The following is a 40,691-nucleotide window of genomic DNA, read 5'->3' on the forward strand; positions in this document are numbered from 1 at the left end:
GAGTCTTCACCAGAAATGGTGCTTGACTAAATAAATGCTTATATTTACCTATAAAAACAACATCTAAAATCTTGTACTTTAGTAAGTGCGACCAAACCAAAGTTAGGAGATTTTAGATGCACTTACATCATATCAATGATTTAATTCAATTACAAGATGTTACAGTCAGTAACTATCATATTTCTGAAGATAATGTTTTAGTTTTAAGCCTGTGTCCAACAAAGAGTAAACAACCTTGTCCTTGTTGCCATACTCAAGCATTTGTTATTTGTAAAGGTAGCCGTCAAAAACTACGTCAAGTTAGACATTTACGTTGTTTCAATCGTGAAACCATTTTATTGATTCCGATGAAGCGTCTTTTCTGTAAACAGTGTGAAGTTTCTTTTACCTATCAATATGCATTTTTGACAGGGAAAACTCGCTATACAAACGATTATAAACGTGAACTTTCTAAACCGTTAGTCGGTACCACTGTTAAACAATTAACAGATACGTTTAAGGTCCCTTACTCAACTGGTGAACGCTTCATTAAGCAACATCTTGCTCATTTAATTCCGTCTATTCAAAGAAAAGTGATCGCTGCTGCTCAAGGATCAACTCGGCTCATATTAGGCATTGATGATTTTGCGATTCGAAAAGGTCATACTTATAATACAGGATTTCATGACCTAAGAAATGGTAACCTGTTAACATTAGTCATGGGAAGAACTTATCAAACGTTAATTCAAAATCAAGGCTTAGTGAAGCAACTCAAAGAGTTGAAACCCTACGCTGTTGTGATGGATTTAGCACGTTCTTATCACAAGTTTGTTGCTGAAGTTTTTCCTGATGCTATCCGAATTGCTGACCGATTTCATGTGAATCGTTATCTAACAGATGCCTTACAGGCTGTGAGAAGACGGATTAGTTTATCGCTAACACCGGAAAGTCGTAAATATTTGAAACGAAATAAAAACCTTATCGGTAAACGATATGATTCTTTGAGCGAGAAAGAAGAACGAAAATTAGGAAAACTTCTAAGCTATTCAAAAGAACTGACGGAAGTGTATGCCATTAAAGAATCACTGATTAATTGGTATGAATTAAGTGATGAAACAAATTCTTATAGACGTTTAATTCAATGGATTGCTCGAGCTAAAGCCCTAAATATTCCTGAATTAACTGAAGCACTTAAACCTTTTGAAAATTGGACAGAAGAAATTTCTAATCACCATAAGTGTCGTTACACAAATGGTTCAGTAGAAGGACGAAATAATAAAATTAAAACATTAATTCGAAGAAGTTATTTTCTTCCGAATCGAACGATCTATGAGAATAGAATCTTGTTGGAATGTAATGAACGATTTTTTATAGATGAATTAAGTGTCAAGAACCAATTTTGGTGTTGAGCCATGATTAAAGTAATAATTTTTTAGAAATGAGTTAGAGTATTGTCGGGTTCCTATATCTTATCACTATTAGTTTTGTTTCCTTCTACATACTTATATTGTGTGAATAGTAAGTTATTTTATCTAATTTTCATGATAAAAATTTGCATGATACATCTATATGTTGAAACTAAAAAACCAAGAAGAAAAACTCTTCTTGGCTTGAAAGATAAAGGAAATTCCCAAAAGTAAAAATTTTAAAAAGGAGATTTTATATTAAAAAATAGTGATATGTACAAATAGTACAATACATTATATGCAATCTTTTTGGATTATAGACTAAAAATTAGAATGTAATATGGTCAGGGTCTGGACCAATGCGTTCCTCCTTATTTAGTGAATTGATTAACTCCATATCTTCGGGTGAGATTTCAAAATCAAAGATTTCAGCATTTCCTTTAATACGGTCAGGATGTACTGACTTTGGAATGGTCACGATTCCGTTTTGGATATCCCAGCGCAAAACAATTTGAGCTATTGTTTTATTATATTTTTGTGCTAAATCGTTTAATAAATCAAGTTCAAAGACTTTTCCTTGCATTAATGGTCCCCAAGCTTCAAGTTGGATGCCCCTTTCTTTACAGTATTTTGCTAAAGAAGTTTGCATCATACGAGGATGATACTCAACTTGATTGACCGCCGGTAAAACGGTAGCCACTTCTAATAAGTTATCTAAGTGATGTTCTTTGAAGTTTGAAACTCCAATTGCACGGATGCGACCTTGATTGTAAAGCTCTTCTAATGCTCGCCATGTTTCATGATTTAATGCTTTTGGCCAATGAATTAAGTATAAGTCTAAGTAATCAGTTTGTAATTTTTTTAAAGATGTTTCAAATGCCTTCAATGTTGATTCATATCCTTGATCGCTATTCCAAACTTTACTTGTAAGAAAGATTTCTTCGCGAGGGATACCACTTTCTTTAATGGCTTGTCCAACGCCTTCTTCATTTTGATAGATAGTAGCCGTATCAATATGACGATATCCTAATTCTAAAGCACATTTAACAGCATCAATTGTTTGTTGAGCATCTTCAACTTTGAAAGTACCAAATCCCAAGATTGGCATTTTAATCCCATTGTTTAACGTTACGCATATTGTTTGCATTCTTTTTCATCCCTTCTTAAATGAGTATGCTTCATTTATTATTATAATATTTTCCATTTTATTTTACAATTATTTCATCTAATGATTTTTCTAACTGGATTAACTAAAGATAAGTCACATAATAAAAATCCACGATTGAAGGACTCGTGGATTTTTTTAGGATTTAGGAAGTAGAAAGAAGGCTAAAAAGTAGAATTACTTAGCATATTGAAACATGTAGCCAATTATTATGTTATCCATCTTATTTATTCTTATTCTTAATTAGTTGTTATTTTTCTCGTTATGAAGACAGTTGTCAATTGCAATGACCATCGCAATGAAGAAGGTCTCATTTTCTCCATGAGCCACTGTTAATTTATAGCTATCACTGAATGCGAACCATTCTTTTTCGATAGTTCCCATCGTATGACCATCTTTCGTGATCGAGAAATCATAATCCCAAAAGTCCCCATGAATTTCGAACTTACCATAATTACTTTCAACATCAAGCTTGGGTCTGAAGAAGGTTGCACGGCGTTTAATGGTCGCACAAAGAATGTCATTTTGATATACGTCATATGCCCCAAAGAAAGACATGACGCGTTGTTTGATACGAAATAATGGATTTCCATTTAAGTCGCTGATCGTTAATTCATCCCCAATCGAGAAAAATTTTCCCGTTACCTCATAGACCGGTTGTTTGTGCCCGTCATAAACATAATAACGATCTCTTAGTGTAAAAATCTTTTGTTTAATATAAAAGGTTCTCATCCTCTCATCCCCTCTAGGAATTATTGAAAATCTTTTGAGTTAAATTGTTTGTTTAGAGTTTCCATGAAATCAATCAATTGATCTTCGCGGCTCGCTCCAGCTAAAGCACACATCGGCATATCTTGGACAAAGAAGAGTCCCATAATAACCTGTGTTAAGCTCGCCTTGTATTTCGATGTTAACACCTGTAAGTGTTCAGCTAATTTTATATTTTCCTCTGTATAGTAAGGACTAGTTGTTACATCAACCCCGGCTGCTAATTTCGTAAAGAATCCACTACATAAACTAAAATAAGGCATGGCTAGTATGTTTGACTCTTGATGGAATTTTAACATTTCTTCATCCATGGTTACCATGGTCTCATCTGGATAGGGTTTCATTTGGCTTGATGCAATATTATATAAGGCTTGGTTTGCAACAAATCCACGATATCCTTTTTCTTTGCAATAAGCCATTGCTTCTTTCATACGCGCTGTTGTCCAGTTTGAGCATCCATAGTATTTAATTTTTCCTTCACGTACGAAATCTTCCATTGTCTCAATCAATTCTGAAACGGGGCGATTCAAGTCATCACGATGATAGAAGTAAATATCAATACAATCAATGCGAAGAGCAGTTAAGCTTTTTTCTAAGTCAGCTCTCATGTTTTCTTTACTTAATCGACTTTCATGCATCGTATTAAGAGCTGGGTGTCCACCTTTTGTAATGATGACTAAATCGTCATGTCCACCTCGATACTGAATCCAATCTCCAATCACTCGCTCTGAACGACCGATTTCTCCTTCAACCCAATCATTATAAATTCTTGCCGTATCAATAACATTTCCTCCAAGACTTACGTAGAGATCTAACAATTTAAATGCATCTTCATGATCCCAGGCTACACCTGCATTAGCTGTTCCGAATCCAATAGGGCATAATGAAAGTTCTGTATCTTTAATCTGAATGCGTTGCATCATCTCACTCCTTTAAGTTTTGTTACTTAAAAGTATGGCATTTTTTGAGATTATAGTAAAGAAAATTATATTGTCTATTAATTTTTAAATATAGTATGGTCTCAATACTAGAATAGGTTCCTGATAAAAAGTTAATATAAATAGCTCAATCACAGATTTAGAATTTTAGTATTCGGATCCATTAGAGTTAATTTCTTAGTTGGACTAAATTAAGCACCATTTTTAGTTTCTGACTCATTTATTTCATTTTTTTTCTTCATGAAAGCTTTTTTTAATCGTTGATTCTGCTTGTTTATTATTCATATTTGAATCTAATAAACTTTCATTTAAGTCTGTGTTTTTTCTGTTCATTTTCATTAAAATCCCTTCAGTGATTTGTTGTATTCAGCATAGCATTTCTAAAGTTAAAAGTTGGTTAAATTGTGTATGCAAATTTTATTTTATTCGTGTAAATAAGTTAATTAACTACTGAATATAATGTTTTGTAATAGGGGGGAGATTAAGAATGAGATTTATTAAAACAATCATTAGTCAGATGACGCTTGAAGAGAAAGTGGGGATGTGCTCAGGAGCAGATTTTTGGCGATTAAAATCAGTTGAACATCTCGGTATTCCAACTGTCATGGTGAGTGATGGACCACATGGATTAAGAAAACAATCGGACGAAGCAGATTTTTCAGATATCAACAATAGTATTAAAGCGGTTTGTTTTCCAACAGGAGCAACCACTGCTTGTTCATTTGATCGAAATTTATTAAAAACATTAGGATGTGCCTTAGGAGAAGAATGTCAGGCAGAAAATGTAGCTGTTCTTTTAGGACCGGCGATTAATATTAAGCGTTCTCCTTTATGTGGACGAAATTTTGAATACTTTTCAGAGGATCCTTATTTAACAGGGGAGATGGCAGCATCTCATATTACAGGTGTTCAAAGTCAACATGTTGGGACAAGCCTTAAACATTTTGCTTGTAATAATCAAGAGAGTTATCGAATGACAGCAAGTGCAGAGGTTGATGAACGAACATTACGGGAAATCTACTTACCCGGATTTGAACGAGCGGTAAAATCAGCAAGGCCCTGGACTGTAATGACCTCATATAATCGTTTGAATGGGGAATTTACATCTGAATCTCATTATTTATTAACCGATATTTTAAGAAATGAATGGGGCTTTGATGGTTATGTCATGAGTGATTGGGGAGCAGTTAATAATCGAGTAAAGGGATTAAAAGCAGGAATGGATCTAGAAATGCCGGGTAGCAACGGAACAAATGATCAATTATTATTGCAAGCTGTTAAAGATGGAACATTAAGTGAAGAAGTATTAAATAAAAGTGTTGAACGTATTTTACGTAAGATTTTTGAATTTGTGGATAATCGAAAACCAGTCATTTTTGATAAAGAAGAACATCATCGATTAGCGCGCCATATTGCAACAGAGAGTGCCGTCTTATTGAAGAATGATGATGTATTACCACTTAAAGCGACTGATACTAAGATTGCATTTATTGGTGCCTTTGCTAAAGAACCTCGTTATCAAGGAGGGGGAAGCTCACATATTAATGCTTTTAAAGTAAGTAGTGCGCTTGATGCTGTAGAGGGAATGGATCATATTCATTTTGCTCAAGGTTTTGTGACTGATGTTGATGAGACAAGAGAAGATTTATTAAATGAAGCTATCGAGCTTGCAAAGTCGAGTGAAGTGGCTGTTATTTTCGCAGGATTACCAGATTCATCAGAGTCAGAGTTTTATGACCGAACTCATATGAAGTTACCAAACTGTCAAAATGAGTTGATTAAACAAGTGGCAGCCGTTCAACCGAACACGGTTGTCGTCTTACACAATGGATCGCCAGTAGAGATGCCGTGGGTAGATGAAGTGCCTGCGATTTTAGAGATGTATCTTGGAGGACAAGCCGTTGGAGAGGCAACTGTGGATTTATTATTTGGTGTTGTGAATCCATCTGGAAAACTAGCTGAAACGTTCCCAATTCGCTTAGAAGACAACCCATCATATCTTTCATATAAAGTCGTTGATAATAAAATTTACTATGATGAAAAAGTATTTGTTGGTTATCGCTATTATGATACAAAGGAAATACCAGTTCTATTTCCATTTGGTCACGGATGCAGCTATACCACATTTGAATACAGTCATTTAGTGGTTAATCAAGATCATATTCGTGATGATGAATCATTAATAGTAAGTGTCGATATCACGAATACAGGAAAAGTCTTTGGTAAAGAGGTTGTTCAATTATATGTACAAGATTTAACAGAAACAGCCATTCGCCCAGTAAAAGAGTTGAGACAATTTGAAAAAGTAGCCTTACAACCAGGTGAAACCCAAACTATTTCATTTACTTTAACAAAACGTGATTTTGCTTATTATCATACGGGAATTTCAGACTGGTATGTACCAACAGGACAATATCGTATTTTGATTGCTAAGTCTTCAAGAGATATTAAATTAGAAGAGACGATCACTGTGACAAGTACGATAGAATTACCATTTAAAGTGACATGGAATACAACGTTTAATGAGTTAATTTCACACCCTAAGCTAAGACCAGTTATTTATGATTTACTCGGAGATATGGGAGAGGAAAATGTAGATAAAGAAGCTCAGTTAGAGATGGTTAAAGAAATACCTCTACGTGCATTACGTAGCTTCCAAGGAGTTGATAATGTCACTATTGAAAGTTTAATTACGACCTTAAATCAGCTGCTTAAATAAGTGCATAAAATAAATGAACTTCTGGAATATTAAGTGTGTAACTTAATCTTAAAGGAGGCGAGTGTTATGAAATTAGCACCTGCTCAGTTACACAGTCTTAATGAATTACATAGGAAACGCTGTAGTGCATTAACTAAAACTGCTGTGTATAAAGATAATGCGAAATCTAAAACACATGTTAGTTAATGAATTTATGAGTAGCTTTCTTTAATTAAGTGCAATACAAAACCAATGTCAATTTGGCATTGGTTTTTTGTTTTTATTTTTTGGGGCATGATAAAAAGAAAAGGGGATGTGTCATTTTGATATAATACATTTAGCACGGTATATATAGGTCCTATTAATTTTTTTCATATCGTAAAAACTAAGCCCTAGTAGAGGAGGAATAGATTTCTTTCAGAAATCCCTAGGTGACCCAATCTTTATCAGTAGAAGATACATTTCCGTTGGAAATGGTAGGTACAGCACTGAACTATAAGATATTTTGATATCAATGTTTTTATACTTTTAGTTTGAAGTGAATCATGTGAAAAACTTTTTTGTTTCTTGATAGACTAAAAGTCCACACTAATAATTAATTAGCATGGACTTTTTGAATAGGAGCGTGAAATCAGATAAAAGGAGGAACTCTAGTTAGATGTTTGGTTAACTAATAACCAGTAATAGTTTCTACCGAATCCGACAAATTATTTATAAATTCGAAAAAAATTGTTGTTTTTAAACATAATTAATGAATAGTAACCTATTGGCTATTACTTCGATATGATTGCGTTTTCATCTTCTAATTTAGCGCAATTGCAAGTAATTAAACCAATAATAACAACTTGATTTTTGATGTAGTGAAATAAAATCACCCTTATGATTGTTATGATATTCTAAGAAGAAGGCATCAATTGTAGTTTCAGGGAATAAATCTTTGCTGCAGAATCATAATTACCTGATGAGAATTATGAAGAATGAAAATTTCCTCAGCAGACATGTCATCCAATAGATAAGTTTTGAAATTTTTTAGAAAGTGATTCATTAATTAATGCAACGTATTTACGACAGGGGGGTAATCTATGTTTTGTTTTTTCAATGGTCATAATATAAAATCAGACTTGTTTTTTTTATGTAATTATACACATTCAATAATTCTTTTATCTTTAATCAATAAGCTACAGTATTTAGCAACGTATAATTAAATGATTGGTTACTGATAAGATAACTTTATTTATTTTCGGCATTAATTGACAATATGATGCAAAATGTATTATAATTTTAATAGAATCAATACACTATATGATAAGATAATCGGCTATAAAGTAGCCGTTTTATTTTCTCTAATTGATTCTAACATTGTGAACATGGATCAGGTATTTATATCAATTATACAGTACAAGATTCTATTATCATTCCTAATTTTAATAGGGTATGTTAAGCACAATAGGTAGGGAATAAGAGCTCCCAACTCATATTATTTCTTACTTAGTATAAATAATCTGAAAGACTACCCAATTTTAGATTATTTTTGAACGAAACTCCCATAAGTACTAAAATATCATTACATATATAATGGTATTTTAAAGTAAAAGATACCCAAAACGTCTTTAATAAATAAGATATGAGAACCCGGGAAAAGAAGCCATCTAGACACCTTTTGTGTTGTGATGGCTTTTTTTTCATATGTTATAACATAAAAACACGACATAGAAGTCGTGTTTTTATTATGATTATGTTAAAGGGGGGGGAAGGAGATTGATTAGTCTTGATTTACAGTTTTTAATTGATAATTATTAACTAACCCTTGATCAGGACGAATCATGATTTTTCCTTCATAAATAATTTTATCGGTTGAAGGATCTAGCACTGATAAGTACTGTGTACTTGAATTAGTATTGTATGATTCATACATTGTATAAACTAAATCATTATTTTCAGTGAGACTCTGTGGATATATTGATTCAAATTCATTTGTTGATGATTCAATAAAGCTTGGTGTTTGAGTTGGAGTTAAATTGATTTCCTGATTGTCATCATTAAAAGATGCTTTCATAATAACTGAATCAATTAGGAAAAATAGTTCATTATTCACTGTAGTAATATTTTCAATATAGACGTATTCATCAACTCCGTTCATTTTATAAGTTTTTGTTTCGTTAGTCTCGAGTGTTGTTATCATTAAATGATTTGATTCATTAGGATTTCTATAAATCACGCCATTGTGAACATACATTGACGACCATTCAGAAAGTTCTTCTTCATACTTTAGGCTTAATTTTAATGTGGTTGGATCAATTTCATAAGTGAGAATACGGTCATTTTTATTCCCACGTTGATCATAAACCTTCGCAATGTAGTAGTATTTTCCGTTATTCTCAGTTAGAAATTCAGTCATGATATTTTCACCGTATAGCAGCTGATCTAGTGAAACTTCTTGGATATTAATTTGTCCTGTGTCCTTGTTTTTTGAACGAATTCGAAGAACAGGCTCAGTATTCGTATAGAGGTAAGAGTAATTAAAGTTGGCCGTTATCAAATAATTATCATTTTCTAATGTTTCCGGCCATGTTAAGTGACGGTATAATTCTCGATTTTCTAATACATCTTCTCCGACTCCATGAAACGTATCATATTTAGTTGGTGTCAATGAAGCATTCTCTCCTGTAATAATGACTTTAGAAAACTGATTAGGTCCTGTTTTTGTAATATTTTCTAATTGAATTCCATTTAATGCTGTAACATTCCCACTTAATGTTTCTAAACGGAAATCTGTATTATATGGTGTCGCTTCAGTTTGTGCCATCAATCCTAGAGCACCTAATGATAATAAACTAGCTGTACTTAATCCAATAATATGATATAACTTCATATTTTCACCTCACCTAAATTGAAACTTTTTTATTTAAAAGCCATGCGCAAATTAAAATACTAACGGTACTCATTCCAAAGACAAATCCATAATCAACAAAAAATCGCTCATCGATATATAAATACAATGTTTTTGTATAAATAAACAAGGCGATATTAGCGATGCCAAAAATAGCCCCAGCAATTAATCCAAAGATTTTTTTTGAACGATCGCATAAGACAAAAACTGAAATGAGACTAAACATTAAGATAATAAACGCTATCTTATAGATAAAATCACTGATAGAGAGTGGTAATATCATCCCAATAAAATAAGATTTTTGTAACATCGTTGTCATTAATTGATTAGCTACCGTTCCATCAAGCAGTAAAGCATTCATCAACAAAGCGCCAATACCTAAGTTAATCAAGATTACCCCATAAAAACAAAAAACAGACAATAGGATAATGACTAACTTAGATAAGAAAATTGAGAAACGTTGTCCTTTTAAAGAAAGAAGCATATAAATACGTTTAGATGCTCCAAACCATTCTTTATACCATAAGTAGAAGGCAACACAAACTAAAAGGATAGCAGCAAAAATATAGGATAAGGGCAAGAAAGCTGTACTATCAAAAATTTGAACTAAGCTTAGCTTTCCATTAGCTTGTACATATTCTGAAACTGAGCTACTCATGATTTCAGGTAGCATCTCATTTTTGTAATTACCAATCGAGCGATAGAACATTCCAGTTGATAAAGCTGTTAGTCCGATAAATAAAGTGCCCAACCAAGGTAGGATTTTTTTAATTTCAATTTCGATTAATGTTAGAAATTTCATTATTACACCTCACAATATAAAGTTCTCATTTTTTCAACGATAGTTAACCCTTCAGCTTGTGCATCAGCCTTAGAGAAATTAGCAAAGACTTGACCTTCTTCTAATAAAACAACATAGTCTGCTATATCTTGAACTTCATCGATTTCATGAGTAGTAATTACGACGGTTTGACCTTCATCTAAAAATTCAGACTTTAACATACTAATGAATGATTGACGTGTAAAAACGTCGATTCCACTAAATGGCTCATCTAATAAAATATAAGGTGCTTTTTGACACATTCCTACAATAATATTAAAACGGGCTAAATTTCCTTTAGATAATTCCTTTAGTTTTTTATCTGTTGGGACTTTAAACAATTGAATCATACGTTCAGCTTTTTCGGTATCAAATCCTGGATAAAAGACTTTAGCAAACTCTAAGTTTTGTGGAACTGTCCATCCTAGATCATGAATTGGAATATCAGGCACGTATGCTATTTTATTAATATTTTTTTGAGTAATTTTCTCTCCATCAACTAAAATTTCACCTTTATTAATTGGAATTAATCTCATAATTGATTTCATTGTTGTACTTTTTCCAACCCCATTTAAACCAAGTAAACAAGTAATATATCCCTTTTTAAACTCTATTGAAACGTCATCAAGTACAACTTTTCTTCCATAACGCTTCGTTACATTTTTCAGCTCTAGCATGAAGATCCTCCTTTTTAATTCTCACAATTAAATCCTAAACTCAGTATAAAGTGTAAATATTAAGAAATACGTAACAAAATTATGAAGAAAATCTTAAGAATTTCTTAATGGGGGGAATAGGAGAAAATATACGTTAAAGAAAGAGAATACCTTAAATAAAATCTTTGAGTGATTCTGTTGAGGTAAATATTATAATTATAAACTTAAGTACCTGTAGTAGAGAGTTTTTTCATTCCTTTAAACAAAAAGCTAAGTCAGTAAAAAACTGACTTAGCTTTTTTCATGAAATCTATTTGCTTAGCATATTGCTTAATTTGTATTTTACTATGTGTTATAGTTATGAATTAGGTAATACCAAGTTTTAATTTCAGGTGAAGAAGAAATGATAACTTGTTTTATAAAGAAATATTTTTGACAATAGCAGAGGTGTTGTTTAATGTTTAATGATGTTTTATTTGTTGTGAATAATGATGAGTTACACATTCATGACTATTTTACTCGTGAATTTATTGAACGTGTAAAATTAGGGGAAAAACTTCAAGTCGAGTGTTATGATGAGATGGTTTTTCTTTCAGGTCAATTAAAAAAAGATCCAATTACAAATAAACTTTATTTATGTGACCGTAATGGCTTTATTTGTGACATTGAATTTGGTCAAGTTTATGAAAAAGTTTGGATTCTTAAAGACTAATTAAGTCACTCTTCCTGAGTGACTTTTTTTACGATGAAGTATTAATTTAATTCAGCGTTAGGTATAATAAAGACAGTGTTGAAAGGAGATGATTTAATGAAGTTAAGTAGTCAAGGTATTGTTAATGGTGTCATTCATGATCGTTACGGGAAACGTGGACCAATGAATGAGTATGAGATGCCGACTGTTTCGTTACCTTTAAAAATTGAAGATGCACCGGCTAATACCGTTTCGTATGCATTAGTTTTAGAAGATAAGGATGCCTTTCCAGTCTGCGGTTTCTCATGGATTCATTGGACAGCTGCCAATATTACAAAAACACAACTTCAAGAAAATGAAAGCCAAAGTGCGACTGATTTTATTCAAGGTGTTAATAGCTGGATAAGTGACGGTACCCCAGTAGAAGCCTGTAGTTATTACGGTGGAATGGCGCCACCAGATGCACCTCATGTTTATGAAATTCATGTCTATGCGTTAGACACAATGCTTGATTTAAAACAAGGATTCAACTATAACGAGTTGTATCATCAAATGGATGGGCATATTTTAGATCAAGCCACTTTAAAAGGTATTTATAAGAATTAACGTAAAAGCTCCTAAAAGATAATCTCTAGGAGCTTTTTATAATCTTAATAGAAAAAATAAAATTATTTAACAATTAGTCAAATGTATCCAAGGGGTGTTTATTATCTATTTAGGAGAGAATTTATGAATACAACTTTTTTAAATACTGGAATACAACAAGAAGCAGACGTCATACAAGAGAGGCTATGTATTATTTAATTAAGTTTTTAGGCAACTGGGTTATTCATTATGGACTCTTTTCTTTATCTTTATTTTTTGTCCGTGTAAGAAGTATCCTAGGATAGAAGATATTAAAGTTATCATTGTAATAATAAAAAAGCTTTTCCAAGAAAGAGCTAAAATATGTTCGAGTGAATTAAAGATAAGAATAATCGACAGATTCAATAATAAGAGAAAAATATTAGTAATGCTACCGATAATACTAATAAATCTAAGAGTTTTTAATAGTTGATACATAATCATGTTCTCCCTTTCCATTAATAGTTATTGAATAACATGAATTTTAACAAATCATCTATCTATAAAATTGTCGATGAAACACAGCTTTATTTAATTTTTTTGCTTGTGGATAAATAAAATTTTATTTTAAATTGGTCGTTTAAAAAAGAGTAAATTTTAATTTTTTCTTGACAAAATAGGAGATTGAAAAACGCGGTTTGTAATCGTTTTCTTTGCGAAAGGGAAGATGATTTTTTTGTCAAAAAATAACTTGTGGATAAAAAATTATGGTGAAATTTGGACAGAATATTATGTGTGATTTTGTTGTTTTTTTGTGCTATGATTTAAACCGTGCTATTTTTTGAGGGGCGTTATCTAAGAGTTGCTATCTCAAAAAAACTATTGTATTTTTAAGTAAGTTTATGAAAGGTAAGGGTGAAGAATGTTGATTACAATTGGAGCTATGATTGGAGCTGGGAAAACAAGTTTAGCAGAACTTGTTGCAGAGCATTTTAATTCAGAAGTATTTTATGAGAGTGTGGATGATAATCCAATTTTACCGTTATTTTATACAGCATCAGAAGAGGAAATCCAAGCGAAACGTTATCCGTTTTTATTACAATTATGGTTTTTAAATACCCGTTTTAAAAGTATTAAAGAAGCTTTAGTTCATGATAATAATGTACTAGATCGTAGTATTTATGAAGATTGGTATTTTGCTAAAGTTAATAAAGAACTAGGTCGTATTTCAGAATTAGAATTTAGTTTATATGAATCCCTTTTAGACAACATGATGGAGGAATTAAAAGGATTACCCAAAAAAGCGCCAGACTTAATGATTTATTTATCAGGAAGCTTTGAAACAATTATTGAACGTATCAAAAAACGTGGACGTGAATATGAATTAGATGAAGGATTAGTATCTTATTACTATGAGTTATGGAAAGGATACGACAACTGGATTGAGCAACATTACGATGCTAGCGAAGTACTTGTCATCAATATTGATGAAATTGATTATGTTAATAATGAAGAAGATAAGAAAAAAGTTTTATCAATGATTGAAGAAAAATTAAACGAGATTCGCAACCGTTAATAGAAAGTAGCGTGCAGCATGAATAGCATCTTTAGTTTAATTGCAGTTATTTGTTTATTAGTATTAGCATTTATTTTATCCACAGATAGGAAGAAAATTAATTTACAAACAGTTGTGATGGGATTTTTATTACAAGTAATTTTAATTTTCTTTGTGATCAAAATACCAGTCGGCCAGTTTTTATTAGAGAAATTAGCTCTTAGTGTGAATAACCTTATTCAAATGGGAATGGAAGGTGTGGACTTTGTCTTTGGAGGAATTGCTGAAGGATATGTGTTTGCTATTAATGTTTTATCGCTTATCGTTTTTACGTCAGCATTAATTTCAGTATTATACTTTTTAAAAATCATCCCATTTTTAGTGAAATATGTTGGGAAGTTTATTGCACGTTTAATGAAGACTACAGAAGTTGAAACTTTTTGTGCAGTAGCTAATAGTTTTTTAGGTGGAACAGAGGCGCCATTAGTCATTAAACCTTATTTACCGAAGTTAACAAAATCAGAACTATTTGCTGTCATGGTCGGTGGTTTTGGTTCCGCCTCAGCGAGTATTTTAGGTGGATATAGTATGATGGGAATTGATATCAAATATTTATTAATCGCAGTCTTTACTGTTCCATTTAGTACATTAATGATTTCAAAAATGATGTTGCCTGAAACAGAAACGTCAAAAACAGCAAATGCTGAAATTGTTGGTTCTGAAGCTGAAACATTGTTTGAGGCTATTTCAGAAGGAACGAGTAATGGACTTGGATTAGCTCTTAATGTTGGTGCAAGTTTAATTGCCTTTGTTGGACTTATTGCCATCGTGAATGCCTTTTTAGGATTATTTGGGGTAAGTCTATCAACATTATTCGGTTACGTCTTTTTACCAGTTGCTTACTTATTTCATATTCCACCAGACGAGGCATTTACTTTTGCTTCATTAATTGGAACGAAGCTAAGTATAAATGAATTTGTTGCTTATGGAGAAATGGTTGATGTTATAAACGTGTTATCCCCTCGAACGATTGCAATCTTATCGGTCGTATTGTGTAACTTCGCGAACTTCTCAGTTATTGGAATTCAAGTCGGTGCATTTGCGTCACTAGCACCTGAACGTAAAGGTGAGGTTGCAACACTAGGAATTAAAGCATTAATTTGTGGAACAATTTCAACTTTATTAACAGGCGCTATTTTAGGAATCTTTTTATAAAATAAATAAGAAAAAGGGTTAACGATGATAAATCGTTAACCCTTTTTAATTTTCTGTTTGAAGTAAACGGTCACTTGTTAATTTAATTCCAATGGCACCAATTGGGGCAGTAATTAACACACTTAAAATAGCGATAGCCTGCATAATTTCTCCACCAGCAACTCCCATTTGCATTGGAATGGCAGCTTTGGCGGATTGAACCGTTGCTTTAGGGAGGTAAGCAATGACACAAAAGATACGTTCTTTAAATGATAAGTTAGTCCCGATTAATGAGATTAACACACCAATTGAGCGTACACTTAATGAGATAGCTAGAATTCCACATCCAATCAAGAAAAACTCTCCAACTAATGTTGGATTAATTGCCATTCCTACAAAGGCAAATAAATAAAGTTTACCAGTTTTCCAAATACGATTCATTTGATTAAGAATCATTTGGGAACTATCCACAACATAGTTACGAATAAAGAACCCATAAATCATGACAGTTAATAATGAATTAAAGATTTCAAGATGAAAATATTTTTCTATGGCTCGCATCAATAAACACAATCCAAACGCGACGATGACTTTCCCAATCGATGAAGAAATCTTTTCAATGATTGGTTTTGAAAGCTTATATACGATAAATCCAACTGCTACACTGATGATGATAGTTAATGGAATCATTAACAGTTGCATGGGAATAGAAATAGCTTCACCACTTGTTGTTTGCATATAAATACCTAAAAAAGTAGTGAACAAAGTAATAGCAATGGTATCGTCTGCACTTGCGCCAACGAGAAGCATTTGAGGAATAGCTTTATCCTGACCAACTTTACGATTAATTAGATCAATCATTGATGGAATTAAAACAGCTGGACTTACAGCTGCAATAATAAATCCTAAAATAGCTCCCTGAATAAAACTAAATTTAAGAAATAACATAGCCATTAATGCGATTGTAAACCCTTCGAGTGTTGCTGGAATAGCACTTAATAAGATGGCAGGGCGACCGATTTGTTTCATTTGGGCTACACTAATCCCTAATCCTCCAATAAATAGCACGGTTACTAGGGCAATATCTTTTAGTGTTGGTGCAATAGTTAGTGTGGCATCTGGTACTAAGTTTAGGAATGATGGACCAATTAACATCCCAATAAGCATCATTCCAATTAAAGAGGGTAACTTAATATATTCAATAAGTTTCCCACTATAATGAGCCAATATTCCGATAATCAATAAGCTAATTAATACAATGATAAGTGTCATATCTTTACCTCCTAACTGATAACTCACAAAAAAGACTCCTACTCTTTAATACACAATAAAAAGAATTAAAGAGTAGGAGTCATTAGCTTTCGCGGTTAATGGCGAACTCCATCGCCTATTCAATACTCTTATTATATGATGTGACTATTAAAATGTAAATAAAAAGAGGATAGAATTAAAATTAATCAATTATTAGTCTGATCACTTTATTAGAGCTTTGAATGGTTGTATGATATATGATAAGTTTTCAAGGAAATCAAATACTGTATTGGGGGAGATTATATTTTGAATCAATTGATCGAAATTTATACTGGGATTAGAGTTCTCCAAGCTATTGTTTAACCATGACTTTAATCCACCGCTAACTGTATTAGAAGCAGAAGGTGTATTAGTATATTGATTTAGAAATTGCGCTTTGTCATTTTCATTTAACAGTGCTTGGGAAAGGATGAATAGGTGACTTTAAAATATTTAATCCTAACCTAGACGCCAAAAGTAATTAGGTTATTTCATTGATTCCGACTAAAAAATAGTTTTACAGTTGGGCTAGTTTCTTTGATTATCCTTAACTCTACGAAGCGTTTATTGAATAAGACATAAAAGTTGTTAAAATGATATAGGGTGTGCTTTAGTTTTTGATAAGAATTGAAAGGAGGCTAGAATGATGGATTATCAAAAAATTGGTGTGTTGATTTATGAATTACGAAAAGAAAAAAATATGACCCAAAAGCAAGTGGCCCAATTAATGAATATAAGTGATAAAACGATTAGTAAATGGGAACGAGGACTAGGCTGTCCAGACGTCTCATTATTACCTGAACTTGCAACTATTTTTGGAGTCAGTGTCGATCATCTATTAGCTGGAGAGTTGAAAATTAATGAACAAATAGGAGGAAATATGAGAAACTTAAAATTTTATGAATGTCCACAGTGTGGAAATTTAATGACAGCAACAGCAGAAGCAAGTTTATCTTGCTGTGGAAAAACATTACAATCATTAGTACCAAAAAAAGTAGAAGCTGGACATGAACTAAACATTGAAGAAATCGATGGAGAATTATACGTTACATCCAATCATGAAATGACAAAAGAGCACTACATTACCTTCACCGCTTTTGTTACAGGAGACACTATCTTAATGAGTAAACAATACCCTGAGTGGCATATGCAATTTAGATTCCAAAAACGTAAACATGGGAAGCTTTATTTCTATTGTAAAAAACACGGTTTATTTTATCAGGTTATTTAGCTATATAACTCCAGATAAGTTTTTAATATAGCGAAAGCTTTAAAGCCCTAGTAATTGAGGATACATTTTTTTCGAAAATGGTAGGTGACCCATTCCCTATCAGCGGAAGAAAGCTATGAGTTTGTAAACCCACTACATAGCATAGGTGACCATGCTCAATTTGAAATGTATTTTGAACAGAGGAGAGATTTATAAGCTGCTATCTTTGTATTAGAACAATAAAATGAAATGCTAGCATTTTTAAATAATACTAACAAAAAAAGATGACATCAAGTCATCTTTTTTTATTAGTCAATGAAGGTTACTACTTCTTCAAGTGGTTTACGTTTAGGTGCAGGGGGCGTATTTTCCTCAGGAACGCCTAAAGCAATTAAAGACATAAGATGATAACCAGGCTTGTTAAAATTAATTAATGTTTCAATTCTATTTTTAGCGTGTGTTGGGCCCGTCATGTAACAAGCTCCATATCCCATTTCTGTAGCAGCTAATAAGAAGTTTTCAACAGCCGCTCCAATTCCTTGAGCTGCTGATTGAGGTGCCATGATTTCAGCTAAGCGTTGTTCACTGGCTCCATTTGCTTTTAAAATATCATACTCAATCATGTCATAGTCATTAGCGTACACGATAATAACAACAGGTGCATGTTGAAATAGAGTATAGTATTTTAATAATTTCATATAGTGTGTTTTTTCTGTTTCAGAACGAGCTATTTCAGCAATAGCAATATGACTTTCAGAGACGATTTCAGTGAGTTTTTTGATAATGTCACGATTTTGTAACACAACGAAGTGCCAATTCTGTTGGTTCTTTGGTGATGGAGCATGAGTAGCTGCATCTAATAAAGTTAAGATATCTTCTTTTGGAATGGATTGATTTTTAAATTTACGAATACTTTTACGCTTATAAATAAAATCTAAGTTTGCCATAACGACTCCTTTGTTAAGATGTAAAGTTCGCACTACGGTATTCTCGTGGGCAAGTTCCTACAACTTTTTTGAAGATTTTTGAGAATACAAGTGCATCTGTATATCCAACAGAGTGCGAAACTTCTTGAATACTTAATGTTGATTGTTTTAATAGACGACAAGCTTTATTAATTCGATATTGAATGAGATAATTCTTTGGAGAATTATCCATTTTCTCATTGAATAATTTAGTTAAGTACTTTCGGTTGATTCCAACATGATTTGAGATTTCCTCAACTGTAATTTGACGTGAATAATTTGTTTCAATATATTCAATAGCTTGACGAATATAGTCAGCTTGGCGACTGATTGTTTGAATTCTAGGGATTTGTGGTTCAGTATGATCACAGAGTGTTCCAATTAAAGCATAGAATCCGCTAATAGCTTGTAAATCTGCACTCTTTGGATGGTTAACTGATTCGAGAATGTACTCAAAACAAGCTTCAACTTTCTTACCATTCTCACAATTTGAAATAGGAGATGAGACAGATAATCCAATACGTGCTAAGTAATCATCCACGGCTTGACCATTAAATCCAATAAAATGATAGGACCATGGATTCAATAAATCTGGTCTGTAACTAACAATAACTTGTGGTGGAATTAGAAAGCAAGTTCCTTCTACGATTGTATAATCCTGTCCATCGATCGTTAAAAAGCCTGACCCCTCTGTTACATAATATAGGCTATAATAATCACGAATTCCAGGCCCCCATGATTGGTTCCTTTCACAATCATTGTTACCACAGTGATAAAGCATAAAATCTAATCTAGAATAATCCGCTTTTGGTTTAAAACAATACATTTTAAATATCCCCCCTCCATATCTGAAGTCATTATATCATAATTTAATGGCTTTATGTATATTGATTGAAAGCACTTTTATATATATTGTATAATATTGACTGTTATTAGTGGATGCGTTTTTATATTAATTAAGTGTGTAATCGATTACATATAGAGGAAGTAGATATTGTAATATTAGTAGTAACAAAACTGTATGAGATTTTTATTTGTATAACTTTATGGTTAAGATTGATAATTTATACAATTTTAAAGAGATAAATTGTATAAATCATATTAAAACAGACCACAACGAGAGTAGTCTTGAAAGGGTTAGGAGGGAGACTTTATGAACATTAAACAAGCAAATTTAAATGATGTATTAGATGTAGCGAGATTAGCGTTAGTTTTATGGCCCCATCACTCAATGCACGCTATGGCACTAAAAATTTCAGAAACAATACAAGAGAATAAAGGAGCCTACTTTTTAGCACTTGATAAAAATGAAACCATTGGTTTTGCTCAGGTTAATTTAAGACATGATTATGTAGAAGGGACACATAGTAGTCCAGTTGGATACTTAGAAGGAATCTTCGTTGTTGAGAATTATCGTCAACAAGGTGGTGCAAAACAATTATTAGCTGCATGTGAAAAATGGGCACGTGAACAAGGATGTGAAGAATTAGCAAGTGACTGTGAATTATCTAGTGAAGAAAGCCTAAACTTTCATCGTTGTGTTGGGTTTGAAGAAGCGAATCGTATTATCTGTTTTACAAAACCATTAAAAGGCGAATCGTATTAATTTTTATTAAATACCACGGATGTGCTCATTCATCAACTTCTCCCGTTAGCCACAATTATAACACCTAACCTTTTAGAGGCTGAGGTGTTATGCGGATTTAAAATCACTTCAAAAGCAGACATGATAAATGCAGCAAAAACTATTTCAGGCCAATTAAACGGAGGCGTTTCAGTTAAAGGTGGACACTCTGTGAGTGATGCGGATGATTTACTCTATGCTAATGAACAAGAGTATTGATTCAATAGTGAACGTGTGTTGACTGAAAATACACATGGGACAGGATGCACCTTATCATCGGCCATTGCATGCCATTTAGCAGCGGGATGTTCACTACAAGATAGTGTTAAATTTGCGAAAGATTATATTACAGGAGCATTGAAACAAGGATTAGATTTAGGCCAAGGGAATGGCCCACTTGATCATACGTATATTATTAAATAGTAAAAAAGATGAGACCAGTTTTAGTCTCATCTTTTTATGTCATCGAAGAAGTCTGTGTATAGTAGGGCGAATACAATAAATAGAATAATGCAGATTGCGGCTGTTCTTCCATTAAACCACCCCATAATACCACTTCCTTTTATAAAGATTCATGATGATAGATTCAAGTATTTATATATATCCAATATAAATGATATGCACTGAGGGATAAGGAAATGACAGGCATATAAGTCAAGAGTAGTGACAATACATTTAATTAAATTGTAACATAAAGTCAGTACATACTTAGAACGGCTATCATTATAAGTGGGGATTATGACTAGGGGACTTATAATAAGGTAACTATTTTAAATTCACACCTTTAATTTTGTTTGTCGTTAAACGAAATAAATTAATCTGAGAGTGACTGATGGATAATAAATAAACCTCTATCGATAGTTGATAGAGGTTTATTTTACTTGTTGGTAGTTGTTGATAATGAATAATTTTTAATAAACCAATATAAGTGATAAAATACTGCAATTAAGTAAATAAGTTTAGAAATATTAGTTAAGAAAAAGATATCAATCACACTACTGAATGCAACAATGCAAGCTGTTATTATTTCACGACGATAAAGAGCCTGAAATGAAGGAGCTTTTTTTAACTCTTTAATTTCTTTTTGGCGTTTAGAAAGTACAACTAATGAGATTCCTAAGAAAATCAGGAATAAAAGAAGCTGTGTTAGAATCACGATACTCGGTTGATTTAAAGAGATTCCTAAACTCGATAAATACGATAATGAGCAGAAGAACCAAATGTAAAACCAAAAGGTTAATTTTTGAATACGGATTGTCATGATAGCACCACCTTTTAAAGCATTATACTACAAATTTACTATAAAAAGATAGGTCATCATAAAAAGCCTTCACTAAGAGCTCTTAAAAAGATAAAAAAACGGTAGTAAGCAATTAGGCTTACTTCCGTTTTAAGTTAAACAATAATTGTATTTAAAACGCCTAAGTTATGAGCGATAGATTCTAATTTTTTCATGTCATCATCCGTTGGGGTTTGCATATTTAAATGATTTTTCCGAACACCGAGATGACGATATTTAATCAGCTTATAACGAATATTATGTCCACTAATTTTTTTAGAGACTTCACGAATGGTTTCCTCATTATTAAAGAGTTCAGGCACAATAACCGTACGAACTTCATAAAGTTTTCCACAATCCACAAGGTAGTCTAAATTTTTAAGGACCATATCGTTATCAGCTTTTATATATTTTCGATGAGTTTCTTTATCCCATACTTTTATATCAAGCATAATCCCATCTGTCAAAGCCATTAGTTCAGGATGCTCCCTTAAATCCGTTGATCCATTGGTATCAATGAAGCATGTTAATCCAATTTCTTTTGCTTTGGTGAAAAGCTCAATTAAAAATGGAGCTTGTAGTGTACACTCACCGCCAGAAACAGTAATCCCTTGAATAAATGGACGATAGTTTTCAATTTCTTTCATGATGTCATCGGCTGATTGGACTTTATATTTAGGAGTACTGTTACGATGACATTTTTTCGTGCAGGCATCGCACTCAACACAAAGTGCTGGATTGAAAAGAACACGTCGTTCTTCACGATTGACAGATAGTGCTTCAACCGGGCAGAAACTGACGCAGAAACTACAGTTAATACAATGATTAATGGTTTCAGGGTTATGGCAGTAGACGCAGTCAAAATTACATCCTTGTAAAAAGATGGCGGTACGATTTCCAGGGCCGTCAACAGAACTGAAAGGAATGATTTTATTTAAATAACCGTTCATTAGCGTACTTTTCGCTCGTACACTTTTCCATTACGAACTTGTCCTTGTCCAAGCACAACGGTATCTTGAAGTGTAGCAATTCCTTGATCTAATTTTGCAATTTCGCTACGTTTAACAAGGTATCCTGTAATACGAATCACATCTGCATCTGATGAGTAAAGTGAGAAGTAACGCATTCCTTCTTTAAATGCCCCTTGAATGATATTTAAAATAAATTCAGGATTATTGGCTGCATTTAATTCGAATGGGAAGATATCCCCAACCCCTGATGGGAAGTATTTGTGGAAACGAGCCGTTTGTTTTAAATGTTTCCACAACTCTGGTTCTTCTCCAATTGGGATACGAGAACCTGGGCTTGTATTAATGTCATCACCGATTCCAACTTGAGCATGTAATAATAAGCGCTCATTTGTCACAGTACAATGTTTACTTTCAAAGTTATTGATGAAGTCTTCCATGGCATCCATGATACGCACACCTAAATCATCTGCAATCTGTGAATGACCAAATTTATCTTCTAATTTTTCCGCTTTTAATAAAGTATTCACACACTCAGCAAGTCCTACTAATCCAAACATTGAAGTAAAACGATCTTTTGAAATGAATCCTTCTTTAACTAAGAAGTTTGTTTCAAAGAATGTACTTTCTTCAACGATGTATCGAATGCGCTCATTGATATAGTTTGCCATACAAGTCATGGCATGAGGTAATTTATTGTTGAAGAAATCATCGATATCAGTTGCTGTTTCCGCTAGTTTTGAAAGGCGCATACGTACTAATGTGTGGGCCCCTCCACCAACATGAAGACCGTTATAACAACTTGCAATTCCGTAATCACCTAAATCTTCAGTGAACATCGCATGGTTAGCGAAACTTGGTTTAGCTGTTACTAAAGCAGTTTTAATCGCTTCAATAGCTAAATCGTCTGGTGTTTCTTCATTATATTTTAACGTTAAATTAGGAATGGCGTTTTCTAGTTCGCGTTCCACTTCTAAAATAATCTTAGCTGCTTTTGTCGGTTTTGGACCTAAGTTAGCATGACAGAATGAGTCTGTAATTGTGCGATCTAATTGTGTGAAGAATAAACGAATTGCTAATTTAGCCTCTTCTTCATCTGTAATGAATGGTTCTAATAAGTAATCAATGTTTCCAATATATACAGGCATTGTTGTAATCGAAGGAACATGCTTATAGAAAATTAATAAGTAGTTTGTTGCTTCCCAAATGTTTTTAGGAGGATTTAGTTGTAAGAATTGGCATCCTTCTTTCATGAATTTCTCATAGTTAGGAAGAATATAGCGTGGACGATATGGAACATTTCCCTCAAATAAATCACAAATAATTCCCGCATCACGTAACGCTTGTGTTTCTTCTGAAATATTTAAGACTTGAACACTATTTTCAGCATAACGTGCTAATGCCACGACTTTTTGTTCAAATGTTAAAGTTGTATCCTTAACAATTTGTTCAACACCAGTCATAAATCTCACCTCATAGTTAATATTCAACACCCAGGGTATTAATGACCGCAGGGTAAGATTACATTATAACATTTCACACTAGATATTCACTATACGAAAAAAAATCCATATAAAGGATAAGAATGGATAGAATGTATTGGTTAATAGTCATTATGTTAAGTAGAGGAATATCTTTTGAGTTATTTCATGTAGAAAGTATTGTTTTTATAGACACGTTTTAATCAGAGTAGGTTATTAGTAATTTAATAACTAAATGGGATAAAATGTAAAAGTTGTGTTGACTTTGTGTCTAGGGGGTGTTAAGATAATCACAACAAGAAATCAAATTCGTTGAAGAGAAAGAGTAAGTTAGTTTAATATCTCACAGAGAGTCGACGTTTGCTGAGAGTCGATGGTCACGGATTAACTGAAAATCATCTCTGAGAAGTAAGGCTGAACCAAGAGTAAGTCTTATCGGGTGTCTTTTCCCGTTATCAAAAAAAGCCGTTAAAACCTTGAAATAGGTGAGACGTATAGAGTGCTATGAGCTTTTTTAGCTTATAGAATTTGGGTGGTACCACGGAGAATTTTTCGTCCCATGAATGTTATATTCATGGGATTTTTTTTATTCTCTGAAATTATCTCATTGATTGAGGAATGTGAAGATCTTTACTACTTACTATGTAGCTGTTTTAGGAATGAGAAAAGTTTTTTTGATTGAAAGGTTGTTAAGTATTTGAAGGGAGTGATTCAATTGGAGTCTGATATTTTAGGTGATATTATCGAGTAAAATCTAGAAAATCAAAGTTAGAGATTAGTCTTTGGGGGAACAAAGATTAATCCACAAGGGAGGCATTTTCATGAATAAATTATCAAGAAAAGATTTATTATTAGTTAGTTTAATGTTATTTTCATTATTTTTTGGAGCAGGAAACTTAATTTTTCCACCGTTTCTTGGACAAAGTGCAGGAACAGAGATGTGGGTTTCAATGTTAGGATTTTTTATTACAGCGGTTGGATTTCCCGTACTTGGAGTTGTTGCTGTTGCTAAGTCAAAGGGGTTATATAATCTAGCTAACCGTGTGAACCCGGTCTTTGCTTCTGTATTTACCGTCTTAATTTATTTATCAATTGGACCAGGGCTCGGAATTCCTCGTGCAGGAAGTTTACCCTTTGAAATGGCAGTCGCTCCTTATTTACCAGCAGAATTTTCAGTGACTTTAGCACGTTTCTTATTTACAGCTGTTTTTTTCTGTGTGGCTTACTGGTTAGCTTTAGCACCAACTAAATTAGTCGATCGCATGGGAAAGGTGTTAACCCCAACTCTTTTAACTTTAATTGCAGTTATCTTTGTAGGATCACTTATTAAACCACTAGGTGGTTATGGAGAACCAACAGGAGATTATGCAACGACGCCATTTGTTAAAGGTTTTTTAGAAGGGTATTTAACAATGGATACAATTGCAGCTTTAAACTTTGGGATTGTCATTGCTTTAGCGATTAAAACTAAAGGATTAGAAGAAGAAAAAGCAGTTGTTAGCACGACCGTTAAAGCCGGGTTAATTGCAGGTGGATTATTAGTTGCCATCTATTCGATTTTAGGACATTTAGGTGCAATGAGTGGAGCTATTTACGGAGCAACTGAAAATGGAGCACAAACGTTAACGTATGTTATGACTTATATCTTTGGAACGCAAGGGGCTCTCCTACTAGCAGTTGTTTTCACACTAGCATGTTTAACAACATGTGTTGGTCTAATCACATCTTGTGGACAATATTTTGCTTCGTTAACTCCAAAAATGAGCTATAAAGTATGGGCGACGGTGTTGGCTTTTGCAAGTTTTACTTTAGCTAACATGGGATTAAATCAAATCCTTTCAATTTCGGTTCCAATCTTAAATGCGATTTATCCAGTGGCGATCATGTTAATCGTTTTAGCGATGATGAATCGATTTATTAATGAAAGTCGTTTAGTTTATAGTGTAACAATCTTAGTCACTGGAGTCATAAGTGTGGTAGATGCCTTAAATCAAGTAAATATTCGTTTAGGAGCTTTAACAACATGGTGTGAATACCTTCCGTTATATAAACAAGGATTAGGATGGGTAACGTTAGCTCTCGGAGCTATTGTTGTGACAGTTGTCATGGATAAAGTTTTCCAGTTATCAACATCAAACCAAACAACAAAAGTTAAATATGTAGAAGAGTAAAATGAAAAGAGGTATCGTTAGCGATACCTCTTTTATGTATAGAAAGAAAAACATGATTCATGATGCAAGTGAGTATAATGAAAGTATATGTAGTATCTAGAGATTCTAATGTTTTTTATATAGATAGGGGAGAGCTAAATGGAAATTAGGGATTATCAAATAGAAGATGAAACCAGTTGGGTACGTTGTCGCGTGTTATCTTTTTTAGATACGGCTTATTATGACATTGTGGCAAGAGAGAAGGAAAGATATCAACATCCGTCTATTGAATTGGTCGCAGTAGAAAACGGAGTTGTTATAGGATTGCTTGATATTGAGTGTGAAGAAGAACCAAATGCTATTTGCACAGCACATGAGACGTTAGGGGCTATGATTTGGCATTTAGCTGTACATCCAGATTATCGCCGTAAAGGAATTGGAACTTCTTTGTTGAATGAGGCACAAAAAAGATTAAAGGAAAAACAGATTACTTACCTTGAAGCATGGACCCGTGATGACAAATGGGTGCAACGTTGGTACCTAAAGCAACAATTTATGAAATTAAGTACGTATTTACATGTCTATGTAAATGGAAATAATGGGATTCGATCACAAATTTCAGGACTGATTCCAGTCCAGTCATTCTGTCAATATACAGGGACGGATTGGGACATGATCAAAAAAAGATACAAACGAGTTCACGAGTGTACTGGGTTCGTTAAAATGCTTTAATAGTCTTTAAAAGAACCGAAGCATTCGGTTCGATTTAATTTTGAATCTTGTGATTGAAAGAACACATAAATAGGGGCATTTTCAAATTGTGGGTAAAGATGAAAGAGATGAGGATCGCCATGTTTGATAGCACTCAATGCTAAAGGGAGTTCTTTCATAAAAATTTCATTTCGTTTAGTCGATGATTTGGTGCCATCAATTCCATCTACACGAATGTAAACATAAAAATAATATTGACCTGAGCTATTCGTCATCCACTCTGCCGCCACCTCATCTCGCATTGTTGTGAACTTCTCGTAAGCAAAATCAGATCCAATGACTAAAAATAATTCACCTGTCTCATCGGAATGTGTTAACGTATATCTTCTTGGTTGAATTTGATTTAGATTAGACAAGCGATAGTTAATCCACAATTTATTTGGGTTAAAATTACTCATATCATCTCCTCCTTAGTCTATTGTATGAGGGTTGCCTAGTTTTGGTCATTCATAACATGATGGTTATGAAGCATACTAAGATTGATGAAATGGAGGTCTATTATGAGTGAACAAAATCAATTTTATAAGTTGAAAAACTTAAATGAGGATCAACGAGTGATTGCAAGTAATTCTAAGTTCCGTACGGTATATTTTAAGTTTGATGTCGGGAGAGGATTACCGAAACATAGTCATAATGGATATGCGACCATTTATGTGATTAAAGGCGAAATAGGAATGAGTTTTAGTGATGGTCAAAGCTATGAGTTATTAACTGGAGATTTTTTATCCTTTGATGCTAGGGTAGAACATGATGTCCTTGCTACATTAGAAAGTCAAATATTAGTGACCATTTCAGAGTCATTAGATTAAGTTGCTATCATGAAAAAAGTTATTTTATTATTCATTTTATTTATGCTACCATCCACTTCCGTCTTCGCTGCTTCTTCAGTTGTGGCGATTAAAGAGAAAGAAATTGTGGCGATTGATTTGGAGGAAAATAATAAAGTAATAACTTTGAATAAAGGTGAAGATTTTTTTAATCCTCAAATCTTTGATAATAAACAATTTGTTGCTTACCAAGATTTAAAATCAAACGTCTATCTATCAAAGTTAAACGATCCGTTTGATACAATATTTCAAATGTCTGATGTGAAGTCTTATGCTGTATATGGTAATAATCTTATCTTCTCTAAAACACAAGGCGGCATATTTTTATACGATATGAGTAAAAACAAAGTCATCTCTTTAATTGAGAGGTCAAAGTATTATTATGATGAATTAACGATTAATTCTCAAGGACTTTTATTTGCGAAGAAATATCTAATTCAAGAAGATTCGCCTGTAGGAATCATTCAATATGATTTTAATAAGAAAATGGAGTCTTTAATTATTGATTATATTCCCATTACAAAAGACGACATTGGAATGGACCCTTCTATTGCTAAATTATCAACAAATGGTGAGCTATTATATATCTGGTGTGAACCTAATTCAGCTTCGCAACGAATGGATGGTGTTCCATTATGTGTTTATGATGTGAAGACAAAAGAGTTTAAAACGTTTAATCAAATTAAGATGTTGGTGTATCCTGATAATTTAGCCATTCATCCAACTAACGATAATCTCATTGCAGTTATTAATGGAACATGGCGTATGATGAATGAGAATAAGCAGTTACAATTATTTAATCCGATGAATGAGCAAATCGAGAATATAACAAAACCAGGTATCGTAGCCATGAGTCCATCCTTTTCACAGGACGGAACGAGGCTCTATTATTCAGCTGGTATAGAAGTAAAAGATCAATATACTACCTTTGTACCAGGAAGCAATCAAATTTACGTGTATGATTTAAACACGAAAAAGACCGAGAAGCTAACCAATGATCGAACTGGTTTTGATTTCTATCCACAAGACATTGAAAATGAAGAATTACTATTTTTAAGATTTGATAAAGATCACCAGTTAAGTTTAGTGAGAAGAGAAAATAAGGGTGAGGAAAGTATTATCCTAACTAACTTATTAACGACTAATTTTGAAATCTATGGCTACCTAGATAGCTATCAAATTTTGAATGTTAAATACTAAATTGATGGAATAAAAAAAGACTTTTTATGCATTAAACTAGCTGGAAAAGTCTTTTTTATTGCTTGAAAAAAATCATTTTTAATTATAGTTTAGTTATTGAACAATTTTGTTCCTTAAAGGAACGAAATAAAAAATGTTAAGCAGTTCTTTTCCTAAATAAAGAAAGGAATTTATCACAGGGTGACTATCATCAATAAATCATTATCGATTAATCGCAGAAAAAACAGTCATGGAAGATATGATAGGTGTAATAATGAGAATTTTGAGTTTGGTTTAAACAAAGATCAATAGGATGAGGTGGCGTATGAAAGCAATTATTAATGGGAAATTAGTAACATTAAATGGGGTTATTGAAAATAAAGTTTTAGTTTTTAATGAAACAATTCAGCATATTCAAACAGAAGTGCCAATCGATTGTGAGGTGATTGATGCTAAGGGGATGTATATTGCTCCAGGATTAATCGATGTTCATGTCCATGGAAGCTGCGGAGCAGATACGATGGATCAAACAACGGAAGCGATTAAATTAATGGGTACGGGTATTGCTAAGAATGGGGTAACATCATTTTTGCCAACAACGATGACGATGAGTCCTAAAGATATTTATGGTGCTTTAAATGTGATTCGTGAATGTATGGAACAATCACTAAATGGGGCGAAAGTATTAGGTGCTCACATGGAAGGCCCCTTTATCAATAGGATTTATAAAGGGGCTCAACCGGAACAATATGTTATTAAACCGAGTTATGAATTTATCAAAGACTATACAGATGTGATTAGATTAGTTTCATATGCACCTGAAATGGATGAAGATTATTCATTCACAAAAGATGTGAAAGAAAAAACAGATATTACGTTGTCGATTGGACATACAAATGCAACATATGACCAAGCCAAAGAAGCCTTTTCTTTAGGATGTTCACATGTGACACATTTATTTAATGCAATGACACCATTAAATCATCGTGAGCCAGGTGTAGTCGGAGCCTCTTTAACTAGTGATGTTTTTACTGAGTTAATCGCTGACACGATTCATGTGAATAAACAATTGTTTCAATTCGTATTAGACAATAAAGGAAAAGAAAAGATTGTTTTAATTACAGATAGTATGCGCGGGGGATGCATGAAGGAGGGGCAATATGATCTTGGTGGACAGCGGGTAGTTGTTAAAGATGGAGCTGCCCGATTAGAAAGTGGAAACTTAGCGGGAAGTGTCTTAACATTAAACAAAGCCATCTATAACTTCTTGCAAAATACAAATGCTACTATTGCCGAAGTTATTCACATGGCTTCATTAAATCCAGCGACATCGATTGGAGTTTGCAATCGTAAAGGAAGTTTAGAAATCGGAAAAGATGCAGATATTGCAATCTTTGATGAGGAAATGAATTGTTACTTATCCATCGTTGAAGGTCGCGAGGTGTATAACCAACTTGATTAAAATATAAGCTCCCATAAGTTTTTTACATCGTAAAAACTTTTAAAGCCCTAGCAATTGAGGAATAGATTTCTTTCAGAAATCGCTAGGTGATCCAAACCCTGCCAATGGAGGATACGTTTTGTCGGGAGATGTCAGGCTCGCTTCAGACTATAGTCTGTCTTGGAAGCCATAAATATCAAACATTTAGATTGCTATAGGAAATATTTCTGTATATATAGTAAAAGTAAATATGTGGGATGGTATCAATTGATAATACAATTATTCAAGAATATAACACATTTGTTAGACAGATGAATTTAAAATTTATTGAATGCTCGGAAAGTATTGACATTTAAAATCGGTGGTAAAATAAATATAAAAAAGTTATAATTATCCATTGGATTAGTTTTTAATCTAAGAAGAGTATCATTATAGTTTAGGTGTGATAAAATGTTTTTAACAATAGGAGAAAAGATCCGTCAGGCAAGAGAGAAGTACGGGTTGAAGCAGATTGCATTTGAGTCTTATGGATTCTCACGTAATTATATTAGTATGATTGAGACAGAGAAGCGCTCCTTAAATGAAAATATGTTAAGAAATGTTTATGATGCAATTTGTGAATTGAGTAATTGTGACTATCAACAATACTATTCCTATAATGAGTTTATAAAATCACCTGTTGAACAAGCAAGAGAATGGTTAGAGCAGCATTGTAATCTTCAAGATGCCTTAAATCAATATGAAACTTTTAATAAGATTGCATCGGATTTTGATTTAATTGAATATAAAATTAAAATAGAAACATTACTTGGATTACACTATGTTAAAAATGATGAGTTATTAGCAGCTAATGTTCATTTATTAAAGGCAATCGGCTACTGTATCCAGGTTACTAAAAATCCTGCTTCTTTATATGAAGTAGTAGGAACTAATTATATTACATTAGGGCAATATCAAGAAGCTATTTCTATCTTACAACTGTCTATTAATTGTCAGGAGGGTGATAGGGGGAGAAATATTAATCGCATTCGATATTACATTTCTCTTTGTTATTTAAATCAAGCCAAGTATGAAAAAAGTTTAGAGTGGATTATTCCTGTATTAGAACAAAATGAATATCTACAGCCTAAAGCGGCAGCGTATTTAATTAAATCGACTATTTTAAAAAGACAAGGTCGAGATGAGTTAGGAAGAGAGTTACTACTCGAATTGATTAATAATCCTTTTTATGAAGACTATTTGGGTTATGCTTATCATAATTTAGGCTATAGCTTTAAAGACTCAGGACTATATCAACAAGCACTTGATTGTTTAAAGATAGCACTCCCTCTCCGTGAAACAGTTAAGCAACGCTCGATTACCAAATGTTTGATGGGCGAAGTTTATTTTAGAATAGGCAATTATGAAAAAGCTCATAGTCTATTAGTCGAGGTTAAAGATATTATTTTTCATAAAGGTTCTTTTGAACAACAAGAGGCGACTTTAGAGTGGGGATTAGATTTATATTTGGAAACTCAAGACTTTGAATCCATGTTGATTTTGTTAGAGGATATTCAAAAATTAGTTGATAAAGAGATATTAGATGAGTTTATTTATACGAAATTTCAAAATCGATTATATAAAAGGATTATGGATGATGTTCTTGGTCAACAGAAAGATTTAAATGAATACCGTATTTTACTTGATGCTATTACGTAAAAGGTCACAGATTTTTTAATAAATCTGTGACCTTTTTTTTCTTTATTATACAATAAATAACTACTTATAATAGTTATGGAAACAGGAGGACGTAGTAGTGAATAAATTTAACGATTATCAAATGCATCGGATGATTTATTTATTACGATTATCATTTTGTATCGATCAAAAGAATAAGTACATTCCGGATACGAAAGTAAATGATACTCCGAATAACTCAACTAATAATAAAATTAGTTTAGAAGATTATCCAATTGACTTAGTCAATTTAGATGAAATCTTGGAAGAATCACATCATATTTGAAATGTCTTACAAATAAAATCGATATAAAATAAGTTTCTATATCTATCATTAATTAGGGAGAGTGTTATACACTCTAATTAAGATTAGTGTCGTTCATCATTACAAGGGTACGTAGAAAGCTGTTGTTAGGGGTAGCAACAGCTTTTTATGTTTCATTAAAAATATTCAAAAAAATAAAGCCTTAAATCATCATGAATACACATTAATATTTAAAAAATAAACGAAATAGTCTTCTTTTAAACTATATGATTATAAAATAGAGAATGATAAAACAAGCATCAAATAATAAAATGCTAATTTCAACATTATATGGTATTTATAACTAATTTATATAAAATTTTAATGTTTTAATAATAAAAAATAAGTGTTTCTTATACTATTTAATAAAAAAATGTTGTTTTTGAGTATAAAATAAGATAAGATGACATTGTAAATTAAATAGGTTTTAGATAGAGGTGCGGTAATTAAGAGTACTATCGAAGAGTGAAGATGTTGACGCGATAGGAAAGGGATTCTCGCCGAAGCCTATAACTGATACTTTAAGGTTATAGAGCTGGTGTTAAGTAGAAGATATTTAACATTGTCACAATTTATTATTGTGGAGGGCTATCATTCCGGATTTAAATCATCCTAACTTAGTACGGTTATATGATAAAAGTCTTGAGAATGGCCTCAGGACTTTTTGAATGTTTTGATTAGAGTCGTCCCAATAATCGTGGAGAGCTATCATTTGAGAATCGGAAATAAGGATGATCTATTGTTCTTTTCTGAAGGTCGTGAGTGAATGGCTCAAGGCTTTTTTTATTTGCCTCTTTCAACTAAACACTATTTAAAATTTAAAATAAGAGGGAGAAAAAAATATGCTTAGTTTAAGAAAACCAAGAGTTGATGGTAAAGAGGAGACAAAAGAATTTAAAGTCCCTCATACTTTAGTCATTGTTACATTTATTTTAGTTATCGTAGCATTAGCAACATGGATTTTACCTGCAGGAACATATGAGCGTATCGTCAATGATGCAGGGAAAACAGTCGTTGTTGATGGTTCATTCGCTTATGTTGATCAAACCCCACAAGGATTATTTAGTGTATTACAAGCCCCAATTCATGGAATTGTAGGAGCGGCAGAAATTATTGCTTTCTTATTTGTAGTTAGCGGATCAATTGCAATTATTACAAAAACACGTGCTATTGATGCTGGAATTACAAATGCCGTTAAATCATTTAAAGGAAAAGAAATGTTAATGATTCCGGTTATTATGGGATTATTCTCATTAGGTGGGGCCATCTTCGGAATGACGGAAGAAGCTATTCCATTTATTGCGATGCTTATTCCTTTATGTTTAGCCTTAGGATACGATAGTATTATGGCGATGGCAATTTCTTATATGGGATGTATTGTTGGATTCGCAACAGCCATGTTAAATCCATTCTCGGTAGGAATTGCTCAAAGTATCGCACAGGTGCCAGCAGGAACAGGGGTTGGATTCCGCACGATCATCTGGGCGGTTACAACAGTAGCTTCAATTTTATATTTAATGTGGTATGGACGCCGTATTAAACGTAATCCACAATTAAGTCCAGTTTACGAAATTGATCAGGTACGTCGTCAGGAGTTAGAAGACGCAGAATCTGAACATTTACCATTCACATTCAAACATAAAGTTATTTTAGCATCTATCTTAGTATGTTTAGCTGCTATCGTTATAGGTGTTTTACAATTTGGATTTGGAATTCCAGAAATTGCGGCTATTTTCTTTGCAACGGGAATTATCTGTGGATTCATTGGGCGTTTAAGTTTAGATGATATGGCCAATTCATTCATTCATGGAGCAAAAGATATGATTAGTGCAGCAGTAGTGGTTGGATTTGCACGTGCAATTGTTATCATTGCTCAAGACGGACAAATTATTGATACGATTCTTTATAACTTATCAAACTTCATTGGACAATTGCCATCGTTAGTTGCTGGATATGTGATGTTCTTTGTTCAAATGTTTATCAATTTCTTTATCTCATCGGGATCAGGACAAGCTGCTTTAACGATGCCAATCATGGCACCGCTTGGTGAGTTAGTTGGTATTACACCACAAACTTCAATTTTAATTTTCCAATTTGGTGATGGATTCTCAAATGCTATCTTCCCAACAAGTGCTGTTTTAATGGCTTGTTTAGGTGTAGCGGGAATTCCATGGGCAAAATGGATTAAATGGGTTTGGCCAGTTCAATTAATTTTTGGTGGATTAGCAATTATCTTTATTACAATTGCCATCTTAATGGGATGGTCATAAGGAGACAGTATAATGAAAAAAGAATTATTATCAATCGGGGAATCATTAAAAGAACGTTTAGTAGACATGAATCGCTTTATTCATGATAATCCGGAATTAGGGAATCAAGAATACAAAGCAGTTGAAAAATTAACAACCTTTTTAAAAGAACATGATTTCGAAATTAAATGCCCAGTGGCAGGGTTAGACACTGCATTTGAGGCTGTATACGATAGTGGGAAACCAGGTTTATCAGTGGCATACCTTTGTGAATACGATGCCTTACCTGAACTAGGACATGGATGCGGTCATAATATGATTGGTGTAATCAGTGCCGGGGCTGGAGTTGCCTTAAGTAAAGTTATCGATGAAATCGGTGGAAAAGTCTATGTGTTCGGGACACCTGCCGAAGAAACAAATGGAGCAAAAGTGACTATGACAGAGGCTGGACTGTTTAACAAGATGGATGCTGTTATGATGGTGCACCCTTCGGGATTCACGACAGAAAGTGGAACATCTTTAGCGATGGAAGCTTTACAGTTTGATTATACAGGTCGTCCATCTCATGCAGCTGCATCTCCTGAAAACGGGATTAATGCTTTAAATGCAGTGATTCAATTATTTAATGGAGTAGATGCTTTACGTCAGCATGTGACACCAGATGTAAGAATGCATGGAATTATTACTAATGGTGGGGTTGCTGCTAATATTGTACCTGAACATGCAACAGCACAGTTTTATATCCGCGCAGCAACTAAAGAATATTTAGCAGTTGTTAAGGAAAAAGTGTTAGGTATTGCTCAAGGGGCTGCTTTAATGACAGGAGCAACTTTAGAAGTAAGCAACTATGAGTTATCATATGATGATTTAAAAACAAATGCTGTGCTTTCAGAAACATTTAACGAAAACCTTCGTTCATTAGGAATTACAGAGATTCATAAACATCGTAAAGGAACAGGATCAGTAGATATTGGAAACATTAGTAATGTATGTCCAACTATCCATCCGTATATCGGAATTGCTGATTGTGAAATTACAGGACATTCTCAACAAATGGTTGATGCAACGGTAACAGATTTCGCTCATGATCGTTTAATAACAGCTGCAGTTGCTTTAGCTTATACAGGATATGATGTATTATCTGGAGCTATTAAATTGAAATAATAAAAACCACCCAAAGGTGGTTTTTTACATATATAGAAAAATAGTAGAAATATAGGAACATAGGTATAAGTTTTACCTTATTTATGATATATAATTATAATTAGATAGCGGATTAGGAAGACTAATTAAAAAGTCATAAGGAGGACATATGAAATTCAACTGGAATAAGAAATATAACACGATTGCAGTATATGCGTTTATTGTTGTGAGTTTAAGTATTATTTTTTATAATATTATCTCAAAGCTTGAAAGCTTTGCAGGCAAGTTAAATGAAATTATGGGTATTTTTCAACCCTTCATTATCGGATTCATTATTGCGTATTTATTAAACTTTATTCTTAAGTTTTATGAAAATAAAGTATTTAAAATGAGAGGGCTAAATAAAGTTAAAAAGTCATCGATAAGAGGTCTAGGGATTTTACTCTCTTATATTACCGCAGGAATTATATTATATGTCTTTATGCAATTTGTTCTTCCACAATTAATTGAAAGTGTCCGTGGATTAATTAACGATATTCCACGATATGTTAAAGAGCTAACTATTATTGTTGATACGCAGTTGCAAGAAATGAATATTAATCAAGAATATATGACACTCATTAGTGAAAAATTCGCAGAGATTACAAACTGGGTAATTCAGTTGTTAACAAACGTTTTACCGATTGTCGGAAATGCTGTGATGTCTATTGCCTCAAGTATTTGGAATATTGTCTTAGGTATTATCATTTCTATTTACTTATTAATGGACAAGGAAAAATTCTTTGGACTAGGAAAAAAAGTTGTGACATCGTTATTTAATGAAAAGCATACAACAATTATTCTAGACTTGGCGAATCGTACTAATTTAACATTCGGTAGGTTCATCGGTGGAAAAATTGTTGATTCATTGATTATTGGGATTTTAACCTTTATCATCTTAGCTATTTTTAAGATGCCGTATGTCTTATTAATTTCAGTGATTATTGGGATTACGAATATTATCCCATTTTTCGGACCATTTATTGGTGCAATCCCATCAGCCATTATCATTTTATTCGTATCTCCAATCCAAGCATTGTGGTTCTTAGTCATTGTTCTTGTGATTCAACAAGTCGATGGAAATATTATTGGACCTAAAATCTTAGGAGATTCAATTGGAATTTCAGCCTTCTGGATTTTATTCGCAATTTTAGTTGCAGGAAAACTGTTTGGATTAGTAGGAATGATCATTGGAGTTCCGATGTTTGCAGTCATTTATTCAATTATTAAGGATATTATTGAAGCACGTTTACGATATAAAGGTTTACCCACTGAAACAAATAATTATATGGATTAATTCAAGGTACCCCTATTAGGGTGCCTTTTTCTGTATCGGGTTACTGATTTTACAGCAACTATTGTTGCATATATAGGGATATGTTATGATGAACCGTATCACAAGTAACGGAGCACGCTTTAATTAGAAAACTTATATCTTATTTTAGGTTTAAACATAATATAATAATTATATAAATAAAAAATGCTTAGTGCGTCAACACTAAGCATCCTTAGAGTATTTATTTGAGCAACTGCGTCGGCGAATTACTTTTGCTTTAGAGCTATCGTATCAAGTAAATAAAAATTAGAACTAATCTTTGAGGGATGGAGTGCTTTTTTATTTGCATTTAATTTCTATATTAAGTCTGAGTACTTAAACTTTGATAGGAAAGGAGTAAAATAATATTGAAATTTACACTATTTTATATTTGCAACCAAAGTGCAACTTAGAATAGCGAGATAGTTGGTGGTGTAAACCAGAAAATATTGTTATAGTAAACCTAAGAAAGGAGTTGATAGTATGAAACTTGATTTTTTAGGAGTAGCTATTTTTGGAGGCATACTTCTTATTGGACTGACAGTTATAATATGTTTTATCGGTGTAGGTATACTTATCATGAAAGCACTAATTAAATATATAAAATCAGGAGATGTTAGAAAAGAAAAATCAATCATCAGAAAATCTCTTGGTGAAGTTTTAAAACAGCATCGAACAGACCGTAATATGACTCAAGAGTTTGTTGCAGAGGCAATAGGTGTAAGCAGACAAGCTGTATCTAAATGGGAGAATGGAACATCTGATCCAAGTACCTCAAATTTAATTGCACTTGCAAGATTATTTAAAATCTCTGCTGAAGAACTATTACACGAAGTACACTAGATATGATAAGTATGACGTAGAGAAATTCATATTAATAACAAGGGGAAATATTAGTTATGAAAAAAAGAACAAAACACTCTAAGATATGGTATATAGTCTTTGGACTATTAGGAGTAATAGTTTTGGCGGCATTCATATTTATGCACTTGGGCGGATTTAGTACAGGAGAAAATGCAAATCCAGAAGAGTTTGCTAAATATGCACAATCTGTGGAAGATATTACAATACCAGAAAATGCTAAAATAATAGCCTTAGGAGAGGCTACACACGGGAATGTAGAATTCCAACAGCTTAAGCTTGATGTATTCAAACAAATGGTGGAAGACTATGGTGTGAGAGCGTTTGTGCTTGAGGGGGACTATGGTGGCTGTGAGCAAGTAAATCGATACATACATGGTGGAGAAGGAACTGCTCAAGAAGCAGCAGCGGCTATTGGTTTTGCTATATATCGCACGGATGAGATGGCTGAGCTTATTTCGTATATGAAACAGTATAATGAAAGTGCGGCGGAAGGCGAAGACCTTCGCTTTTACGGATCTGATATGCAAAGAATCTATTACAGTTTTCAATTCTTAAATGAAGCATGCAAAGAACTGGGCGTAGATACCACTATTTTACAAAAACTTATGGATGGCGAAAATTGGAGTAGTGAATACGATTACCTTACTCGAATGGAAATCATAAATCAAGTCAAAAATGAACTTAAGGGGAAGAACGATTCTACTAAAGCAATACATTTTGCAGATATGCTATTGCAATATTGTGAACTTCAAGACCTAACAGATACAGATGGCAGTACATTAAGAGATAGATTTATGGCTGAAAATGTCCAATGGATATTACAGCAAGAGCAACAGAGAGGTTACGAGCGTATCTTTGTTACAGGTCATAACAGTCATGTGGCTAAATGGGGTAGCTTTGATTCCATGGGTAAATTACTTTCAAATGAAACAGACGATGGTTACTATGTAATAGGTACAGATTTCTATAGGACCCGTTGCAATATGCCAACGCGTTCTTCTAAAAGACGCACAAATCAAGTATTTTACTCACATAATCCATTGGCTAAAACAGCAAAAATGGCTGGGTTAGATATTTGCTGGTTGGATTTTGAAAATGTCCCGGGAAATTCGGAACTAGCTGAACTAATTTCTCAATACATCTATATGGGTACTCTTGGAGAAGGTTATTCTTGGTTTATGCGTATCCTTCCTCCGACTTACCGAATGTTTCAACCTCCTGCGATACTTTATGATAGCATGATATTTGTAGCAGATGCAAACCCCACTAAAATAATTAAAGAAAAATAAAGAGGAAAACTAATATTAAAATAAAACCGAGCTACGTAGAGTAAGGTACGGAGAAATTCATGTAGTTAAACACTAGCATTGGAGGGTAAGATAGATGACTGAAAAAGATAAAATGTTAGCTGGAAAAGCATACTTAGGAAGTGAAGAGCAATTAGTAAAAGAGCGCCAATATGCAAAGCAAGTCTTGTTCAAATTTAATAATATGAATCCAGTACTCGTTGAAGAGCGTCATAATTTGTTACGTGAGTTATTAGGTCAAACAAAGGAAAATTTCTACTTTGAACCGCCATTTCGCTGTGATTACGGATATAACATTGAAATTGGAAATAACTTTTATGCGAACTATAATTTAACGATTCTGGATTGTGCCAAAGTTAAAATTGGGGATAACGTACTTATTGCTCCGAATGTTAGCTTATTTACAGCAGGACATCCGATTCACCATGAGCCTCGTAATCAAGAATATGAATATGCTTTACCAATTATGATTGGAAATAATGTTTGGATTGGCGGGAATACAGTTGTTAATCCAGGTGTTAAAATTGGGGATAACTGTGTCATTGGTTCAGGAAGTGTTGTTACAAAAGATATTCCAGCTAATTCAATTGCAGTTGGAAATCCATGTCGTGTTCTTCGTGAAATTACAGATGAGGATAAAAAATATTACTATAAGAATTTAAGAATTGAAGCATAAAAGGAGTCATTTTTGACTCCTTTTTTTAAATTCATTCATAAGGTTACTTTAAAATTAACATATTAAAAATAACATTCTTGTGAAGGGTAGGAACAATACATGTTGAAAAAAATATCTACTATGATAAGTATTTTTAGTCTATTGTTAATTTTTTCTTTCAGTATTCAAGCTAGTGATGTCATTCAATTTCCAGACTCAGATTTAAAAGTTGCTCTTTTACGTCAATTAGGAAAATCACCAAATGATGAGATTTCCATAGCAGAAGCTGAGAATGCACCCCAAACCCTTGATTTAAGTCAGGCGGGTATTAGTAATTTAGAAGGAATACAGTATTTTAAAAATGTCACATTCTTAAAGTTACATGAAAATAATATTCAGGATTTAACTCCCCTGAGTAACTTAACTAAGTTAAAGATATTATTATTAAATGATAACGTCATAGAAGATATTGCACCACTGGCTAATTTAAAAAATGTAACACTATTGAATCTAAATAATAATCAAGTAACTAATTTACAGCCATTGCAAAATATACCTACTTTATACTATTTATATATATATAAACAGAA

At 33.0% G+C, this 40,691-nt stretch carries 35 protein-coding genes, 1 pseudogene, 2 riboswitches and 1 other annotated feature; of the genes and pseudogenes, 23 read left to right on the forward strand and 13 right to left on the reverse strand.

The window, feature by feature from the left end:
• Positions 1-116: 116 nt before the first annotated feature.
• Complete coding sequence (locus NEH74_RS10790; RefSeq protein ID WP_262941393.1) at positions 117-1,388, forward strand: ISL3 family transposase; 1,272 nt, start codon at positions 117-119, stop codon at positions 1,386-1,388.
• A 325-nt stretch (positions 1,389-1,713) separates the two neighbouring features.
• On the opposite strand, the gene NEH74_RS10795 is transcribed toward NEH74_RS10790, so the two are convergent.
• The 3 genes from NEH74_RS10795 to NEH74_RS10805 all read right to left on the reverse strand — a co-directional run bounded on the left by NEH74_RS10795 (position 1,714) and on the right by NEH74_RS10805 (position 4,238).
• Positions 1,714-2,532 carry an aldo/keto reductase gene (locus NEH74_RS10795; RefSeq protein WP_055305290.1) on the reverse strand — a complete coding sequence of 273 codons (819 nt, stop codon included), beginning with the start codon at positions 2,530-2,532 and terminating at the stop codon, positions 1,714-1,716.
• Positions 2,533-2,793: 261 nt separating this feature from the next.
• The gene (locus NEH74_RS10800; protein ID WP_055244207.1) at positions 2,794-3,282 is read right to left on the reverse strand and encodes an LURP-one-related/scramblase family protein; all 489 of its coding nucleotides are present in this window, start codon (positions 3,280-3,282) and stop codon (positions 2,794-2,796) included.
• Between the two features lie 20 nt (positions 3,283-3,302).
• Complete coding sequence (locus tag NEH74_RS10805; RefSeq protein ID WP_238581276.1) at positions 3,303-4,238, reverse strand: aldo/keto reductase; 936 nt, start codon at positions 4,236-4,238, stop codon at positions 3,303-3,305.
• Positions 4,239-4,743: 505 nt separating this feature from the next.
• Here NEH74_RS10805 and NEH74_RS10810 point away from each other — a divergent pair.
• Positions 4,744-6,975, forward strand: coding sequence for a glycoside hydrolase family 3 C-terminal domain-containing protein (locus NEH74_RS10810; protein WP_055305292.1), 2,232 nt, complete (start codon positions 4,744-4,746; stop codon positions 6,973-6,975).
• A 1,741-nt stretch (positions 6,976-8,716) separates the two neighbouring features.
• Here the strand turns inward: NEH74_RS10810 and NEH74_RS10815 are convergent.
• The 3 genes from NEH74_RS10815 to NEH74_RS10825 are packed head-to-tail and all read right to left on the reverse strand — an operon-like array spanning position 8,717 to position 11,341.
• The gene (locus NEH74_RS10815) at positions 8,717-9,826 is read right to left on the reverse strand and encodes a hypothetical protein (RefSeq protein WP_055305293.1); all 1,110 of its coding nucleotides are present in this window, start codon (positions 9,824-9,826) and stop codon (positions 8,717-8,719) included.
• Between the two features lie 13 nt (positions 9,827-9,839).
• The gene (locus tag NEH74_RS10820; RefSeq protein ID WP_055277500.1) at positions 9,840-10,646 is read right to left on the reverse strand and encodes a hypothetical protein; all 807 of its coding nucleotides are present in this window, start codon (positions 10,644-10,646) and stop codon (positions 9,840-9,842) included.
• Positions 10,647-10,648: 2 nt separating this feature from the next.
• Positions 10,649-11,341 (reverse strand): ABC transporter ATP-binding protein, encoded by a 693-nt coding sequence (locus tag NEH74_RS10825; protein ID WP_055245238.1) that lies wholly within the window; start codon positions 11,339-11,341, stop codon positions 10,649-10,651.
• A gap of 436 nt (positions 11,342-11,777) precedes the next feature.
• Here NEH74_RS10825 and NEH74_RS10830 point away from each other — a divergent pair, with 436 nt between their 5' ends.
• From NEH74_RS10830 to NEH74_RS10845, 4 genes are all read left to right on the forward strand, one after another.
• Positions 11,778-12,032, forward strand: coding sequence for a hypothetical protein (locus NEH74_RS10830; RefSeq protein WP_055277502.1), 255 nt, complete (start codon positions 11,778-11,780; stop codon positions 12,030-12,032).
• Between the two features lie 96 nt (positions 12,033-12,128).
• Positions 12,129-12,617: a YbhB/YbcL family Raf kinase inhibitor-like protein gene (locus tag NEH74_RS10835; protein ID WP_055305294.1), complete on the forward strand. Its 489-nt coding sequence runs from the start codon at positions 12,129-12,131 to the stop codon at positions 12,615-12,617.
• 883 nt (positions 12,618-13,500) lie between these two features.
• A complete protein-coding gene (locus NEH74_RS10840) occupies positions 13,501-14,151 on the forward strand; it encodes a deoxynucleoside kinase (RefSeq protein WP_237252655.1) in 651 nt (216 codons plus the stop codon).
• An 18-nt stretch (positions 14,152-14,169) separates the two neighbouring features.
• Positions 14,170-15,345 carry a NupC/NupG family nucleoside CNT transporter gene (locus NEH74_RS10845; protein ID WP_055305296.1) on the forward strand — a complete coding sequence of 392 codons (1,176 nt, stop codon included), beginning with the start codon at positions 14,170-14,172 and terminating at the stop codon, positions 15,343-15,345.
• A 45-nt stretch (positions 15,346-15,390) separates the two neighbouring features.
• Here the strand turns inward: NEH74_RS10845 and NEH74_RS10850 are convergent, their stop codons facing one another.
• Positions 15,391-16,623 carry a cation:proton antiporter gene (locus NEH74_RS10850; protein ID WP_237297020.1) on the reverse strand — a complete coding sequence of 411 codons (1,233 nt, stop codon included), beginning with the start codon at positions 16,621-16,623 and terminating at the stop codon, positions 15,391-15,393.
• 39 nt (positions 16,624-16,662) lie between these two features.
• Positions 16,663-16,721, reverse strand: a riboswitch (Fluoride riboswitch).
• Between the two features lie 539 nt (positions 16,722-17,260).
• Between NEH74_RS10850 and NEH74_RS10855 the strand changes: the two genes are divergently transcribed.
• Positions 17,261-17,845 (forward strand): helix-turn-helix domain-containing protein, encoded by a 585-nt coding sequence (locus NEH74_RS10855; RefSeq protein WP_055245189.1) that lies wholly within the window; start codon positions 17,261-17,263, stop codon positions 17,843-17,845.
• 287 nt (positions 17,846-18,132) lie between these two features.
• Here the strand turns inward: NEH74_RS10855 and NEH74_RS10860 are convergent, their stop codons facing one another.
• Positions 18,133-18,771 carry a nitroreductase family protein gene (locus NEH74_RS10860; RefSeq protein WP_055277512.1) on the reverse strand — a complete coding sequence of 213 codons (639 nt, stop codon included), beginning with the start codon at positions 18,769-18,771 and terminating at the stop codon, positions 18,133-18,135.
• 13 nt (positions 18,772-18,784) lie between these two features.
• On the reverse strand, positions 18,785-19,615 hold the full coding sequence (locus NEH74_RS10865; RefSeq protein WP_055305297.1) for an AraC family transcriptional regulator: 831 nt from the start codon (positions 19,613-19,615) through the stop codon (positions 18,785-18,787).
• Between the two features lie 327 nt (positions 19,616-19,942).
• On the opposite strand from NEH74_RS10865, the gene aac(6') reads away from it, so the two are divergent.
• Positions 19,943-20,395, forward strand: a complete 453-nt coding sequence (gene aac(6'), locus NEH74_RS10870; protein ID WP_055245245.1) for an aminoglycoside 6'-N-acetyltransferase — start codon at positions 19,943-19,945, stop codon at positions 20,393-20,395.
• Between the two features lie 21 nt (positions 20,396-20,416).
• Positions 20,417-20,836 (forward strand): annotated as a pseudogene (locus NEH74_RS10875) (bifunctional hydroxymethylpyrimidine kinase/phosphomethylpyrimidine kinase).
• Positions 20,837-21,290: 454 nt separating this feature from the next.
• Here NEH74_RS10875 and NEH74_RS10880 read toward each other — a convergent pair.
• From NEH74_RS10880 to NEH74_RS10890, 3 genes are all read right to left on the reverse strand, one after another.
• Positions 21,291-21,674 carry a hypothetical protein gene (locus NEH74_RS10880; protein WP_055305298.1) on the reverse strand — a complete coding sequence of 128 codons (384 nt, stop codon included), beginning with the start codon at positions 21,672-21,674 and terminating at the stop codon, positions 21,291-21,293.
• 134 nt (positions 21,675-21,808) lie between these two features.
• Entirely contained in the window at positions 21,809-22,642 is an 834-nt protein-coding gene (locus NEH74_RS10885) for a YjjW family glycine radical enzyme activase (protein WP_055305299.1), read from the reverse strand.
• Positions 22,642-24,123 carry a YjjI family glycine radical enzyme gene (locus NEH74_RS10890; protein ID WP_055305300.1) on the reverse strand — a complete coding sequence of 494 codons (1,482 nt, stop codon included), beginning with the start codon at positions 24,121-24,123 and terminating at the stop codon, positions 22,642-22,644. The genes NEH74_RS10885 and NEH74_RS10890 overlap by 1 nt, the downstream gene beginning before the upstream one ends.
• Positions 24,124-24,444: 321 nt before the next feature.
• Positions 24,445-24,704 (forward strand) — a binding site (T-box leader).
• A 258-nt stretch (positions 24,705-24,962) separates the two neighbouring features.
• Here NEH74_RS10890 and brnQ point away from each other — a divergent pair.
• Both brnQ and NEH74_RS10900 read left to right on the forward strand, forming a co-directional pair.
• A complete protein-coding gene (gene brnQ / locus NEH74_RS10895; RefSeq protein WP_055244346.1) occupies positions 24,963-26,312 on the forward strand; it encodes a branched-chain amino acid transport system II carrier protein in 1,350 nt (449 codons plus the stop codon).
• Positions 26,313-26,450: 138 nt separating this feature from the next.
• The gene (locus NEH74_RS10900) at positions 26,451-27,023 is read left to right on the forward strand and encodes a GNAT family N-acetyltransferase (protein ID WP_055305301.1); all 573 of its coding nucleotides are present in this window, start codon (positions 26,451-26,453) and stop codon (positions 27,021-27,023) included.
• On the opposite strand, the gene NEH74_RS10905 is transcribed toward NEH74_RS10900, so the two are convergent.
• A complete protein-coding gene (locus tag NEH74_RS10905) occupies positions 27,020-27,460 on the reverse strand; it encodes a staygreen family protein (RefSeq protein ID WP_055305302.1) in 441 nt (146 codons plus the stop codon). The two genes, NEH74_RS10900 and NEH74_RS10905, sit on opposite strands and share 4 nt — an antisense overlap.
• 102 nt (positions 27,461-27,562) lie before the next feature.
• Between NEH74_RS10905 and NEH74_RS10910 the strand changes: the two genes are divergently transcribed.
• The 12 genes from NEH74_RS10910 to NEH74_RS10965 form a co-directional block, all read left to right on the forward strand.
• Complete coding sequence (locus NEH74_RS10910; RefSeq protein WP_055305303.1) at positions 27,563-27,871, forward strand: cupin domain-containing protein; 309 nt, start codon at positions 27,563-27,565, stop codon at positions 27,869-27,871.
• Positions 27,872-27,880: 9 nt separating this feature from the next.
• Positions 27,881-29,089 carry a TolB family protein gene (locus tag NEH74_RS10915; RefSeq protein WP_055305304.1) on the forward strand — a complete coding sequence of 403 codons (1,209 nt, stop codon included), beginning with the start codon at positions 27,881-27,883 and terminating at the stop codon, positions 29,087-29,089.
• A gap of 304 nt (positions 29,090-29,393) precedes the next feature.
• A complete protein-coding gene (gene nagA / locus NEH74_RS10920; RefSeq protein ID WP_055305305.1) occupies positions 29,394-30,530 on the forward strand; it encodes an N-acetylglucosamine-6-phosphate deacetylase in 1,137 nt (378 codons plus the stop codon).
• A 429-nt stretch (positions 30,531-30,959) separates the two neighbouring features.
• Positions 30,960-32,207 (forward strand): transcriptional regulator, encoded by a 1,248-nt coding sequence (locus NEH74_RS10925; RefSeq protein WP_055305306.1) that lies wholly within the window; start codon positions 30,960-30,962, stop codon positions 32,205-32,207.
• A gap of 97 nt (positions 32,208-32,304) precedes the next feature.
• Positions 32,305-32,511 carry a hypothetical protein gene (locus NEH74_RS10930; protein ID WP_055277279.1) on the forward strand — a complete coding sequence of 69 codons (207 nt, stop codon included), beginning with the start codon at positions 32,305-32,307 and terminating at the stop codon, positions 32,509-32,511.
• A 442-nt stretch (positions 32,512-32,953) separates the two neighbouring features.
• A riboswitch (Lysine riboswitch) is annotated at positions 32,954-33,128 on the forward strand.
• Positions 33,129-33,371: 243 nt separating this feature from the next.
• Entirely contained in the window at positions 33,372-34,799 is a 1,428-nt protein-coding gene (locus tag NEH74_RS10935) for a YfcC family protein (protein ID WP_055305307.1), read from the forward strand.
• Between the two features lie 12 nt (positions 34,800-34,811).
• On the forward strand, positions 34,812-35,942 hold the full coding sequence (locus NEH74_RS10940; protein WP_055277283.1) for a M20 family metallopeptidase: 1,131 nt from the start codon (positions 34,812-34,814) through the stop codon (positions 35,940-35,942).
• Between the two features lie 148 nt (positions 35,943-36,090).
• Positions 36,091-37,257, forward strand: a complete 1,167-nt coding sequence (locus NEH74_RS10945; RefSeq protein ID WP_055277284.1) for an AI-2E family transporter — start codon at positions 36,091-36,093, stop codon at positions 37,255-37,257.
• Positions 37,258-37,758: 501 nt separating this feature from the next.
• A complete protein-coding gene (locus tag NEH74_RS10950) occupies positions 37,759-38,118 on the forward strand; it encodes a helix-turn-helix domain-containing protein (RefSeq protein ID WP_055277258.1) in 360 nt (119 codons plus the stop codon).
• 56 nt (positions 38,119-38,174) lie between these two features.
• Positions 38,175-39,428 carry an erythromycin esterase family protein gene (locus tag NEH74_RS10955; RefSeq protein ID WP_055305308.1) on the forward strand — a complete coding sequence of 418 codons (1,254 nt, stop codon included), beginning with the start codon at positions 38,175-38,177 and terminating at the stop codon, positions 39,426-39,428.
• Positions 39,429-39,522: 94 nt separating this feature from the next.
• Positions 39,523-40,122, forward strand: coding sequence for a sugar O-acetyltransferase (locus NEH74_RS10960; protein WP_055305309.1), 600 nt, complete (start codon positions 39,523-39,525; stop codon positions 40,120-40,122).
• Positions 40,123-40,221: 99 nt separating this feature from the next.
• Positions 40,222-40,691: leucine-rich repeat domain-containing protein (locus NEH74_RS10965; RefSeq protein ID WP_411040579.1), on the forward strand; the 470-nt coding region annotated here is incomplete at its 3' end.

Source organism: Turicibacter sp. GALT-G1, assembly GCF_025594995.1.
In the GTDB taxonomy this organism is placed as follows: Bacteria; Bacillota_I; Bacilli_A; order MOL361; family Turicibacteraceae; genus Turicibacter; species Turicibacter bilis.

Excerpts from the sequence above, each read along its gene's own strand:
- NEH74_RS10790 (WP_262941393.1), top strand. The coding sequence starts at position 117 with ATGCACTTACATCATATCAATGATTTAATTCAATTACAAGATGTTACA.
- NEH74_RS10795 (WP_055305290.1), bottom strand. The coding sequence starts at position 2,532 with ATGCAAACAATATGCGTAACGTTAAACAATGGGATTAAAATGCCAATC.
- NEH74_RS10800 (WP_055244207.1), bottom strand. The coding sequence starts at position 3,282 with ATGAGAACCTTTTATATTAAACAAAAGATTTTTACACTAAGAGATCGT.
- NEH74_RS10805 (WP_238581276.1), bottom strand. The coding sequence starts at position 4,238 with ATGCAACGCATTCAGATTAAAGATACAGAACTTTCATTATGCCCTATT.
- NEH74_RS10810 (WP_055305292.1), top strand. The coding sequence starts at position 4,744 with ATGAGATTTATTAAAACAATCATTAGTCAGATGACGCTTGAAGAGAAA.
- NEH74_RS10815 (WP_055305293.1), bottom strand. The coding sequence starts at position 9,826 with ATGAAGTTATATCATATTATTGGATTAAGTACAGCTAGTTTATTATCA.
- NEH74_RS10820 (WP_055277500.1), bottom strand. The coding sequence starts at position 10,646 with ATGAAATTTCTAACATTAATCGAAATTGAAATTAAAAAAATCCTACCT.
- NEH74_RS10825 (WP_055245238.1), bottom strand. The coding sequence starts at position 11,341 with ATGCTAGAGCTGAAAAATGTAACGAAGCGTTATGGAAGAAAAGTTGTA.
- NEH74_RS10830 (WP_055277502.1), top strand. The coding sequence starts at position 11,778 with ATGTTTAATGATGTTTTATTTGTTGTGAATAATGATGAGTTACACATT.
- NEH74_RS10835 (WP_055305294.1), top strand. The coding sequence starts at position 12,129 with ATGAAGTTAAGTAGTCAAGGTATTGTTAATGGTGTCATTCATGATCGT.
- NEH74_RS10845 (WP_055305296.1), top strand. The coding sequence starts at position 14,170 with ATGAATAGCATCTTTAGTTTAATTGCAGTTATTTGTTTATTAGTATTA.
- NEH74_RS10855 (WP_055245189.1), top strand. The coding sequence starts at position 17,261 with ATGGATTATCAAAAAATTGGTGTGTTGATTTATGAATTACGAAAAGAA.
- NEH74_RS10860 (WP_055277512.1), bottom strand. The coding sequence starts at position 18,771 with ATGGCAAACTTAGATTTTATTTATAAGCGTAAAAGTATTCGTAAATTT.
- NEH74_RS10865 (WP_055305297.1), bottom strand. The coding sequence starts at position 19,615 with ATGTATTGTTTTAAACCAAAAGCGGATTATTCTAGATTAGATTTTATG.
- NEH74_RS10880 (WP_055305298.1), bottom strand. The coding sequence starts at position 21,674 with ATGACAATCCGTATTCAAAAATTAACCTTTTGGTTTTACATTTGGTTC.
- NEH74_RS10885 (WP_055305299.1), bottom strand. The coding sequence starts at position 22,642 with ATGAACGGTTATTTAAATAAAATCATTCCTTTCAGTTCTGTTGACGGC.
- NEH74_RS10890 (WP_055305300.1), bottom strand. The coding sequence starts at position 24,123 with ATGACTGGTGTTGAACAAATTGTTAAGGATACAACTTTAACATTTGAA.
- brnQ (WP_055244346.1), top strand. The coding sequence starts at position 24,963 with ATGAATAAATTATCAAGAAAAGATTTATTATTAGTTAGTTTAATGTTA.
- NEH74_RS10900 (WP_055305301.1), top strand. The coding sequence starts at position 26,451 with ATGGAAATTAGGGATTATCAAATAGAAGATGAAACCAGTTGGGTACGT.
- NEH74_RS10905 (WP_055305302.1), bottom strand. The coding sequence starts at position 27,460 with ATGAGTAATTTTAACCCAAATAAATTGTGGATTAACTATCGCTTGTCT.
- NEH74_RS10910 (WP_055305303.1), top strand. The coding sequence starts at position 27,563 with ATGAGTGAACAAAATCAATTTTATAAGTTGAAAAACTTAAATGAGGAT.
- NEH74_RS10915 (WP_055305304.1), top strand. The coding sequence starts at position 27,881 with ATGAAAAAAGTTATTTTATTATTCATTTTATTTATGCTACCATCCACT.
- nagA (WP_055305305.1), top strand. The coding sequence starts at position 29,394 with ATGAAAGCAATTATTAATGGGAAATTAGTAACATTAAATGGGGTTATT.
- NEH74_RS10925 (WP_055305306.1), top strand. The coding sequence starts at position 30,960 with ATGTTTTTAACAATAGGAGAAAAGATCCGTCAGGCAAGAGAGAAGTAC.
- NEH74_RS10935 (WP_055305307.1), top strand. The coding sequence starts at position 33,372 with ATGCTTAGTTTAAGAAAACCAAGAGTTGATGGTAAAGAGGAGACAAAA.
- NEH74_RS10940 (WP_055277283.1), top strand. The coding sequence starts at position 34,812 with ATGAAAAAAGAATTATTATCAATCGGGGAATCATTAAAAGAACGTTTA.
- NEH74_RS10945 (WP_055277284.1), top strand. The coding sequence starts at position 36,091 with ATGAAATTCAACTGGAATAAGAAATATAACACGATTGCAGTATATGCG.
- NEH74_RS10950 (WP_055277258.1), top strand. The coding sequence starts at position 37,759 with ATGAAACTTGATTTTTTAGGAGTAGCTATTTTTGGAGGCATACTTCTT.
- NEH74_RS10955 (WP_055305308.1), top strand. The coding sequence starts at position 38,175 with ATGAAAAAAAGAACAAAACACTCTAAGATATGGTATATAGTCTTTGGA.
- NEH74_RS10960 (WP_055305309.1), top strand. The coding sequence starts at position 39,523 with ATGACTGAAAAAGATAAAATGTTAGCTGGAAAAGCATACTTAGGAAGT.